The 57,183-nt window shown below is 71.0% G+C and carries 50 protein-coding genes and 1 pseudogene; 23 read left to right on the top strand and 28 right to left on the bottom strand.

Going from position 1 to position 57,183, the window contains the following annotated elements; translation table 11 throughout:
• Positions 1-54: 54 nt before the first annotated feature.
• Entirely contained in the window at positions 55-1,971 is a 1,917-nt protein-coding gene (gene typA / locus AB0I73_RS26745) for a translational GTPase TypA (protein ID WP_363041396.1), read from the bottom strand.
• Positions 1,972-2,357: 386 nt separating this feature from the next.
• A complete protein-coding gene (locus AB0I73_RS26740) occupies positions 2,358-4,769 on the bottom strand; it encodes an ABC transporter family substrate-binding protein (RefSeq protein ID WP_363041394.1) in 2,412 nt (803 codons plus the stop codon).
• Between the two features lie 302 nt (positions 4,770-5,071).
• On the opposite strand from AB0I73_RS26740, the gene AB0I73_RS26735 reads away from it, so the two are divergent.
• Genes AB0I73_RS26735 through AB0I73_RS26720 form a run of 4 tightly spaced genes read left to right on the top strand, consistent with a single transcriptional unit; the run spans position 5,072 to position 8,997 of the window.
• Positions 5,072-5,365, top strand: a complete 294-nt coding sequence (locus AB0I73_RS26735; RefSeq protein WP_363041392.1) for a hypothetical protein — start codon at positions 5,072-5,074, stop codon at positions 5,363-5,365.
• Between the two features lie 48 nt (positions 5,366-5,413).
• On the top strand, positions 5,414-6,250 hold the full coding sequence (locus AB0I73_RS26730) for a hypothetical protein (protein ID WP_363041390.1): 837 nt from the start codon (positions 5,414-5,416) through the stop codon (positions 6,248-6,250).
• Between the two features lie 18 nt (positions 6,251-6,268).
• Positions 6,269-8,224 (top strand): fumarate reductase/succinate dehydrogenase flavoprotein subunit, encoded by a 1,956-nt coding sequence (locus AB0I73_RS26725; protein ID WP_363041388.1) that lies wholly within the window; start codon positions 6,269-6,271, stop codon positions 8,222-8,224.
• On the top strand, positions 8,221-8,997 hold the full coding sequence (locus AB0I73_RS26720; RefSeq protein WP_363041386.1) for a succinate dehydrogenase/fumarate reductase iron-sulfur subunit: 777 nt from the start codon (positions 8,221-8,223) through the stop codon (positions 8,995-8,997). Before AB0I73_RS26725 ends, AB0I73_RS26720 begins: the two co-directional genes overlap by 4 nt.
• A 13-nt stretch (positions 8,998-9,010) precedes the next feature.
• On the opposite strand, the gene AB0I73_RS26715 is transcribed toward AB0I73_RS26720, so the two are convergent.
• From AB0I73_RS26715 to AB0I73_RS26665, 11 genes and pseudogenes are all read right to left on the bottom strand, one after another.
• The gene (locus tag AB0I73_RS26715; RefSeq protein ID WP_363041384.1) at positions 9,011-10,189 is read right to left on the bottom strand and encodes a hypothetical protein; all 1,179 of its coding nucleotides are present in this window, start codon (positions 10,187-10,189) and stop codon (positions 9,011-9,013) included.
• A gap of 86 nt (positions 10,190-10,275) precedes the next feature.
• Positions 10,276-10,833 (bottom strand): GNAT family N-acetyltransferase, encoded by a 558-nt coding sequence (locus AB0I73_RS26710; RefSeq protein WP_363041382.1) that lies wholly within the window; start codon positions 10,831-10,833, stop codon positions 10,276-10,278.
• Between the two features lie 45 nt (positions 10,834-10,878).
• Positions 10,879-13,650 (bottom strand): SpoIIE family protein phosphatase, encoded by a 2,772-nt coding sequence (locus AB0I73_RS26705; RefSeq protein WP_363041380.1) that lies wholly within the window; start codon positions 13,648-13,650, stop codon positions 10,879-10,881.
• Between the two features lie 291 nt (positions 13,651-13,941).
• A complete protein-coding gene (locus tag AB0I73_RS26700) occupies positions 13,942-14,349 on the bottom strand; it encodes an ATP-binding protein (protein ID WP_363041402.1) in 408 nt (135 codons plus the stop codon).
• A gap of 308 nt (positions 14,350-14,657) precedes the next feature.
• Complete coding sequence (locus tag AB0I73_RS26695; RefSeq protein ID WP_363041378.1) at positions 14,658-15,071, bottom strand: NUDIX domain-containing protein; 414 nt, start codon at positions 15,069-15,071, stop codon at positions 14,658-14,660.
• A 65-nt stretch (positions 15,072-15,136) separates the two neighbouring features.
• Positions 15,137-15,325 carry an SPOR domain-containing protein gene (locus AB0I73_RS26690; protein ID WP_109376818.1) on the bottom strand — a complete coding sequence of 63 codons (189 nt, stop codon included), beginning with the start codon at positions 15,323-15,325 and terminating at the stop codon, positions 15,137-15,139.
• 406 nt (positions 15,326-15,731) lie between these two features.
• On the bottom strand, positions 15,732-16,484 hold the full coding sequence (locus tag AB0I73_RS26685; RefSeq protein WP_363041376.1) for a GntR family transcriptional regulator: 753 nt from the start codon (positions 16,482-16,484) through the stop codon (positions 15,732-15,734).
• 147 nt (positions 16,485-16,631) lie between these two features.
• On the bottom strand, positions 16,632-17,900 hold the full coding sequence (locus AB0I73_RS26680) for a DUF4190 domain-containing protein (RefSeq protein ID WP_363041374.1): 1,269 nt from the start codon (positions 17,898-17,900) through the stop codon (positions 16,632-16,634).
• A gap of 281 nt (positions 17,901-18,181) precedes the next feature.
• Entirely contained in the window at positions 18,182-19,762 is a 1,581-nt protein-coding gene (locus AB0I73_RS26675) for a S8 family peptidase (RefSeq protein WP_363041372.1), read from the bottom strand.
• Between the two features lie 522 nt (positions 19,763-20,284).
• Positions 20,285-21,176, bottom strand: a pseudogene (locus AB0I73_RS26670) (SDR family oxidoreductase).
• A 97-nt stretch (positions 21,177-21,273) separates the two neighbouring features.
• Entirely contained in the window at positions 21,274-22,254 is a 981-nt protein-coding gene (locus tag AB0I73_RS26665) for an SDR family oxidoreductase (RefSeq protein WP_363041370.1), read from the bottom strand.
• A gap of 230 nt (positions 22,255-22,484) precedes the next feature.
• Between AB0I73_RS26665 and AB0I73_RS26660 the strand changes: the two genes are divergently transcribed.
• On the top strand, positions 22,485-22,811 hold the full coding sequence (locus tag AB0I73_RS26660) for a plasmid stabilization protein (protein ID WP_109376812.1): 327 nt from the start codon (positions 22,485-22,487) through the stop codon (positions 22,809-22,811).
• Between the two features lie 64 nt (positions 22,812-22,875).
• On the opposite strand, the gene AB0I73_RS26655 is transcribed toward AB0I73_RS26660, so the two are convergent.
• Positions 22,876-24,006 carry an FUSC family protein gene (locus AB0I73_RS26655; protein ID WP_363041367.1) on the bottom strand — a complete coding sequence of 377 codons (1,131 nt, stop codon included), beginning with the start codon at positions 24,004-24,006 and terminating at the stop codon, positions 22,876-22,878.
• Between the two features lie 317 nt (positions 24,007-24,323).
• Here AB0I73_RS26655 and AB0I73_RS26650 point away from each other — a divergent pair, with 317 nt between their 5' ends.
• Together AB0I73_RS26650 and AB0I73_RS26645 are read left to right on the top strand one after the other, a co-directional pair.
• Positions 24,324-24,950, top strand: coding sequence for an isochorismatase family cysteine hydrolase (locus tag AB0I73_RS26650; protein ID WP_363041400.1), 627 nt, complete (start codon positions 24,324-24,326; stop codon positions 24,948-24,950).
• A complete protein-coding gene (locus AB0I73_RS26645) occupies positions 24,947-26,218 on the top strand; it encodes an MFS transporter (protein WP_363041366.1) in 1,272 nt (423 codons plus the stop codon). Before AB0I73_RS26650 ends, AB0I73_RS26645 begins: the two co-directional genes overlap by 4 nt.
• Positions 26,219-26,421: 203 nt before the next feature.
• Here AB0I73_RS26645 and AB0I73_RS26640 read toward each other — a convergent pair whose 3' ends face one another.
• From AB0I73_RS26640 to AB0I73_RS26630, 3 genes are all read right to left on the bottom strand, one after another.
• On the bottom strand, positions 26,422-27,387 hold the full coding sequence (locus AB0I73_RS26640) for a LysR family transcriptional regulator (protein ID WP_363041364.1): 966 nt from the start codon (positions 27,385-27,387) through the stop codon (positions 26,422-26,424).
• Positions 27,388-27,500: 113 nt separating this feature from the next.
• The gene (locus AB0I73_RS26635) at positions 27,501-28,685 is read right to left on the bottom strand and encodes a hypothetical protein (RefSeq protein ID WP_363041362.1); all 1,185 of its coding nucleotides are present in this window, start codon (positions 28,683-28,685) and stop codon (positions 27,501-27,503) included.
• Between the two features lie 133 nt (positions 28,686-28,818).
• Positions 28,819-30,999, bottom strand: coding sequence for a DEAD/DEAH box helicase (locus AB0I73_RS26630; RefSeq protein ID WP_363041360.1), 2,181 nt, complete (start codon positions 30,997-30,999; stop codon positions 28,819-28,821).
• A 168-nt stretch (positions 31,000-31,167) separates the two neighbouring features.
• Here AB0I73_RS26630 and AB0I73_RS26625 point away from each other — a divergent pair, with 168 nt between their 5' ends.
• Genes AB0I73_RS26625 through AB0I73_RS26610 form a run of 4 tightly spaced genes read left to right on the top strand, consistent with a single transcriptional unit; the run spans position 31,168 to position 33,829 of the window.
• Complete coding sequence (locus AB0I73_RS26625) at positions 31,168-31,722, top strand: gas vesicle protein (RefSeq protein ID WP_363041358.1); 555 nt, start codon at positions 31,168-31,170, stop codon at positions 31,720-31,722.
• Entirely contained in the window at positions 31,712-32,644 is a 933-nt protein-coding gene (locus AB0I73_RS26620; RefSeq protein WP_363041356.1) for a gas vesicle protein, read from the top strand. The genes AB0I73_RS26625 and AB0I73_RS26620 overlap by 11 nt, the downstream gene beginning before the upstream one ends.
• Positions 32,645-32,681: 37 nt before the next feature.
• Positions 32,682-32,996, top strand: a complete 315-nt coding sequence (locus AB0I73_RS26615; RefSeq protein ID WP_109376805.1) for a gas vesicle protein K — start codon at positions 32,682-32,684, stop codon at positions 32,994-32,996.
• A complete protein-coding gene (locus AB0I73_RS26610; RefSeq protein ID WP_363041354.1) occupies positions 32,993-33,829 on the top strand; it encodes a GvpL/GvpF family gas vesicle protein in 837 nt (278 codons plus the stop codon). Before AB0I73_RS26615 ends, AB0I73_RS26610 begins: the two co-directional genes overlap by 4 nt.
• Before the next feature lie 197 nt (positions 33,830-34,026).
• Here AB0I73_RS26610 and AB0I73_RS26605 read toward each other — a convergent pair whose 3' ends face one another.
• The 3 genes from AB0I73_RS26605 to AB0I73_RS26595 form a co-directional block, all read right to left on the bottom strand.
• Positions 34,027-34,494, bottom strand: coding sequence for a hypothetical protein (locus AB0I73_RS26605; RefSeq protein ID WP_363041352.1), 468 nt, complete (start codon positions 34,492-34,494; stop codon positions 34,027-34,029).
• A gap of 337 nt (positions 34,495-34,831) precedes the next feature.
• The gene (locus AB0I73_RS26600) at positions 34,832-35,041 is read right to left on the bottom strand and encodes a CstA-like transporter-associated (seleno)protein (protein WP_363041398.1); all 210 of its coding nucleotides are present in this window, start codon (positions 35,039-35,041) and stop codon (positions 34,832-34,834) included.
• A 26-nt stretch (positions 35,042-35,067) separates the two neighbouring features.
• On the bottom strand, positions 35,068-37,158 hold the full coding sequence (locus AB0I73_RS26595; protein ID WP_363041350.1) for a carbon starvation CstA family protein: 2,091 nt from the start codon (positions 37,156-37,158) through the stop codon (positions 35,068-35,070).
• A gap of 569 nt (positions 37,159-37,727) precedes the next feature.
• Between AB0I73_RS26595 and AB0I73_RS26590 the strand changes: the two genes are divergently transcribed.
• Together AB0I73_RS26590 and AB0I73_RS26585 are read left to right on the top strand one after the other, a co-directional pair.
• Positions 37,728-37,988 carry a hypothetical protein gene (locus AB0I73_RS26590; RefSeq protein ID WP_363041348.1) on the top strand — a complete coding sequence of 87 codons (261 nt, stop codon included), beginning with the start codon at positions 37,728-37,730 and terminating at the stop codon, positions 37,986-37,988.
• Positions 37,989-38,042: 54 nt separating this feature from the next.
• Positions 38,043-38,231, top strand: a complete 189-nt coding sequence (locus tag AB0I73_RS26585) for a hypothetical protein (RefSeq protein ID WP_363041346.1) — start codon at positions 38,043-38,045, stop codon at positions 38,229-38,231.
• Between the two features lie 498 nt (positions 38,232-38,729).
• On the opposite strand, the gene AB0I73_RS26580 is transcribed toward AB0I73_RS26585, so the two are convergent.
• From AB0I73_RS26580 to ychF, 3 genes are all read right to left on the bottom strand, one after another.
• Entirely contained in the window at positions 38,730-38,984 is a 255-nt protein-coding gene (locus tag AB0I73_RS26580; RefSeq protein WP_363041344.1) for a Txe/YoeB family addiction module toxin, read from the bottom strand.
• A complete protein-coding gene (locus AB0I73_RS26575; RefSeq protein WP_111005329.1) occupies positions 38,981-39,265 on the bottom strand; it encodes a type II toxin-antitoxin system prevent-host-death family antitoxin in 285 nt (94 codons plus the stop codon). The genes AB0I73_RS26580 and AB0I73_RS26575 overlap by 4 nt, the downstream gene beginning before the upstream one ends.
• 196 nt (positions 39,266-39,461) lie before the next feature.
• Entirely contained in the window at positions 39,462-40,550 is a 1,089-nt protein-coding gene (gene ychF / locus AB0I73_RS26570; protein WP_363041342.1) for a redox-regulated ATPase YchF, read from the bottom strand.
• A gap of 182 nt (positions 40,551-40,732) precedes the next feature.
• Between ychF and AB0I73_RS26565 the strand changes: the two genes are divergently transcribed.
• The gene (locus AB0I73_RS26565; protein WP_363041340.1) at positions 40,733-41,356 is read left to right on the top strand and encodes a DUF6542 domain-containing protein; all 624 of its coding nucleotides are present in this window, start codon (positions 40,733-40,735) and stop codon (positions 41,354-41,356) included.
• A gap of 51 nt (positions 41,357-41,407) precedes the next feature.
• Here the strand turns inward: AB0I73_RS26565 and ppgK are convergent, their stop codons facing one another.
• Both ppgK and AB0I73_RS26555 read right to left on the bottom strand, forming a co-directional pair.
• On the bottom strand, positions 41,408-42,154 hold the full coding sequence (ppgK, locus tag AB0I73_RS26560; RefSeq protein WP_109376798.1) for a polyphosphate--glucose phosphotransferase: 747 nt from the start codon (positions 42,152-42,154) through the stop codon (positions 41,408-41,410).
• A gap of 81 nt (positions 42,155-42,235) precedes the next feature.
• Positions 42,236-43,270 carry a 4-hydroxy-3-methylbut-2-enyl diphosphate reductase gene (locus AB0I73_RS26555; RefSeq protein WP_363041338.1) on the bottom strand — a complete coding sequence of 345 codons (1,035 nt, stop codon included), beginning with the start codon at positions 43,268-43,270 and terminating at the stop codon, positions 42,236-42,238.
• Positions 43,271-43,408: 138 nt separating this feature from the next.
• On the opposite strand from AB0I73_RS26555, the gene xseA reads away from it, so the two are divergent.
• The 3 genes from xseA to AB0I73_RS26540 all read left to right on the top strand — a co-directional run bounded on the left by xseA (position 43,409) and on the right by AB0I73_RS26540 (position 45,646).
• Positions 43,409-44,617: an exodeoxyribonuclease VII large subunit gene (gene xseA, locus AB0I73_RS26550; protein ID WP_363041336.1), complete on the top strand. Its 1,209-nt coding sequence runs from the start codon at positions 43,409-43,411 to the stop codon at positions 44,615-44,617.
• A gap of 9 nt (positions 44,618-44,626) precedes the next feature.
• Positions 44,627-44,875, top strand: coding sequence for an exodeoxyribonuclease VII small subunit (locus AB0I73_RS26545; RefSeq protein ID WP_363041334.1), 249 nt, complete (start codon positions 44,627-44,629; stop codon positions 44,873-44,875).
• Positions 44,876-45,055: 180 nt separating this feature from the next.
• A complete protein-coding gene (locus AB0I73_RS26540; RefSeq protein WP_363041332.1) occupies positions 45,056-45,646 on the top strand; it encodes a malonic semialdehyde reductase in 591 nt (196 codons plus the stop codon).
• A 92-nt stretch (positions 45,647-45,738) separates the two neighbouring features.
• Here the strand turns inward: AB0I73_RS26540 and AB0I73_RS26535 are convergent, their stop codons facing one another.
• Positions 45,739-46,272 carry a DUF4245 domain-containing protein gene (locus AB0I73_RS26535; RefSeq protein ID WP_363041330.1) on the bottom strand — a complete coding sequence of 178 codons (534 nt, stop codon included), beginning with the start codon at positions 46,270-46,272 and terminating at the stop codon, positions 45,739-45,741.
• Between the two features lie 123 nt (positions 46,273-46,395).
• On the opposite strand from AB0I73_RS26535, the gene glpX reads away from it, so the two are divergent.
• Entirely contained in the window at positions 46,396-47,430 is a 1,035-nt protein-coding gene (glpX, locus tag AB0I73_RS26530; protein WP_363041329.1) for a class II fructose-bisphosphatase, read from the top strand.
• A gap of 90 nt (positions 47,431-47,520) precedes the next feature.
• Here the strand turns inward: glpX and AB0I73_RS26525 are convergent, their stop codons facing one another.
• Together AB0I73_RS26525 and AB0I73_RS26520 are read right to left on the bottom strand one after the other, a co-directional pair.
• The gene (locus AB0I73_RS26525) at positions 47,521-47,898 is read right to left on the bottom strand and encodes a WhiB family transcriptional regulator (protein ID WP_363041327.1); all 378 of its coding nucleotides are present in this window, start codon (positions 47,896-47,898) and stop codon (positions 47,521-47,523) included.
• Positions 47,899-48,087: 189 nt separating this feature from the next.
• Positions 48,088-48,777: a DUF1707 domain-containing protein gene (locus tag AB0I73_RS26520; RefSeq protein WP_363041325.1), complete on the bottom strand. Its 690-nt coding sequence runs from the start codon at positions 48,775-48,777 to the stop codon at positions 48,088-48,090.
• Positions 48,778-48,995: 218 nt separating this feature from the next.
• Between AB0I73_RS26520 and AB0I73_RS26515 the strand changes: the two genes are divergently transcribed.
• The 5 genes from AB0I73_RS26515 (at position 48,996) to AB0I73_RS26495 (ending at position 57,033) form a co-directional block, all read left to right on the top strand.
• Positions 48,996-50,687 (top strand): fumarate hydratase, encoded by a 1,692-nt coding sequence (locus AB0I73_RS26515; protein ID WP_363041323.1) that lies wholly within the window; start codon positions 48,996-48,998, stop codon positions 50,685-50,687.
• 408 nt (positions 50,688-51,095) lie between these two features.
• Complete coding sequence (locus AB0I73_RS26510) at positions 51,096-52,049, top strand: M28 family metallopeptidase (RefSeq protein ID WP_363041321.1); 954 nt, start codon at positions 51,096-51,098, stop codon at positions 52,047-52,049.
• Positions 52,050-52,297: 248 nt separating this feature from the next.
• Positions 52,298-53,701, top strand: a complete 1,404-nt coding sequence (locus AB0I73_RS26505; protein WP_363041319.1) for a class II fumarate hydratase — start codon at positions 52,298-52,300, stop codon at positions 53,699-53,701.
• A 107-nt stretch (positions 53,702-53,808) separates the two neighbouring features.
• Positions 53,809-54,540: a DUF402 domain-containing protein gene (locus tag AB0I73_RS26500; RefSeq protein ID WP_363041317.1), complete on the top strand. Its 732-nt coding sequence runs from the start codon at positions 53,809-53,811 to the stop codon at positions 54,538-54,540.
• A gap of 375 nt (positions 54,541-54,915) precedes the next feature.
• Positions 54,916-57,033 (top strand): SpoIIE family protein phosphatase, encoded by a 2,118-nt coding sequence (locus AB0I73_RS26495; RefSeq protein ID WP_363041315.1) that lies wholly within the window; start codon positions 54,916-54,918, stop codon positions 57,031-57,033.
• Positions 57,034-57,183: the final 150 nt, after the last annotated feature.

Raw genomic sequence — 57,183 nt, 5'->3', positions numbered from 1 at the left:
GGCACCCCTGCAACAGGGGTGCCCGACGCCGTTCTTGCGCGTGCGCGGCCGGGGTCAGCCGTGCTTGGCGCGGCTCGCGGCGCGGGCGCGCTCACGGCCGTCCAGGTTCACCTTGCGGATGCGGATGGACTCCGGGGTCACCTCGACGCACTCGTCGTCCCGGCAGAACTCCAGGGACTGCTCGAGCGAGAGCTTGCGCGGCGGGACGATCGACTCGGTCACATCGGCCGTGGACGACCGCATGTTGGTGAGCTTCTTCTCCTTGGTGATGTTGACGTCCATGTCGTCGGCGCGGGAGTTCTCGCCGACGATCATGCCCTCGTACACCTCGGTGCCGGGCTCGACGAACAGCACGCCGCGCTCCTGCAGGTTGGTCATCGCGAACGCGGTGACCGCGCCGGCGCGGTCGGCGACCAGGGAACCGTTGTTACGGGTCTGCAGCGCCCCGAACCAGGGCTCGTGCCCCTCGTGGATGGAGTGGGCGATGCCGGTGCCGCGGGTCTGCGTGAGGAACTCGGTGCGGAAGCCGATCAGACCGCGCGAGGGCACCACGAACTCCAGGCGCACCCAGCCGGAGCCGTGGTTCGACATGTTGTCCATGCGGCCCTTGCGGATGCCCATGAGCTGCGTGACGGCGCCCATGTGCTCCTCGGGCACGTCGATCGTCATGCGCTCGACGGGCTCGTGCACCTTGCCGTCGATCTCCTGGGTGACCACCTGCGGCTTGCCGACGGTGAGCTCGTAGCCCTCCCGGCGCATCTGCTCGACCAGGATCGCCAGCGCCAGCTCGCCGCGGCCCTGCACCTCCCAGGCGTCGGGACGGTCGGTGTCCAGGACGCGCAGCGAGACGTTGCCGATGAGTTCGCGGTCCAGGCGGTCCTTGACCTGACGGGCGGTGACCTTGCGGTCCTTCACGGCCGCCTTCGCGTCGGCGCCCTTGCCGGTGCCGCCGCGGCCGACCAGCGGTGAGGTGTTGGTGCCGATGGTCATGGAGATCGCGGGCTCGTCCACCGTGATCAGCGGCAGCGGCACGGAGTTCTCCGGGTCGGCCAGGGTCTCGCCGATCATGATGTCCGGGATGCCGGCGACCGCGCAGATGTCACCGGGGCCGGCCTTCTCGGCGGGCTTGCGGTTGAGCGCCTCGGTCATCATCAGCTCGGCGATCCGCACGTTCTGCACGGAGCCGTCGCGCTTCATCCAGGCGACCGTCTGGCCCTTCTTCAGCTCGCCCTGGTGGACGCGGAGCAGGGCGATCCGGCCGAGGAAGTTGTCGGCGTCGAGGTTGGTGACGTGGGCCTGGAGCGGGGCGCCCTCCTCGTAGGTGGGGGCCGGGATGTGCTGCAGGATGGTGGAGAAGAACGGCTCCAGGGAGTCGGAGTCGGTCGGGACCGTGCCGTCCGCCGGCTTGGTCAGGGAGGCGATGCCGTCCCGGCCGCAGGCGTAGACGATCGGGAACTCGATCTGGTCCTCGTCGGCGTCCAGGTCGAGGAACAGGTCGTAGGCCTCGTTGACGACCTCGTCGATACGGGAGTCCGGCCGGTCCGTCTTGTTGATGCACAGGATGATCGGCAGCCGCGCCTGGAGCGCCTTGCGCAGCACGAAGCGGGTCTGCGGCAGCGGGCCCTCGGAGGAGTCGACGAGCAGCACGACGCCGTCGACCATCGACAGGGCGCGCTCGACCTCGCCACCGAAGTCGGCGTGGCCGGGGGTGTCGATGATGTTGATCGTGATCGGGTCCCCGCCGTCCTTGGGGTGGTACTTCACCGCCGTGTTCTTGGCGAGGATCGTGATGCCCTTCTCACGCTCCAGGTCGCCGGAGTCCATCATGCGCTCGTCGACCTGGTCGAGCTGGTGGGCGGCGAAGGCACCTGCCTGCTTGAGCATGCCGTCGACGATGGTGGTCTTGCCGTGGTCGACGTGGGCGACGATGGCGACGTTGCGGATGTCGTGACGCTGGATGGACGAAGCCATGGGTTGGCGTACTCCCGAAATGGTGAGAAGCGCCCTGCGCAGACGGCTGTGGTGCGCGGGCCCTGCCGGGCTGAACACGCCACGGCCTCTCCCCATGTTACGGGCCCGTGGAACGGGACACTCGCGCCTCCTCCGCCGGGGCCGCGTCGAGGGCCCGGTGACCTTTCCCTCGTCGCCACCGCTCCCCCGCGCGCACGGGCGGCCCGGGGCCCGCGACGCGGGCGCCGCCGGAAACCCCGTGGGCCGGCCCCGTCGCAGTTCAGCAGTACGGGAAGCCGTCCCCGGCGCCCGCCCCGTCCGCGGGCCGCCCGCGGTGGCCGCTCCGCCGGGGCCGGGACCACGAGAAAAGTGCCGAGATCTGCCTCACGTCGGCGCGGTGGCCGGAACTACCGCGCCGAGGAGGAGCCCGAGGGCCCGGCGGTCTTCTCCGCCGGTGTCCCGGCCGGGCCCCGCGCGCTCTTCTTCAGGAAGCCCATGTCCTCGTAGACGGGGGTGCGGAAACCGAAGGCGCCCGCGTTGGCCAGGTTCTTCCGGGCCGCGGTGAGCTGGGGGCGCTGGTAGAGGGGGATCGAACCGGCCGCCGCCCAGATGCGGGAGTCGGCCTTGCGGAGCAGCTCGGCGCGTTTGGCGTCGTTGAGCGTCGTGAGGGCCTGGTCGAAGAGCTGGTCGACCTGGTCGGTGCCGACACGGGTGTAGTTCTGTCCGACGCTCAGCGAGCCGTCGGCAGCCGGGACCGGCTTGGCGTAGACCGGGCGGGCGTCGGTGGCGGGAAAGGCGGTCGCGGGCCAGGAGTAGAGGGCGAGGTCGTACTCACCGGCAGCGATGTGGTCCGTGAAGTAGCTCTCGTCGTCGACCGTAGAGATGTCGGTGCGGATACCGATCCGCTCCAGCATCCGCGTGATCCGGTCGGCCACGACGCCCAGGGTCTGTGAGCCGGGCCCGGAGGGGAGCACGAAGTCGAGCGTGAGCGCCTTGCCGTCCTTGGCGAGCGGGGCGTTCTCCGCCTGGGCGGGGGCAGCGGTGCCCTCGGGGGCGTAGGCGCCGGGGGCACCGCCCTGGTACAGCCGTGTGTGCTCGCTGTCTTCCTGCGCGAGGCGCTCCGTCGTGCGGCCGTCACCGCTCTTGTCGTCGTCCTTCGCCTCGTCCTCGCCGACGACGTAGGTGCCGTCGTCGTCGCCCTTCGACCCGCTCTTGGATCCCTTGTCGGACGTTCCGGCCTTCTCGCCCTCCGCACCGGCCGCCTTCTCGCCGGCCTCTTCTTCCTTTTCCTCCTTTTCCTCCTTGCCTTCCTTCTCTTCCTTGCCCTCCTCGTCCTTCTTGTCCCCCTTCTTCTCGGCCTTCTCCTTCTTCTCGTCCTTCTCCTGGTCGACCGGGCCCCCCGGTACCCAGCCGGCGTCCGCGAGCAGGGCGCGCGCCTCCGCGGCGTCCTGGGCGCCGAGGGCGCCGCTCCCGTCGGCGTAGGCGGCCTGCCCGGACAGCGCGACGTGACTGCCGACGGGCTCGGCGGGCAGGCCGAGCGGCTCGAGGACCGCCTTCGCCAGGGCCTCCCGGTCCAGGGCTCGGGCCACGGCACGGCGGACCCGCTCGTCGGCGAGCGGGCCTTCGTCGCCGTTGAGGGCGAGCTGGGTGTAGGCGGGCTCCAGCGACTTGCGCACCTCGAACCCGCTGAGGGCCTTCTGCTGGCGCGCGTGCGTCACGGCGGCCTTGCGCTGCCGCTCGCGGGCGGAGATCTCCTCGTCGGCGGCGTCCTCGTCCGAGCCGTTCGCGACGGCCCAGGAGCGCAGGGCGCGGGCGGCGGACCTGCCCGCACCGAGGGGGCCCGCCAGGGGCGTGCTCACCCGTTCGGCCCCTCCTTTCCCGTTCCGCTCGCTCTTCTGCTCGCCGCCTTCCTCGCTCCCGCGTGCGCTTTCGCCCCGCGGGCCGGCGGCGACGGAGATGCGGCGGGCGCCGGTGGCGTCGATCTCGGCCAGGTCCAGGGTGCCGGCGGTGAGTGCGGCGATCCGTTTGTCGCGGGGCACCGCGCGCAGCACGATCGTCGAGAGCCGGGCCGGTTCGCCCCACCAGCGGGCATTGCGGGTGAGGGTGACCTCCTCACCCTTGCGGTCCACCTTCTTCACCTTGAACGGGCCGGCGGTGACCTTCAGCTTCTTGCGGGCCCCGTCGTTGAAGGAGTCCGGGGAACCCATGACGTCCTTCGGGTACAGCGGTGTGAACAGGGACTTCCAGTCGGCGTAGGGGCGGCTGAAGGTGACCTTGACTTCCAGGTCGTTCTTGCCGCGCTCGATCTTCTCGATGCGGTCGTAGCCGGCGTTGCGGGCGGTCCAGTAGGCGGTGTCCTCGCCGGACAGGGCACGCCACTGGGCGGCGAAGTCGGCGGCGCCGATCTCGCGGCCGTCGCTCCAGACGGCCTGCTGGTTGAGCCGGTAGAGGACGACCTGCTTGGGCTCGGTCTCGACGACCTCGGCGGACTCCAGGTAGTCGGCGTTGCGCACCGGGCGTCCCCGGTCGTCCATCCGGTACATCGACGGCAGGACGGCCTGCGCGACCCGGGTGGTGGTGGCGTCGGCGTCCGCCTGGAAGGCGTTCAGGGTGTCCGGGACGGTGTCCACGGCCCAGCGCAGGGTGCCGCCGTCGGCGACCCCCGTGCGGTCGGCGCGTGCGATGTCCCCCGCGGCGAGGGGGCGGCCGGCCGGGTCCTTGGAGCTGCACCCGGCCAGAGCGGGCACCACGAGAGCGCCCGCGGCGAGGAAGACGACCGAACGGATGACCGCGCGCGGGACGACGCCGTCGTGGGACATCTCTGGTTACCTCCGGGAAGCCGCGGGCGTTACGATCACTTTTGTCAGCATTTTTAGTGCTCATCTGATGTATGCGGCCACTGAAGAGGAAAGGGTTCGGCAACCGAGAGCGACACGGCGGCCACGGGCGGGAAGCTCACCCGTACGACGTAGCGCACCGCACGATGCACCTCTGCGCCTCGGCCAATCGGTGCACATCCCTTCACAGCACAAGGTGTGACGCGCGACACTCGCAGGCGCATGAACGTTGCCGCCTTGGGCCTGAAGGACCCTGAAGGACCCGCGGGAAGTGAGGGCAAGTCATGTCCGTGCACGACGAACTGGCATCCGTCCAGCGCAGCCTCGACGACCTGATCCGGTCGGTGGGACGCCTGGAGAAACAGCTCGGCAGCGGCGGTCTGGAGATGCGCCGCGTCCGATCCGACACCAACCATCTGCGGGAGAGCGTCGCGCTGCTGCGGGAGACGGCCACGGCCGGAACCACCGCGCCGAAGCGGCCCGATCTCGTCACCATCTCCGACACGCCGTACGACCCCTCCCTGTGGGTGGACTCGGACGACGAGGGCCTCGGCGTCCGCGACCGCCACGCCCCCTGACCCCCACCGGACCCGCAGCGCCCCCCTGACCCCTACCGGAGCGGACAAGTGGCCACTGGTACGGAACCCCCCGCCACCGAACCCCACCCCCGACGTGCCGGTGTGCGCACCGGTACCCGCGCCGCGATCGCCGCTCCGCACCTGCGGACCGACCGCTGGTGGCTGGCCCCGGCGGCCACCGCGGCCGGTCTGCTCGCCTTCGTCGTCTACTCGACCTGGCGGGCCTTCGCGAACGCCGACTACTACGCGGCGCCGTACGTCTCGCCGTTCTACTCCCCGTGTCTCGCGGAGAACTGCGAGACGATGCGCGCCGGACCCAACTGGGAACTGTTCGGCAGCTGGTGGGGGATCTCACCGGCGATCATCATCCTGATCTTCCCGCTCGGCTTCCGCGTGACCTGCTACTACTACCGCAAGGCCTACTACCGGGGCTTCTGGGCCGCCCCGCCGGCCTGCGCGGTGGCCGAGCCGCACAAGAAGTACTCCGGGGAGACCCGCTTCCCGCTGATCCTGCAGAACGTCCACCGGTACTTCTTCTACGCGGCGCTCCTGGTCGCCGGGGTGCTGACCTACGACACCGTCCTCGCCTTCCGCGACGAGCACTACGCGTGGGGCCACATGGGGCTCGGCTCCCTCGTCTTCCTGGTCAACATCGCGCTGATCTGGGCGTACACCATCTCCTGTCACTCCTGCCGGCACATCGTCGGCGGAAAGCTCAAGCACTTCTCGAAGCATCCCGTGCGCTACCGGATGTGGCAGTGGGTGAGCCGGCTGAACGCCCGGCACATGCAGCTCGCCTGGGCGTCGCTGGTGAGCGTGGCGGTCGCCGACTTCTACGTCTATCTCCTCGCGTCCGGTGTCTTCGACGATCCGCGCTTCTTCTGATGAGTGGGGCCTTTTGAGATGACCGTGGTCGACCGGCAGGAATGGGACGTCGTCGTGGTCGGTGCGGGCGGCGCCGGACTGCGCGCCGCCATCGAGGCACGCGAACGGGGGGCGCGTACGGCGGTGATCTGCAAGTCGCTGTTCGGCAAGGCGCACACCGTGATGGCCGAGGGCGGCATCGCCGCCGCCATGGCCAACGCCAACGAGCACGACACCTGGCAGGTCCACTTCCGCGACACCATGCGCGGCGGGAAGTTCCTCAACCAGTGGCGGATGGCCGAGCTGCACGCCCAGGAGGCGCCGCAGCGGGTGTGGGAGCTGGAGACCTGGGGCGCGCTGTTCGACCGGACGAAGGACGGCCGGATCTCGCAGCGCAACTTCGGCGGCCACGAGTACCCCCGCCTCGCCCACGTCGGCGACCGCACCGGCCTGGAACTGATCCGCACCCTCCAGCAGAAGATCGTCGCGCTCCAGCAGGAGGACTTCCGGGAGACCGGGGACTACGAGTCCCGGCTGAAGGTCTTCCAGGAGTGCACGGTCACCCGGGTGCTGAAGGACGGACCCCGTGTCTCCGGCGTCTTCGGCTACGAGCGGGAGTCCGGCCGTTTCTTCGTGCTGGAGGCGCCCGCCGTGGTCCTCGCGACGGGCGGCATCGGCAAGTCGTTCAAGGTGACGTCGAACTCGTGGGAGTACACCGGGGACGGTCACGCGCTGGCGCTGCTGGCCGGGGCCCCGCTGGTCAACATGGAGTTCGTGCAGTTCCATCCGACGGGCATGGTCTGGCCGCCGTCGGTGAAGGGCATCCTGGTCACCGAGTCGGTGCGCGGCGACGGCGGGGTGCTGCGCAACTCCGAGGGCAAGCGGTTCATGTTCGACTACGTGCCGGACGTCTTCAAGGAGAAGTACGCCGAGTCCGAGGAGGAGGGCGACCGCTGGTACGACGACCCGGACCGCAACCGGCGTCCCCCCGAGCTGCTCCCCCGCGACGAGGTGGCCCGCGCGATCAACGCCGAGGTGAAGGCGGGCCGTGGCTCCCCGCACGGCGGGGTCTTCCTGGACGTGTCCACCCGGATGCCCGCCGACGTCATCAAGCGCCGGCTGCCGTCGATGTACCACCAGTTCAAGGAGCTGGCGGACGTCGACATCACGGCGGAGGCGATGGAGGTCGGCCCGACCTGCCACTACGTGATGGGCGGCATCGCCGTCGACTCCGACACGGCGGCGACGCGCGGGGTGCCGGGGCTGTTCGCGGCCGGTGAGGTGGCCGGCGGGATGCACGGCTCCAACCGGCTGGGCGGGAACTCCCTGTCCGACCTGCTGGTGTTCGGGCGCCGGGCGGGCTGGCACGCGGCCGAACACGCGGGGGCGCACACCGCCGGGACAGGCGCCGAGCGGCCCCGGGTGGACGAGGCCCAGGTCGACGCCGCGGCGGCGGAGGCCCTGCGGCCCTTCTCCGTCGAGGCCGGGGAACCGGCGAAGGGCCCGGCGTCCGCTCCGGAGAATCCGTACACCCTGCACCAGGAACTCCAGCAGACGATGAACGACCTGGTCGGCATCATCCGCCGGGAGCACGAGATGGAGGAGGCCCTGCACAAGCTCGCCGAGCTGCGGGCACGGGCGCGCCGGGCCGGGGTCGAGGGGCACCGGCAGTTCAACCCGGGCTGGCACCTCGCCCTGGACCTGCGGAACATGCTGCTGGTCAGCGAGTGTGTGGCACGGGCCGCGCGGGAGCGCACCGAGTCACGCGGCGGGCACACCCGCGAGGACCACTCCGAGATGGAACGCGCCTGGCGCAACGTCAATCTGCTGTGTGCGATGACCGATCCCACCGGCGGCACCGCGGCCACCGCCCCGGAGCGCGGCCAGATCACCCTGACCCGTGAGACCACCGAACCCATCCGCCCCGACCTGCTCGCCCTCTTCGAGAAGGAGGAGCTGGTCAAGTACCTCGCCGAAGAGGAGCTGTACGAGTGAGCAGCTATGAGGCCCGCTTCAAGGTGTGGCGGGGGGATGCCGAGGGCGGCGGCCTGGAGGACTTCCGCGTCGAGGTGAACGACGGCGAGGTGGTCCTCGACATCGTCCACCGGCTCCAGGCCACCCAGGCCCCCGACCTGGCCGTGCGCTGGAACTGCAAGGCCGGCAAGTGCGGCTCGTGCTCGGCGGAGGTCAACGGGCGCCCCCGGCTGCTGTGCATGACCCGGATGTCGGTGTTCGACCGGGACGAGACGATCACGGTGACCCCGCTGCGGGCCTTCCCGGTGATCCGCGACCTGGTGACCGACGTCGGCTTCAACTACACGAAGGCACGCCAGGTGCCGGCCTTCGTACCGCCGAAGGGCCTCGGGCCCGGCGAGTACCGGATGACGCAGGAGGACGTGGACCGCCCGCAGGAGTTCCGCAAGTGCATCGAGTGCTTCCTGTGCCAGGACGTCTGCCATGTGGTCCGCGACCACGAGGAGAACAAGCGGGCGTTCGCCGGGCCGCGGTTCCTGATGCGGGTGGCGGAGCTGGACATGCATCCGCTGGACGCCGCCGAGGAGGCCGGCCTGGACCGCAGGCGCACGGCCCAGGACGAGCACGGGCTCGGCTACTGCAACATCACCAAGTGCTGTACGGAGGTGTGCCCCGAGGGCATCCGGATCACGGACAACGCGCTGATCCCGATGAAGGAACGGGCGGTCGACCGCAAGTACGACCCGCTCGTCTGGCTCGGCGACAAGATCCGGCGCCGGTCCGCGTCGTCCTGATCCGCCCGGTGCGTCAGGGACGGTTCACCCAGCCCTTCCGGTACGCCGCCCAGTCCGCCTCCGTCGCCGCGAAGTCCACGTAGAGGGCGACGCCGAAGCGGGGGCGGTCGGCGTCGGTGCGGGACAGCCCGAGCCGGACACCGCGGACGGCGGCGGGGACGGTCTCGGCGTGGGCCCAGTGGCCGAACCGGTTCTCCTTGAAGAAGGGCAGGCCCATGAGGAGGTCGGTGCCGGGCGGGGTGACCTCCAGGGCGAGCGCGGTCTGCTGGGCGACGTAGCCGCCGTAGGTGCCCTCCAGCGGCTGCATGGTGTCGTACGACATGACGGCGATCTGGTCGACGCGGCGCGCGACCTGCCCGAAGAACTCCTGCGACCACCACTTGGGGTGGCCGGTGACCGCGCCCCAGAAGGAGTGGAAGCCGGGGAGCGGGTCGATCTGGTGGGCGGCGACGGACAGCGGCACGTCGCGGGAGCCGGTCTCCTCGTGCAGGGCGTCGAGGAGCTCCAGGTAGTCGGCGTCCCCGGAGTGCAGGGGCTCGAGGTCGAAGTGGACGCCGTCGTAGCCGGTGTCCAGGATCTCCCGGGTGGACCGGAGGATCGCGGCGCGGGACTCGGCGCGCTCCAGGTGCAGCGCCTCGGGGTGCTCGGGCGCGAGGATGTCCCCGAGCCAGGCCTGGACCCGGACGCCGGGCATCTCCCGGTGCACGGACTCGATCAGCCGGCGGGCCTGCGGGTACCGGGACTTCGGCAGGCTTCCGTCGTGCTCCAGGGGTCCCGAGTGGACGTAGAGGTCGCGTATCCCGGTGCCCTCGAGGCGGCGGGCGAGGGCGGTGACGTCGGCGTCCTTCTTCCGCCCGTCGACCCAGGCGTGCCCGAGCCAGAGGGCGTCGCGGTCCCGGGTGTACGTCCCGTCGGCCGGGTCGCCGGTGAAGTTGACCCGCAACACCGTCCCGGCGGTCAGCAGCGGCACGAGGACGACGAGCACGAGCGCGAGCACGGCCCACGTGAGCGGGCGCTTCCAGCTCCGGGGCCGCTCGTCCGGCCGGTCTCGGGTGTGCTCCCCGCCCGCGGATCCGGGGTCGTCCGGCTCCGCGGCTTCGGTGGGCTTGGTGAGTTCCGCGGGTTCCGCGGGTTCCGCGGGTTCCGCGGGTTCCGCGGGTTCCGCGGGTTCCGCGGGTTCCGTGCCTGACATCGCGCGTCCCCTCCGCCGCCGGTCCGTCCGGGCCGCACGGCTGATCTTGCGGAGGAGGACGACGGCGGGGGGCCCGCGGTTGCGTTTCAGGCGGCGGTCGGCGCGTGTCGTTCGTGCACGTGTCCGTCCAGGGGGAAGGCGGGCGGCGCGGCCGGGAGGACGCCGGTCAGTGCGAAACCGGCCTTCTCGGCGACGCGGCAGGACGCCGCGTTGCCGACCCGGTGCACCAGCTCCAGGCGGGTCAGGCCTTCCCGGGTGAAGGCCTCGAACGCCCAGTCGGTCAGCGCCGTCAGAGCCCGGTGGGCCACTCCCCGGCCGCGGGCGGGTGCCGCGGTCCAGTAGCCCACCTCGGCGGAACCCGAATCCCTGGCCGCGTACTTGAGGACGGCGTGGCCGACGAGTCGCGGCGCGGAGCCGGGAACTCCCGTCTCCTGCACGGCGAACGCGAACCTGTCTCCCGTCTCCCAGCCCCGCTGCTGTGCCGTCACCCAGCGCGCCGCGCTCGCCTCGTCGTGCACGGCGGCGCTCACCCAGCGGCGCATCGCCTCGTCCTGGAACAGCTCGGCCAGACCCGCCGAGTCCTCCGGGCTCCAGGGCCGCAGGGTGAGGGTGCCGGCTGCCAGGTGCAACGGGGTCGGGGGCATGGGGGCGAGCGTAGACGAGCGGCGGTCGGCCGACGTGTCGGGGGGTCAGAAAAGGCTCATGAGGGCTTCGGCCGGGTCGGCGAGGGGGGTTTCGCCGCCGGGGAGGGGGAGTTCGAACCAGACGGTCTTGCCGCGGGGGGTGCGGCGGGAGCCCCAGGCCGCGCTGAGCAGGCCGACGAGCTGGAGACCTCGGCCGCCCTCGTCGGTGTCGCGGGCGCGGCGGCGGCGCGGCTGGACCAGTCCGGAGTCCCAGACCTCGCAGACCAGGGTGCGGTCGAGCAGGAGGCGGAGCCTGATTTCTCCCTCGCCGTATCGCAGGGCGTTGGTGACCAGCTCGCTGACCAGGAGTTCCGTGGTGTCGACGAGGGGTTCCAGGTCCCAGGCGAGCAGTTGCGCGCGGGCGTACTCGCGGGCGCGGCCCACGCTGCGGGGTTCGCGCGGCAGCGTCCAGTCGCCGACGGAATCGGCGGGCAGCCCCTGGACCCTGGCCATCAGCAGCGCGATGTCGTCCTCGCCGTGGTGGGTGTTGAGGGCGTTGAGGACGTGGTCGCAGACGTCCTCCAGGTCCCTGTGGGTGTCGGCGCGCGGCGCCGTCGTCGCGGGGTGGTGGCCGGGTGACGGGTGGACCGGGTCGGTGAGGGCGCCCACGAAGGCCTGGAGGCCCTCGTCGAGGGGGTGGTCGCGGCTTTCGACCAGCCCGTCCGTGTAGAGCGCGAGCAGGGCACCCTCGGGCAGTTCGACCTCGACCTCCTCGAAGGGCTCCCCGCCGACGCCGAGCGGCATGCCCGGCGGCACGTCCAGCATCAGGGCGGCCTCCCCCGGTTCGACCAGGACCGGCGGCGGATGGCCCGCGTTGGCGAAGGTGCACCGCCTGGTCACCGGGTCGTAGACCGCGTAGACGCAGGTCGCCAGGTAGACCTCGGAGAGGTCGGCCTCCCGGGGGCGGCGGGCGGCCCGGGTCGCCTGCTGGACGCCTCCGGGGGCGCCGAGTCCCTGGACGATCTCGTCCAAATGGGAGAGCACCTCGGCGGGTTCGAGGTCGAGCTGGGCCAGGGTGCGGACGGCGCTGCGCAGTTCACCCATGGCCACCGCGGCACGCAGCCCCCGCCCCATCACGTCCCCGACGACCAGCGCGGTGCGGTGGCCGGGCAGTTCGATGACGTCGAACCAGTCGCCGCCGACCTCGCCGGAGCGGCCGGTCACCGCGCTGCCGGGCAGGTAGCGGCAGGCGATGTCGAGACCGGAGGCCTCCGGGTCGCCGGGCGGCAGCAGGGACCGCTGCAGCAGCAGGGCGCGTTCGTGCTCGCGCCGGTAGAGGCGGGCGTTGTCGATGCAGACGGCGGCGCGCGCGGCCAGTTCCACGGCGAGGTCCCGGTCGCGGTCCCCGAACGGCTCGCTGCCCTTGGTACGGGCGAACTGGGCGAGCCCGACCACCGTGTCGTGGGCGACCATCGGCACGGCGAGCGTGGTCCGCACCAGCCCGCCCTCCTCGCCCGGCACCAGGCGCGGGCGGCCGGTGCGCAGGGCGTCCGCGCACGGCGAGTTGAACGCGTAGTTGTGGACGGCGCCCAGTTTGACGGGCTCGCCGGTGACGCTGAACGGCGCTTCGGAGACGGCGCTGGCGAAGGCGACGCGGCGCACGTCCGCACTGCCGTCGGCCAGCCCCGGCGGGGTCTCGTCGCCGGCCAGCAGCCCCTGGTAGAGGTCGACGGTGGCCAGGTCGCAGAATCCGGGGACGACGACGTCCAGGAGTTCGCGGGCCGTGGTCTCCAGGTCGAGGGAATTGCCGATCCGGGCGCCGGCCTCGTTGAGCAGGGCGAGGTTGCGCCGTGCGGCGGCGGCCTCGCGGGCGGCGGCACGGCGGGCGGTGATGTCGATTCCCAGCCAGGCGATGCCGATGGGACGGCCGCTGCCGCTGTGCACGCGGTAGAGGTTGACCGACCAGTGGCGGCGCCCGTCGGTGTCCGGGATGAATCCGGTGACGTGCATGTCCGTGATGGACTCGCCGGTCTCCAGCACCCTGCGCATGGTCGCGGCCACCCGCTCGGCCTCGGCGCGCGGCAGGTAGTCGTGGACACCCTTGCCCCGGTGGTCGTCGGGCGTGCCGCCGAAGGTGGACGCGAACCGCTGGTTGGCGCGGCGCACCCGCAGGTCGGGGTCGATCAGCAGGAAGCCGAAGGGGGATTGGCCGAATATGGCCTGCGAGGCGGCGAGATCGGTCTCGATGCTGCGCAGGGTGCGCACGTCGACGACGATGCAGACGGCTGCCTTCTCGCCGTCCTCGGTGCGCGTCGGCATGACGTAGACCTCGGCGATTCCCTCCCGGCCGGGCCCGTCGTCCACCGTGTCGGGGATCCGGAAGGGCACGACTCCGGTCCACTCCCGACCGTCGAGGATCTCGGCCATCTTGCGCTGGCCCCGCTCACGCCGGTCCGGATCGACGAACGCCGCGATGGGGTCCGTCCCGACGGCCCGCTCCGCCGGGATGCCGAGGAGCTGCTCGGCGCGCAGGCTCCACTGGTCGACCAGTCCGTCGGGGCCGATGGAGAAAGAGGCGACCTTTATGTAGTCGTACATGGAGCCGGGAGGGCTGCTCTGCCACATTCCGTCGACGGCCGGGGCGCCGGTGGGGAAGGGGGCGCCGGAAGAGGCTGCGGTGGCCGATGCCTCGACGGGAGAAACGCCGGCGGGCGCGGTGCCCGCGGACGGGACGTCACCGGACGAGGCATCGCCGGAAGTGAGGCCGTCAGCGGCCTCGGCCCTTGCGCCGTCCGACGGGTCCTTGGACTCCGTGGCCCTCGCTGGTATCTCGCTCACGCGAACCGTCCCCTCCAGCTCACCGCGTCCGGCACCGGTCGCCGGGGGCGGCTGCCCGCAGTATCCAGCACTACGGCGCCACACAACACGGTGTTCACGATCACAGCACGGTCCCGATGCTTTTCGGTCCGAACTGTGAGAACACTCCCAGTCTCCTAACCAGCGGACACGTCATCGAATCCCCTTCTTCGACAACCATCAGGGGCCGGAACCGGCCGCTCGACAGGAGCGGCCCGCGCGTACACGGCCGCGGCGCGGGACAGCGCCTCGCTTCAGCCGGGCGCGAACGCCTCACTCGGGCACCGTGAGTTCGAACCACACGGTCTTGCCGACCTCGCCCGGCCGGGTACCCCAGCGGCGGGCGGTGCGGGCGACGAGCTGCAGCCCGCGCCCGCCCTCGTCCTCGGCCCGGGCCACGCGCTCGTGCGGGAAGTCCGGCAGCGGGTCGGAGACCTCGACCCGCAGGACGCCGTCCGGGCCGGAGGGACGCGACAGGCAGACGCCGATGGGACCGGTGGCGTGCCGCAGGGCGTTGGTGACCAGCTCACTGACCAGCAGGGCCGCCAGGTCACCGACGCCGTCGAGACCCCAGCCGTGCAACTGCGCGCGGACCGTGGAGCGCGCGGTGCCCACGGCACCCGGCTCCGCGGGAAAGGTCCACGTGACCCGGTCGTCTTCGGTGTCGATCACGCGGACCACTTCCGTCACTCCGGGGCTGACAACAGAATCCCCATACCGGATTTCATGGGGTCAATGGACCCATACCCGGCATTCCCGCCCGGGTATCGCGCATGAGGACATCGACCACAGGTCCGTCACCTCGAACGCACCGCGGGCTCCGCGTTCGGCGTCGCCCATGAGGTGCGAGGCGAACGGACAGGTACCCGTATCGGGGAAGGCGAGTCCGACGAGCCCTCCCGATCCCGGCCGATCCCGGGACCCCGAAGGGCCCCGCCGCGCGTCAAGCGGCGGGGCCCTCGGGCGGGTACGGGGTCGGGGCGGGCGGTCTAGGCGAGTTCGCCGGTGGCGGCCAGATCGTCGAAGAGCAACTGGTCCACCGGCGGCACCAGTTCCCGGTCGGCGTACGAGAACCAGGCCATCTCCTCGATCTCGCTGCTCGGCTCCGGCTCCCCCTCGCCCTCGGCGGTGTAACAGGCCATCCGGACGACCGCGCCCTCCGGAAGGCCGGGGGTCCCGAGGGTCCCGGGGATCGCCGCCTCGTACGTGCCCACGTGGACGGCCGTGTCCGGGTCGAGTGCGACCGCGAGCTCTTCCCTGATCTCCCGCAGCAGCGTCTCGACGTCGCTCTCCGCCCCCTCGCGCTTGCCTCCGGGGATGTAGAAGACGTCCTTCCCGCGCGGGCGCGCGCACAGGATGCGGCCCTTCTCGATCCGCACCCAGGCCACCGTGTCGATCAGCACCGAACCCGTCCCGTTTCCGCTCGTTCGCACCACAGTCGAACGGGACCCTACCGGGACGCGCGACGTCAGTCGGCGGTCGTCGCGTTCTGCCCGATGCGCTCGACCCAGTACAGCTGCTTGTGCCCGCGGCCGTCGAGACTGTCCGCGATCTTCTGCGCCTCAGCCCGGGTCGCGTACCGGCCCACGCGGTACCGGTTGCCGTTGTCGTCCTGCCGCACCACGAGCCAGGGAAGCGTGGCCGTGCCGTCGCTCATCGCGCCCCTCCACTTCCCGCCCGCGACCTGCGCCGCGCCCAGCCCGGTAAGGAAACCCCAATCCGCATATGCCCGAGCCTACGCCTTACCTTTACGCAGCGAACATGGGTTTGCACAAAGAGGTACGCAACCAGCCAGTACCCAGGGGGCGCACGGCGGCGAACGCGCCGTACGCAAGCCCGACGTATCCGGTCAGCGGCATGCTGCCCCGGTTCCCCCCGCTCGGGGGCCACCTGCGAGAACGGCCAGATTTCTCCGTCGCCCGACCAGGCGTGCCGCCGCCCCCGCCCCCGCCCGGACGCAGGGACGGGGCGCAGGCGGGGCGCAGAGGGAGCACTCCGGGCCCGGCGACGGCTCCGGGGCGATCTCCCGGGACCGCCGCCCGCGATGCCCCGGAACGGGGCGGCTACCTCACCGGGAGGTGGTACGCGACCCGGTAGCGGTCGGCGGGGATCACCACGTCGGCCGTCTCGACCGGGCGGCCCGAGGCGTAGTACGTGCGCCGGACGACCAGGACGACGTGACCGGGGACGCCGCCCAGCGACGCCAGCTCCTCGGCGAGGCCGGGGCGGGCGCCGATCTCCTCGGTGACGTTGTCCACGATCACGTCGATGGCGCGCATGCGCTCGACCACGCCCATGCCGCCGAGCGGCCCCTCCTCGGGCAGCATCACGGGCGTCCGGCCGGTCAGGGCGAGCGGCTCCCAGGAGGTGGAGAGCATCATCGGCTCGCCGGCCTCCCGGAAGAGGTACCGGGTGCGCATCACCCGGTCGCCCGGCTCGATCCCGAGCCGCTCGGCGACGGCCCCGCAGGCATCGGCCTGCGCACTGCTCGACTCCCAGGTGCCCTGCACGCTCCCGTCCGCCTGCTCCTGTCGGAACGGGGTGGCGCCACGCTCCGGACGGAACCCCGAACGGGCGATGCGCCGGGGGACGGGCCGCTCCCGCACGTAGGTCCCCGAACCGGAGCGGCCCTCGACGAGGCCCTCCGCCATGAGCACCTTGCGCGCCTCCAGCGCGACCGTGTCGGAGACGCCGTACTCCTCGCGGATCCTCGCCTGGGACGGGAGGCGGGTGTGCGGCGGCAGCCGACCGTCGACGATCTTCTTACGGAGATCACCCGCGACGCGCAGATATGCCGGCTGCTCACCGAATGTCACTGGCCGCTCCCGTCAGGTTGTACAGATAGCGACAGGGTGGCAACCGTGGGTTGTACCGGGCAAGTAAAGGCCAGAGAATCACTCGAAGTGATGACGAATCCTTGCCGGGGTCTTTACCCAGGCACTTTCTCCCCGCTGTGGAAGCCCTCACACCTCGAGACTGCCGTCATCGGCCCCGTCGTCCCCGCCTCCGGTCCCGTCCTCGCTCCCGCTCTCGCCCTCGTCGAACGTCGGCGGGGTGGTGGTCAGGCCCAGAGCCTTGCGCGCGGTGACCGTCTTGCGGGAATCGATGAGCTCCCACCCCTGAGCGGAGTGCTCGTAGAAGGCGTCCAGGTCGTCGGCCTCGGCGGCCTTCGCCCATGCGGCCTCGGCCTTCTCGAGCTCACCGATGAGTTTCGTCACCGGCCGCTCGGCGTCGGCGGGCCACTCGTGCTCCCGCAGCATTCCGCTCTGCTCGGCGAGCGCCTCGGACATCTGCCCCGCCCACTTCTGGTTGCCGGGCAGGTCCTCCTCGGCCTCCGCCACGGGGACCCGGTACAGCGCCGCGTTGAGGACGTGCGTGGCCTTCAGATAGGCCACCTGGTCCGCGTCGAGCGTGGTCTCGTCCCGGCGCAGCGACCCGGTGAGGGTGGCGTCCGCGTCCCGGTTGCCGAACACACAGGTGATCACTCGGTCGCCGTGGTCCCAGCTCTCCCGGGACGGCGTGATGTGGTACACGTCCACGTCGGACGGCAGGGCCCAGGCGTCCATGGCGTAGCCGTCCTGGAGGGCGTAGCACCGGTCGTCGGCGGTGTCGACGAGGCTGTCGTCGCCCGGGAAGGCGCCGTCGGGCAGGGTGACGAGGGCGAAGACCTCCCCGTCGTGCTCCTGCGAGCAGGGCACCTGGTCGGCCTCGATCGCCCAGCCCACCAGTCCGTCGGGCGAGTCGAAGCAGTCGCCCTCCTCCAGGGCGAGGACCGTGTTGCCGCGCGCCCCCTCCTTGAAGCCCTCCCAGAAGTCGGCCGCGGCTCCGGTGGAGAGCGACAGCGCCCACAGCGCCAGCCCGACGGAGGACAGCACGGATCCGGCGATCGCCATGCCCCGGCCGCGCTCCGAGCGCCGACGGATCTGCCACAGCGCGATCAGCCCCAGCACGAGTCCGACGGCCGGCAGGAAGCACAGCAGGCCGCACACGAGGGCGGCGATGGCGACCCCGTTGACGGCGCTGACGGCCGGGGGCTGAAGCCCGTAAGGGCCGTACGGGGGGTAAGGGCCGTGGGGGCCATGGGGGCCTTGAGGCCCGTAGGGGAACTGCGGTGGCGGATGGGCCCCTTGCGGCTGCGGAGCGGCGTACGGGCCCTGGGGGTACTGCCCTTGGGCGTGCGGGCCCGGGAAGTCCTCGGGCTGACGGGGCCCGGGGGGCGGGGGTATGGACACGGGTGCCGTGCTCCTGGTTCTGCCGTGCTGATGCGGAGAGGTGCATCCGCTGGACGCGGGCCGACATACGGCTCCGCGCGCATCGTAAGCGGGCTGTACGCGGGGCCCGTCGGGGTGCCCCCGGGTCGGGCCGGGCCGGGTCCGCTGGACCGCGTGCCTCTCAGGACCTCTCGCCACATGCCTCATGCCTCGCCCCCGCGGCGGACGGCGGGTCACCGGTCCGAAGTCCGACCACGGGGACGAGGCACAGGAACAGCGATGATGGGGGGTCAGGCCCTATGTCAGAACTGCAGGGCCCAGCCGTTGAGCCGCCCGGTGTCCCACCACGAGCGGTCACTGACGCGCAGCTTCCACGTGCCGTTCGCGGTCTCCGAGGAGGCATCGACCGTGTACGTGGTGTTGATGTTGTCCGAACTGCCGCCGGTACCGTACGACTTCAGCGTGTACGCCGTGCCGTCGGGGGCTACCAGCTGGACCTGGAGGTCACCGATGTAGGTGTGGGTGATGTCGACCTCGACGGCGAGGTTCGAGGGCGCGTTGCCGGAGACGCCGGAGACCGTCACCGGGGACTCGACGGTGGAGAGGTCGTTGATGGTGTAGCCCGTGGTGTTCTCGAAGCGGTCACCGGTGGGCGGCGGGGTGGTGCCGCCCTCCCCCACGTTCAGCAGGAGGTTGGGGGAGCCGCTGCCCGGGTTGCCGACGACGCCGGTGGTGGCGGCGGCCGTCAGCGCGGAGGAGACCTGGGCGGGGGTGGCCGAGGGGTTGGCGGCCAGGTGGAGGGCGGCCGCTCCGGCGACGTGCGGGCTCGCCATGGACGTACCGGAGATGGTGTTGGTGGCCGTGTCGCCGGTGTGCCAGGCGGAGGTGACGGAGGAGCCGGGCGCGAACACGTCGAGGATCGAGCCGTAGTTGGAGTAGCTGGCGCGTGCGTCGCTGGAGGTGGTGGCGCCGACGGTGATCGCCTCGGCGACGCGGGCCGGGGACTTGGTGGAGGCGTTGGTGGACTCGTTGCCCGCCGCGACGACGAAGGTGACGCCGGAGGCGACCGCGTTGCGCACGGCCGTATCGAGGGCGCTGTCGGCACCGCCGCCGAGGGACATGTTGGCGACGGCGGGCTTGACCGCGTTCCGGGCGACCCAGTCGATGCCGGCGACGACCTGGGCGGTGGTGCCGGAGCCGGAGTTGTTCAGCACGCGGACGCCGACGACCTTCGCCTTCTTGGCCACGCCGTAGGCGTTGCCGGCGACGGTGCCCGCGACGTGGGTGCCGTGGCCGTTGCCGTCCTGGGCGGTGTTGTCGTTGTCGACGGCGTCGTAGCCGTAGGAGGCACGGCCACCGAAGTCGCTGTGCGTGATGCGGACGCCGGTGTCGATGACGTAGGCGGTCACGCCCTGCCCGGCCGAGTCCGGGTAGGTGTACGAGTTGTTCAGCGGCAGGCTCCGCTGGTCGATGCGGTCCAGGCCCCAGGAGGGCGGGCTGGGCTGGGTGGCGGTGATGTGGAAGGTGCGGTTCTGGACCACCGAGGCGACGGCCGGGTCGGCGGCGAGACGTTTCGCCTCGGCCTCGGATGCCTCGACCTCGTAGCCGTTGAGGGCCTTGGTGTAGGTCCGCTCGATCTCGGCCCCGTACTTCTCCGCCAGGGCGCGGCCCTTGGCGGAGCCGGCCTTGGCCTCGTCCGCCTTCAGGGTCACGATGAAGCTGTCTGCGACGGCGTTCGCCGCGCCCTCGTACTGGATGCGGCCTTCGGCAGCAGCGGGGGCCGCGCCGGCGGGGAGTGCGGCGACGAGCCCCGCCACGAGCGCCGCGCTGGTCGCGACGCCGAGGGTGGCCATTCTTCGCCGGGGATGACGCATCACTGCCATGTGAGGGTTCCTCCTCAGTCGGTGGTGCGTTGCTGTGGGGGATGGTGCGGTCGACACACGTGCTGCGCGGGTGGCACAGCGGGTCCATCGTTGACCTGCCCATGTCAACTCTCTGTGACCGGTCAACTCCGTGCGCCAGATGAAAGATTGAGGGTTCCACAGGAATCACACAAGGGCCCTGCACGAACGAAACAGACCTGTCATGCGCGCGTCATATTCCCGCCGGGCCTTCGAAGGGCGCTTCTCCGGCGGCGCACCACGTCACGCGGAAGACCCCGCCGGACGTCCTCGAGCAAACACACGAAAGCCGCACCTCGGTCGAAGTGCGGCACAGTGAGCACGAGATCACCGCGGGGCCACGCCGGGCTCCGCGAACGGATCCGAACGGATCGACGTCCCGGGCGGCGACGTCAGCGCGGGCCGGCGGGCGGGCAGCGGTTTCGTCGTACGGGCCTGCCCACCCGCGGGACGGCCGTCGTGCCGCTCCCGCCGGTGGCCGGCCGTAGCAGCCCCCTCACGGGGTCAGGGCAGGGGCGTACCGCCCGTCGCGTTGAGGATCTCCGCGGTGATGAAACCGGCCTGCGCCGAGGCCAGGTAGACATAGGCCGGTGCCATCTCCGCCGGCTGGGCGGGACGGCCGAGAGGGCTCTGTTTGCCGAACTCGGCGGTGTCCTCCAGCGTCGCGGGGATCAGCGGGGTCCACACGGGACCGGGCGCCACGGCGTTCACCCGGATCCCGTCGGAGGCGAGCATCTGGGCCAGGCCCTGCGTGAACGTGACGATCCCCCCCCTTCGTCATCGCGTAGTCGAGGAGATGGGGGGTGGGCTTGTAGGCCTGGACGGACGCGGAGTTGATGATCGAGCCGCCCGCCGGGATGTGCGGCAGGGAGAACTTGCACAGCCAGAACATGCCGTAGAGGTTGGTGCGCACGACCCGGTCGAACTGCTCGGTGGAGATACTGCCGATGCCCTTCGGCTGAGCCATCTGGTAGGCGGCGTTGTTGACGAGGACGTCGATGCGCCCGAATTCCGCCACGGCCCTTTCGACCAGCGACCGGCACTGGGACTCCTCGCGGATGTCGCAGGCGACGGCCACGGCGCGCCGGCCCGCCTCCTCCACGAGCCGCGTCGTCTCGCGCGCCTCGTCCTCTTCCTCCCGCAGATGGGTGAACAGGACGTCGGCGCCCTCCCGGGCGAACGCGAGGGCGACCGCTCGGCCGATACCGGAGTCACCCCCGGTGACCACGGTCTTCCGGTCCTTCAGCAGCCCGCTGCCGCGGTAGGAGTCCTCGCCGTGGTCGGGCGGTGGGTCCATCGGACCGGTCCAACCCGGGTGCGGCTGGTCCTGCGAGGGGAAGTCCGGCTGCGGGTGCAGGCCGGTGGGGTCCTGCGGTGCGTCGTTTCCGTCCGTCATCGTGTCGCCTTCCTGTTCACGTCGTCCTCTCTCGCGCCGCACTCTGTCCGCGCCGCACTCTGTCCACGTCGCGTTCTGTCCGCCTCGCGCTCGGCCGTCACACGGAACGCTGGTTGTACGCCCTCGACGCGCGGTCGTTGAGCGCGCTGCCCCACGCGCGGACCTTGCGCGCCACCGGATGGGACGGCGGCCCGACCTCGGCACCCCTCCGGAGCCCTCGCGGGCCGCCTCCGGCAGACGGCAGCATGCGGGCGGCCAGGGCGGTGGCCCGGGTGGTGAGCGCCGGCGCCACACCGTGCGCGAGGCCGGCCGCGCGGGCGGCGGGCGTGAGCACGAGGCGCGTACGCCGCCGCTGGATGCCGCGGACGATGGCCTTCGCCGCACGGCCTGCGTCCATGGACACCAACGGCATGCCCGCCAGCGTCGAGAACCAGGCGAACTCCTTCTCCTGCTCGCCCCCGAAAACGGCGTGCAGGTGCGAACCGGTGCGCATGAGGCCCGGATGCACGGCGGTGACGGTGACGCCGTCGCGGGCGGCTTCGGCATAAAGCCCTTCCGCCAGCGTTCCCACGGCGGACTTGGCGCAGGAGTACGGCAGCAGGTGCGGGGCGGCGAGCAGCCCGCCGACCGAACCGATCAGCGCGAGCCGGCCGCCGGCCGGGCTCCTCCGCAGATACGGCAGCGCCTCCAGCGACGTGTGCAACGCGCCGTAGAAGATCGTGTCCATCGCGGACCGGAACTCCTCGGCGCCGAGGGCCTCCACGGGTGCCACCTGGATGATCCCCGCGTTGGCGATCACCAGGTCGACGCCTCCGCAGTCCCGGGCGGCCTCGCCGAGCGCGTCCCGCACGGCCGCACGGTCCCGCACGTCGCACACCGCTGTACGGATGCGTGCCCCGCGGCGCCGGCGGAGCAGTTCCGCCGCCAGGGTCAGCTCATCGCCGTCCCGGGCGATCATCGTCACGGCGCAGTGCCGAGCGGCCAGCTCGTCCGCGAGGAGCAGCCCCAGTCCCCGCGAGCCGCCGGTCACCACGGCTGACAGTCCCCGGATGGACGGGGCGGCGGTCAGAGGTGACATCACGGCCTCCTTGTACGGTGCTCGGCCCGCGCGGCCTCCTGGCGTTGCGGATCGGGGTGCCTCGCGGACGAGTGCCCATGTCGTGCGCGGTTAACGCCTGCGGCACGACGCGGTGGAGCAGCGCTGTGCGGTGCGGCAGCGTGGTGTGGCATGCCGCTGGTTGCGGGTACCCGCAGAGCGCCAGTGCCTGTGACATCCGTGTGAGACACGCGAGACGGAGGAGACGCGTCATGCCGTCCGGATCGAGCGCCAAACGAGAGCGGCAGTACGAGCACATCAAGGAGAGCGCCGAGGAGCGCGGCAGGTCGGAGGAGCGTGCGAAGGAGATCGCCGCACGCACGGTGAACAAGGAGCGTGCGCGTTCGGGTGAGGCCAAGACCTCGAGCAAGACCTCCACACAGGACCCGAAGTCCGCCTCGCAGCGTGGCGGAGAGCGTTCCCACAGGGGTGCGCAGGGCCCCACGAAGGATCAGCTCTACGAAGAGGCGAAGAAGAAGAACATCGAAGGCCGTTCGTCCATGAACAAGCAACAACTGCGCAAGGCCGTCGGGCGCTGACCGCCCACGCCGGAACGGACCGGCAGGGCCGCCCCGCGGCCCTGCCGGCGCCCCGCGCCCGCCTCTACCACTCCGGTGCGGGCGCGCGGCGCCGGCGTTCAGCCGCGTTCGCCAGTTCGCAGAGGAGCTGGTGGGTCTCGACGACGAGTTCGCCGCCCGTGGCGACCGCCGCCCCTTCTTCCCGCCGGATGTCCGCGGTCAGTGCGTCGTGGGCGCTCAGCGCTTCTCCCAGTGCGGCCTCCCGCCGGTCCCGCTGGGATGCGGAGAGGGACCGTCCGGCCTTCTCCAGGACCTCCGCGTCCACGCGACACGCGGTCGCCGCCTGCCCCAGCACTTCGGCACAGCGGGCCAGGTAAGCGGAGGAGGGGGCCACGAGGCGCGGCTCGTCGCCGGCCGCGCCGTCGAGGGTGCGGGTGATGGCGACGAGATGACCGCTGACCCGCTCCCAGGCCACGTCCGCTTCGACCGGGGGCAGCGCGGGACCGTTGCGGCGCATCCGCCACCCGGGGTTGAACCGGTAGCTCTCCGAGGTCCACCCCCTGGCATCGGCCAGGGCCTGCACCGTCCCACTCAGCCGCCGGGCGCGGTCGTGCCACTGCGCGGCGTCCGAAAGCCCGTCTTCCTCACGGAGCCCCTCGGCCACCGAGGCCAGGAGCTCCCCACTGTGGTGGACCAGCGCGTGAAGGTTCTCCCGCACACTGCGCAGATGCACCGGCGGCAGTACGAACGCGTTGACCGCGACACCGACCACGGCTCCGATCAGCGTCTCGAGCAGCCGGTGGCCCACGTCTCCCGCTGCGGACGCGCCGTAGGTGATGACGAACAGAGCCGTGGTGGCGCCGTAGATGCCCTGGCTGCCCAGTCGGCGGTAGTTGCCGATCAACACCAGGGGCGGCAGGGTGAGGGCCATCGCGACCAGGGTGGAATTCCCGGCGACGGCCAACGCCGCCGAAGCCCACAGCGTGCCCACCACGATGACGGCGAACTGCTGCACCCCCGAGTGCACCGACCGGTAGACGGTGCTCGCCACCAGCACGATGGCGGTCCAGGGTGCCAGCAGGGCCATCGGCGCTTCGAGCCACCACCCGGTCAGCGCCCAGGCGGCGATCGCCGCGCCGGCGGCCTTGAGCGACTGCACCATGGTGTCCCGTTCGGGGCCCGGACGCCTCAGCGCGGAGCGTGCGCTACGGCCCACCGCCGCAAGCTCCCACCCCAGCGTGCGAGGCACCCTTCGAAGCCACGCTGCCAACCGCTCTCCCTCCTGTTCCACGTCCGGTCCCCCCGGCCGCCTCCATGGCGCGGCCGGGGCGCCGGAAACACCCCGTCCCTTCGCCCCGGCGCGAGTACCCCGGCGCGGCCCGGGACACGCGCACCCGGCCGGCCGGGACGGTATAAAGAATTCCTATATCCGGGGAAACACTCTTCGCGGCTAGGCTCATGCCTCAATCATCCGGGCCGGGATCCAGGCCTTCCGCATTTCTCCGCGCAAGAGGAGTTCATCCGTTGAACGCGATGTGGCGCGTACAGCCGAAGAATACGGCACTGCTCGTGATCGACATGCAGAACGATTTCATTCTGGAGGGGTATCCGATGGAAGTGCCGATGGCACGCCGGAGGATACCGGAGATGCAGAAGGTGATTACCGGATGCCGAGAGGCCGGCATTCCGGTGATTTACACCCAGCACATTCTGCTCGACACGTTCGACGTGTCGCCGCTGGAATCCACCTACAACCCGGCGCTGCTGACCGCGGGCATGCGCGGCGGCACGTTCGGCGCGCAGGTCGTCGACGCCCTCGCACCGGAGCCCGAGGACGTCGTCGTCCAGAAGCACCGCTACGACGCCTTCCACAACACGCGGCTGGAAAGCGTACTGGCCGGCATCTCGGGCCTGCGCCAGGTGGACACGGTGATCATCATCGGCACCCTCACCGAGGTCTGCTGCGATTCCACCGCGCGCGGCGCGTACATGCGCGACTTCAAGGTGGCTTTCGTCGCCGACGCCACCGGAGCGCGCAGCGACGCGACACAGAAGGCGACGGAGGAAACCATGGGCACGTTCTTCGGCCGGGTCCTCGACAGCGGAGAGCTGGTCACGGAAATCCGTGAAAGCGAAAGCAGAGAAGGAAGAGCGGCATGACGACAAAAGAGTACGACGTCCGCTATGAGCGCTCGGCTGTTCTGCTGCTGTCCCTGGGATTCGGTCTCGTCGGCCTGGACCGCTGGATCATCAGCCCGCTCTTCCCCTCGATGATGAAGGAACTCGGGCTCGACTATCAGGACCTGGGCAACATCATCGGCGTCCTCGGTCTGGCCTGGGGTTGTTCCTCCCTCCTCATGGGCGGTCTCTCCGACCGGCTGGGACGGCGCAAGGTCCTGGTCGGTTCGATCGTGTTCTTCTCGGTCTGCTCGCTGCTGACCGGCATGGTCGGCGGGCTCGTCAGCCTGCTCCTGGTGCGGGTCGTCATGGGCATCACCGAGGGGGCGTTCTCCCCGACCGCGGTGGCCGCCACGGCGGAGGCGTCGCGGCCCGGGCGGCGCGGGTTGAACATGGGCATCCAGCAGAGCACCTTCGCCCTGTTCGGGGTCGGCCTGGGGCCCATCATCGCCACCCAGTTGCTGAGGATCCTGCCGAGCTGGCACTGGGTCTTCGCCATCATGCTGCTGCCCGGCCTGGTGCTGGCCTACTTCGTCTTCCGGACCATCCGCGAGCCGCACCAGCTGCCGACCTTCGAGTCCGCCGTCGCCCCCGTCTCTCCCCAGGAGCGGACCCGCTGGCTGGACGTCTTCCGCTACCGGAACATCCGGCTGGCCATACTGGCGCTGTGCGGCGCGATGACCTGCATCTTCGTGCTGAGCGCGATGGTGCCGAGCTACCTGGTCGACCACCAGGGCATCGGAACCACCCAGATGGGCGTCATCGCCTCCGGCATCGGTTTCGGCGCCTTCGCGGGGCAGCTGGTCATCCCCGGGCTGTCCGACCGGTTCGGCCGCAAGCCCGTGGTCGTCGTCTCCCTGCTGATGGCGATGGCCATGCTGGTCGGCTTCATCCTGCAGGGGCCGGTGGTGCCACTGCTGTTCCTGCTGCTGTTCTTCATCGCCTTCGGCGCCAACGGCTGCCTGGCCCTGCTCGCCGGAACCGTGACCGTGGAGTCCGTCCCGGCCGGCCTGATGGGCGCCGCCGCGGGCACCGTCATGGGCGTCGCGGAGATCTTCGGCGGCGGGGTGGCCCCGTCCGTCGCCGGATACCTGGCCCAGAACCACGGCATCCACACCGTCCTCTACCTGGCGCTGGGCGGACTGCTGCTCTGCGTGGTCGCCGCGTCCTTCCTCCAGGAGACGGCACCGAAGAAGGCCGGCCGCACCGGCAGCACCGACCCGGTTGCCACGGCCCCCGCGGGCGCATAGCGCCCGCCCGGCGGATCATGCCCCGGACACGGAGGCCGGCACGCCCTCCCCCATGAGCGGGAGGGGCCTCCATCGCCCCCGCTCACCGGCACTGACGAGGCACCGTCGATTCCCTGCGACCTGCTCCACCGAAGAAGCCCTGGCGCCCGCCCACCGTCCAGACCCCGCCGCCCGGACCGGGTGACCCGCGTGTGAGCGCACGGTCATCCGGCTCCGGGCGCCTCGGCGTCCGCCTCGGCGTCCGTTTCGGCCAGGAACCCCGCGATCGACCGTGCGAACGCCTCGGTCACCCCGTGGTCCCGTCCCGCGTCACTGATGCCCACGGTGACGTTGATCTCCGGCAGCAGTCCGGGCAGCGGGGTCGCGGGGAGGTCCGCGGCGCACCGTTCCCCGTCGGTGAGGACCACTCCGGCCGGGACGACCGTGATGCACTCGCCCAGCCGGATGAGTGCGTGCATGGTCCGGTAGTCGTCCACCACGTGGAACCGGGAGATCTCGTACGTCTCGATCAGCGTGGTGGTGATCCGCGCGTGGTGGGTCAGCACGGGGTTGTCGAACAGGACGAACCGGTAACGGGAGAGAAGGTCCTTCAGGGCGAGGGCACTGATCTCCTCCAGGACGGTCCCCGGCGGATGGACCAGCGCCATGTCCTCGGTGCCGATGACCTCGGTGCCGAACGGGTGGTCGGACTCCGTGGAGTAGAAGAGCCCGGCGTCGAGCTGGTTGAGTTCCAGCAGGTCGATGAGGGTGGTGGCGGGTCGGCTGGTGACCCGGAACTCGCCGGCTCCGTAGTCACCGAGCGCGCTGCTCACCACGGCTCGTACGGAGCGCTCGGACAGCCAGTTGTCCACGCCGAACATGACCCGGTGCGGATGGCCGGCCACTTCGGCAAAGCTCCGCGGCTTGGCCGGGTCCTTGTCGCCGAGGACCGCCGAGGCGTTCGACAGGTCCCGGATGAGCTGGGCGGCGTAGGGCAGGAAGTAGGACCCCTGGGGGGTGAGCACCACACCGGTCCAGCCGCGTTCGAACAGCGCGAAGCCGAGGCTCTCCTCCAGCCTGCGCAGCCGCTGGCTCATGGTCGGCTGGGTGACGTAGAGGGCGGCGGCGGCCTTGGAGATGCTCCGGTGCCTGGCCACCGCGAGGAAGGAGTGAAGGGCCTCAAGGTCCACGAATGCCCCGTCTCGGTCACGAGCGAACTGGATGAGACGGACCCTACTGCCTCCCGGAGCCCTTGTGACCTGCTACGGACCACACGACCGCGGGCCGCTCGCCGCCCCGTTCCTCACCCCCACGCACGCCTCGCCCGGTGGGACAGCACCGCAACCGGCCCTGCCTGCAACAGCAGCACCACGGCCGTGCCCAGGGCCAGGGGGAACACCGGCCGGTCGCCCGCGGCCCCGATCGCCCAGGCCGCCAGAGCGACCCCCGCCCCGGTCACCACCAGCGGAAGAACGAACCAGTACCACAGAGCGCTGCCATGACGCTGCGGGCGAAGCAGGTGGGCGAGGCCGGCGAGCACCCCCAGGACCGCCAGGTAGCCCAGGTAGACGCTGACGGCGGCGGTCAACTGAGGCTGGTACAGCGGTTCGTTCTGCGTCACCTGCCGCACGTCGCCCCGGGCGACGGCCACCACCTCGCCGCGCCAGACGGTTCCGGTGACCCGGTCCCCCCGCTCCAGCCGGTGGAAGAGCGGCTTCTCGCCTCGCATCCGGACCGTTCCGTCCCAGCGGCCGGAGCCGGCCAGGGTCAGCTCGTGATCGTCCGAACCCTTCGCGTGCGTCACCGTCACCACGTCCTCCACTTGGAAGTCCACCGCGCGCAGGCACTCCTCCCCCTTCTCGTACGGCGCGGCCGACGAGCAGGGAACAGCGGCCCGGTAGGCCCGGTGGCGGGCGACATCCTCCGGAATGCCGGTGAACAAGTCGTGGCCGAGAAGCCCCAGGAAGAGCGCGACGATCAGGAGGGCCGCGCCCCCCACCCGCCTCCCCACCGTGTACCAGGGCAGCATCGGCCCCGCCCCGACCGCCCTTCGCGCCCTCTCCCGCTGCACCAGGCGGGCACCCCCGCCCACCAGGCCCACCAGCACCGGCAGCAGACCGAGCAGGAGCAACGCGTCGGAGAGGGCCATCCGGTCGTTCCACGTCTCCACCGAGGTGAGATCCCCGCGGTTCGGGCCCTCCACCTCGATCCAGCCCGTGCCCCATCCCTCAGGGCCGTCCCCTCGGGCCGGAGGGCCGAGCAGCGACGGATCGCGTCCGGGGTCGCAGAGGTACTCCCCCTCCCGTGGGCCGGCCCAGGGATCGTCCCACGCGACCACGCACCGACCGTCGGACTGCTCCTCCAGCACCGCCAGCTCGACCAGCTCGATCTCGGTCGCCGTCTCGGACACGTAGGCCCCGGCCCCCACCAGCAGCAGCCCCAGAAGCAGCACCCACCGGAACACCGGGCCCGCCCCCGCCGTCCTCACCGACCCACCCCCGGCACCCCGCACCCTTGGACGGGCACAGTGTCCCTCGGACGATGGACTTGATCAACGACGGTCTCAGGCAGTGGAGGGCCCGTCGGCGACCGGTCCGCTGATCCGCCGCTCGCCCCGTCTCTCATTCGGGTACCGCGGGCCGCTCGTCGGCCATGCCCAGGCGTGCCTGTTCCTCCTCGACGATCCGGCGCGCCAACTCGGTGTCCGAGACGTCGACCGCGTCCGGGGAGGCTTCGGCCACGGCGCTGCGGCGGGCGTAGGCGTCGAACAGGCGGGTCTTGTCCTCCAGCATCCTCACCATGCGTTCGTCCACTCCCCCGGTGGCGAGGAGGCGGTGCACGCAGACCGGCCTGACCTGGCCCATGCGGTGGGCCCGGGCCACCGCCTGGTGCTCGAGGGTCGGCTTGATCTGGGGTTCGCAGATGATGACGACCGAGGCGGCCTGCATGTTGAGGCCGACGCCCGCGGCCTGGATCTGCGCCAGGAGCACCGCGGGGCCCGGGGCACCGGAGAAGTCGTCGACGATCCGCTGCCGTCGTCCGGCCGGGACGCCTCCGGTGAGCGGGCCGAACACCGCGGTGCCGCCGGCGGCTCCTGCGTCGAGTGCCTCCCCCACCACGCCCAGGACGTCCTTGAAGTAGGAGAAGACCACCGTCTTCTGCCCGTTCTCGCCGGCCTCCTGGACGATCTCCCGGAGCCGGTCCAGCTTGGCCGACTTCCCGGGGCGCAGGTACGCGGCCCTGCGCATCGCCATGAAGTTGCCGGCGCGCACGGCCTCCCGGTACGCCTCCTCGTCCGAGGCGCTCAGCTCCTCCCACTCGTCGGTCTGCTGGAGGCTCGGCAGTTCCGTCAGCACGTCCTCCTGGTTGCGCCGCAGGTAGACCGGGGCGACGGCCTTGCGGAAGGCGACCGATCCGGCCGGCGCGTCCCCCTCGCCCAGGGATTCCGCTACACCGTGGTCGAGCATCCGGACCAGGTTGCGGAACTCCGCGACCCTGTTCTCCATCGGGGTTCCGGTCATGAAGAGGACGCGCTCGCAGTGCTCCGCCCACAGGGCGACCGCCTGGGACCGCTTGGCCTTCGGGTTCTTCACGCAGTGCGCCTCGTCGACCACGATCAGTCCGACCTCGCCGCCTCCCGGCGCGGGAAATCCCCGCAGCGCGTCGAACGTGGTCACCCCGACCCCGCCCCGCCCCTTCCAGTCGGCGAACGCGTCGTGCCGGTCGGGGCCGTGGAGCACCGTGGCGCGCAGTGCGCTGCGGGTCTCGATCTCCCGGGTCCAGTTCACGAGGACGCTCGCCGGGCAGACGACCATGAAGTGGCTCTGTCCCTCGGCGGCCAGATGCGCCAGCACGGCGATCGCCTGGATGGTCTTGCCGAGCCCCATCTCGTCGCCGAGTATCACCTTGCGCTGCGCGAGGGCGAACCGCGCGCCGAACGCCTGGTAACCGCGCAGGGAGACCCGCCGGTGGGAGTCGTCGAGATGCTGGGTCCGTACCCGCTCGGCGATCTCGTCGGGCAGGAACCCCTCGGCGGCGGCCGCGTCGGGCAGCCGCCCGGAGATCTCGGCGAGCAGGCTGTAGTACTCGGCCGAGCGGAGCTCGAAGTCCACCCAGGCCGCGACGTCGGACGAGGGGCCCCGCAGCAGGTCCACCGAAGCCTGGGCGAGCAGTCCGGGCAGGCCCGCCTGCTCCTCCTCGTCCACCAGCACCCGGATCCCGGTGACCGCGGCCAGCGCACGAGCCCTCTTCTCCCGGCCCGCCATGAGCATCCGAAAACGCCCGGCGGCGGGCCTGGCGTCGGCCAGCAACGGACCGAGCCGCTCCGACAGTGCGGCGGCCCTGTCGACGGCGCGCCGGGCGTCCGGTCCGGCCTCCACCAGTACGTGCAGGGCCCTGACGAGCGCGGTGGTGCCCGGTTCCGGCCGGTCCACGTCGATGTGGACGGCCACGGTCTCGTGCGCGGCCTCGGACAGCCGGCGGGCGGCGGCGAGCATCTGGTCGACGGTGCGCTGCCCGACACCGGGAATCTGCCGCAACCGGTAGGGGCCCGCTTCGAGCACACTGCCCACCGTGCGCAGTCCGCTCTTCTCGACGCCCCCCAGCCGGAGCCGCCCTTCGGTGACGTCCTGCAGCCGGGCGACGGGGATGGCGTCGAGTTCCCGCCGCACCGCCGCGTCGTGGATCGGCTCCAGTGCCGCCCGTACCGCCTCGACGGCCCTGCCGTGGTCGCCGACCACCGCCTGCGCCGCCTCGTACAGTCGCGCTCCCCTCGCGACCGTGTCCCGTTCACCCCGTCCCACGCTTCCCGCCCCTCCCTCGTCCTCCCCGCATCCTCCCACCGCCCGCACCGGGCCCCGCCGGACGTCCGCGGTGCGCTGCGGACCGCCCCGACCGCACGCGCTCTCGGCCCCGGGTCCGGGTGTGCGTGCCGGGTGTGTAAGTGACGGGAGAGCGGACAAACGCGCGGAATGAGCAACTATCCCGAGAGGACCGCCCCGAGCGACAGCAGGTCCCCGTCCACGGTCTCGTGGCGCGACCCGTCCCAGGGTGGGGTTCCGGGTGCGGGCCCGTCCCCGATGCGGCCCCGGCGGGACGGCGACGGCAGCCTCGCTCACGTGGTGGAAACCCTGCTGGACAAGGGCCTCGTGCTCAACGCCGACATCATGGTCTCGGTGGCCGGGGTGGAACTGCTGGGCATCCGTCTGCGCGCGGCGCTGGCCTCTTTCGAGACGGCTGCCCGCTACGGGCTGGAGTTCCCGTCCGGCACGGACACGGAGACCGCCGCGTGGCGCCGTACACGCGAGGAGAAGGAGACCTGCCCGGCCTGCGGCAAGCGCGCCCCGGTCGAGCAACTGCTGGACGAGTGGTGCCCCTGGTGCGGGTGGCGCAGCGCACAGGCCCAGGTGCGGAGCCGCTCCGGGCACACACTCCCGGCGGCGGTGTCCGAGCGCCGGGAGGAGTCCACCGCCACCGACGACGACGAGGGCGAGGGCGAGGGCGAGGCGGAACGGCGTGACGGCTGACCTGACACCGATGCGCCCCACCCGGGACCCTCGGGTCACCCTGGACGACCTGCTGGAAGTCCTGTTGAACAAGGGCGCGGTCCTGCACCTCGACCTGATCGTCGCCGTGGCCGACATCCCGCTGATCGGCGTCTCCGTCCGGGCGGCCGTCGCCGGAATGGAGACGATGCTGGAGTACGGGATGATGCGCCACTGGGACGAGGACACCCGCGCCTGGGCCGAGCGGTCCGTCGCCCGCCGTGCCCTCGACCTGGGGGAGGACGAGAACATCGTCTGCCGGATGAGCGGCGGCCACCTCCTGACGGAGGGCCTCTACCACGGATGGCGGCCCGGCACCGTCTACCTCACCGACCGGCGCCTCGTCGTCCTGCGGGACGAACCGCGGGAGATCCTGTGGGAGACCGGACTCGACGCCGTCACCGCCGTGCGTCTCGAACCGGAGAGGACGGTCGGGGGCGAGGAACGGCTGCGCCTGGACGTCGCCCTGGCCGACGGCGGTCGGGAACGCCTCTCGGCCCGGGAGCCCGGAGAACTGCACGCCCTCCTCACCGAGGCGTGCGCGGGCCGCCCGGTGGCCGCCCTCCCGTTCACGCCCCCCGTCGAAGAGGATCCGCCCTTCGTCGAGGGGCACCTGTGGTACCACGAACCGCGCCGGGGCGGGCCGTTGTGGCGCGGCGGTCAGGGGCGGCTGACCGCCGACAGGCTGATCTGGAAGTCTCCCGTGGATTCCCGGCCGGCGCTCGCGCTGTCCACGGCGGACATCACCGCGGTGCGACGGGTGCCCGCGTACAGCCCTGCCGGGGAGGGCGGCGTCCTCGCGCTGCACACCGCCACGGGCGACGAGGTGAGGCTGGCCGCGGACGATCCGGCGGCCTGGGCGGAACGGCTGCGCGCGACGGGGCCCGTGGCGGCGACCGGATGAGCGGGCGAGCACGACAGCAGGAGGAGGGAGAACCGACATGCCGTTGACCGTCGACGAGAAGAGCCTCAAACACGGGGTGCTGTCCTTGGTGGTCACCTTGGTGGAGGTCATCCAGGAGGCGCTGGACCGCCAGGCGTTGCGCCGCATGAACGGCCACGACCTGACTCCGCAGGAGGCCGAACGCCTGGCGAACGCCCTGCTGGAACTGGACGAGGCGCTGGAGCAGATCAAGGAGGACCACGGCATCGTCTCCTCGGTCGCCGACCTGCACAGGGGGCTGGACGAGGTGGTCGACGACGTCGTGGACAAGCTGATCAACCCGCAGCGCTGGGCGGAGGAGGCAGACGGATGACCGAGCGCACGGCGCTGTACGTGTACGCGCTGCTCCGGGACCGGCGGGACTGCCAGGACACAGCCGACGGCGTCACCGGGATCGACGGCCACCCGCTGCGGCTGGTGCGCGTTCCCGGCACCTCCGTCGCGGCACTGGTGCACGACGCTCCGCCGGCTCCTCTCCAGGGCAGCGACGAACAGGTGCGCCGCTGGGTGGAGGAACAGAGCCGAGCGGTGCACACCGTGTGGGAACGCACCGGCAGCGTCCTGCCGATGACCTTCAACGTCCTGGTCGCCGAGGAGCCGCCGGTCGAGGGGCGGCCCGCGGCCGGGCGGAGCGCCGAACGGCGCCTGACCGAGTGGATCACCGAGCAGGCGGCGGACATCGCGGGCCGGTTGGAGGAACTGGCCGGCCGGTGCGAACTGCGGGTCGACATCACCGTGGACCGCACGGCCGTCACCACGGACGAAGCGGGAGAGGACGCGCCCGAGGGCCGGCCGGACGGTCTGTCGCCCGGCATGCGCAGGCTGATGGCCAAGCAGCGGGAGCACCGGGCCCGCAACGCGGCCGGACGGCTCGCCGACACCCTGCACGCCGAGACCAGGCACCGTCTGCTGTCCGTCGCCGAGGACTACCGCGACCGCGGCCCCACCCACCGTGCCGCGGACGAGACGGACGTCCTGTGCGCCGCCCTGCTCGTCGGACAGGAGGACATCGACACCGTCGGCACCGTGCTGGCCGAACTGCGGGCCCGTCGGCCCGCCGTCCGCATCCGCTTCCTGGGCCCCTGGCCCCCGTACTCCTTCATCGACGCCCGGCACCGCGCACAGGCGGCGGAAACGGCCCCTTGAGCGTCCGTGAACGAACTGATCACCGCCAGCACTCGGCGTCCTACGTTCCCGCCCGCCAGGCACCGACATGGCGATGCTGCGCCCACTCACACGTCGAAGCGGAACGCCTGAGGGCCGATCCTGACCTGCGACGGAGCCTCATTCGAGCCTCTGACCAGGTATTTCATCGTTTGGTTGCGTTGGCCTCCGACGGGTTTCTACGAGTGCCCTGCGGACTGTCTGCGGACCGGCGGGCCGCTCTTCCTCGGCAGCGACGCCGACGCGCTCATCTCCATCGCCGACAACAACCGGCGCGTGTGGGCCCGCCACGGTCCGGCCCTCGAGGACAGCCGGGACATCCACATCCCCTCCGTCGCCGTCAGCCAGGCATGTCCGAACCCCCCGACCTCTTCCCTGTCAGAAACAAAGGACCAGAGGCCGATGACGCCGACCCCGATCGCCCGGGCCGACAGAGCGACACCCGCCCCGGTCACCACCGGCGGAAGGACGAACCACCACCACAGAGCGCCGCCACAACGCTGCGGACGGAGCAGGTGGGCAAGGCCGACAAGCACCCCCAGGATCGCCAGGTAGCCCAGGTAGACGCAGAGGACGGCGATCATCTGAGGGTCGTACCACGGTTCGCTCTGCGTCACCTGCCGCACGCCGTCCCGGGCGACGGCCACCACCTCGCCGCGTCAGACGGTTCCGGCGTCCCCGGAACTCCCGAACTCGCCGGTCGGCCCGGGGGCGGCGCGTCCTCCGGCAGGCCGGCGAGCCGCCGCTGTTCGACAGCGAGATCAGCGGCGGCTCGGACTACGGCTGCTTCCTTCTCTCGGCGGCCGAGGACCTTGTCTGGTTCGACACGACCAATCCCACGGTGCCGTCAGCCACGCCCTCGTAGCCGGTCCGCTGCGGGCCCCGGACGGAAGCAGGCATCGCCCGCCCGTGCCACCGCGGTGCTCCGCGCGTCCAGCGCGCGGCGTCGGCCCCCCGTGGCCTCAGGTACCGGCGCCGCGTTCGTCAGCAGCATCGTCCGCCCTCGCGGGGGTCACGGCCCCTGCGGTCGAGGCGGTCACGTTCGAACTCCTGGCGGCTGAGCACCGGTCGGCCCGATGCCCGAGCATGCTCCACGTAACGGCCGTACGCGTGCTCGCCGTTGAGCTCCCCCACGTACCAGCGGACCCATGCCGCACCGCGGCGCGCGCGTTCGAGGACGCCGCCCCGCACCATGATGTGCGGGGCGCCACCGGGCGCCGTCACCGGGTGCCCGCCGACACCACGTCGGCGGCCTCGGGCTCTCGTCGTGACGGAATCCGGGACTCGACGTACTCGGACTCCGCGAGCGGCAGCGAGCCACCGTTGCGTATCGCCTTGACCGCGGTCCGGGCGCAGGCGAACACCACGACGATGGTCAACACCGCGAACACCACCGACAGGGTGCCGGTGACCGTCGAGTTGGTGACGACGGTCGCCATGTCGTCCAGGGACTTGGCGGGGGCCAGGACGGTGCCCTGGTCGAGCGCGTCCTGGTACTTGGCGCGCTGCGCGAAGAAGCCGATCGCCGGATTGTCGGAGAACACCTTCTGCCACGAGGCGGTCATGGTGATCGCGAGCGCCCAGGCCAGCGGAACCCCGGTCACCCAGGCCCACTTGAGACGGCCCGACTTGATCAGAAGGGTGGTGGAGATGGCCAGGGCGATGGAGGCGAGCAACTGGTTGGCCGTGCCGAAGAGCGGGAAGAGCTGGTTGATGCCGCCGAGCGGATCGGTGACGCCGACCCAGAGGAAGTAGCCCCAGGCGAGGACGACCACGGCCGACGTGATCCAGACGCCGGGCCGCCAGTCCTTGTCCCTGAACCGCGGTGCGACGTTGCCGAGCGTGTCCTGGAGCATGAAGCGGCCCACGCGCGTACCGGCGTCCACGGCGGTGAGGATGAACAACGCCTCGAACATGATGGCGAAGTGGTACCAGAAGGACATCATGCCGTCGCTGCCGAAGGCGTCCGAGAGGATCACCGCGATGCCGACCGCGAGCGTCGGCGCGCCGCCGGTACGGGCGACGAGCGACTCCTCACCGACCGAGTCCGCCATCTGCCGCAAGGTCTCGGGGGTGATGTGGAAACCGAAGCCGGCGACCGCGTCGGACGCGGACTGCAGGCTGTCACCGAGGACTCCTGCCGGGGCGTTCATCGCGTAGTACAGGCCTGGGTCGAGGATGCACGCGGCCACCAAGGCCATGATCGCGACGAAAGACTCCATCAGCATCGAGCCGTAGCCGATGAGGGGGACGTGCGACTCCTTCTCGATCATCTTCGGGGTGGTGCCCGAGGAGATCAGCGCGTGGAAGCCGGAGAGGGCGCCACACGCGATGGTGATGAAGGCGAAGGGGAAGAGCCCGCCGGCGAACACCGGCCCGTTGCCCTCGCGGGCGAAGCTGGAGATCGGGTCGACCGTGAGATCCGGCATCGCGAACAGGACACCGACCGCGAGCAGCACGATCACCCCGACCTTCATGAAGGTGGAGAGGTAATCGCGCGGTGCGAGCAGCAGCCACACGGGCAGGACTGAGGCCACGAAGCCGTAGACCACCAGGCAGAACGCCAGCGTCGTGGGCGACAGGACGAAGGCGTCGGCGAACGAGGAATCGGAGACCCAGTTGCCACCGAGGATGGCCGCGATCAGCAGGACGAAGCCGATCAGGCTTACCTCGGTGACCCTGCCCGGCCGCAGATAGCGCAAGTAGCAACCCATGAACAGGGCGATCGGAATGGTCATCGCGATCGAGAAGGTGCCCCACGCGGACTCGGCGAGGGCATTGACCACGATCATCGCGAGTACGGCCAGAATGATGATCATGATGGCGAAGACCGAGATCAGCGCCGCGATGCCACCGACCCGGCCGATCTCCTCGCGGGCCATCTGCCCGAGCGACTTGCCGTTGCGGCGCATCGAGAAGAACAGGACCACCATGTCCTGGACCGCGCCCGCGAAGATCACACCGACGATGATCCAGACAGTGCCCGGCAGATAACCCATCTGCGCGGCGAGCACGGGACCGACCAGGGGACCCGCGCCCGCGATGGCCGCGAAGTGGTGGCCGAAGAGGACACGTTTGTCGGTCGGGTGATAGTCGACGCCGTCGTTGAACCGCTCGGCCGGGGTGGCGCGCCGGTCATCGACCTTGAGCACCTTGCGCGCGATGAACCGGGCGTAGAAGCGCTGGGCGATCAGGTACGAGCCGATCGCGGCAGCCACGATCCAGATCGCGGAAACCTTCTCACCCCGGGAGAGCGCGAGCACGGACCAGCCCGTTGCGCCGAGCGCGGCGACGGCCGTCCAGATCGCCACTTGGACGGGATTGAATCTGCGCACTGTTATGTTTCCTGCTTCTCTCGTAGCAAGCCGGCGGGCAGGTGCCGCGGCTCCTCAGGGAGTCGTCTCCCACCTGTGCGCCGACATCAGGCAGCCGTCCGGCCACGGACGGAGCCCGGCGGCGGTCGGACGGCACGTGGCCCGCCGGACGGCGCGCCTGGCGACATCGGACACGACACCCAGCTGTGTCATGTCCGCCATCACGGAAGATATGTTCCGCGCTGAAGAATTTAAACATCAGTAGTTTCGACATCAACAATGTGCCCGCATCTCACACTTTTCCCCGTATGCAGCGGACGGTCCGCGGTCCGCGCTTCCGATCAGCTCCGGGAAAGCCCGCCTCGCAAAAGCCTGATCTTGAGCCTGGTAGGGTCTCGCGGGTCAATTGCTCCACATATCAAGCCGGTTGGTGAAACGAACCCGTGAGCTGCTGGGCGCCCGGGCCTCTCCGGCACCCGGACCCCGGCCGGACGCCAACAACCCTCTACGTGACAGGGGAACCGGACATGTGGGGTCCGGAGACGGTACTGAGTGGCCGATACGCGTTGGCCGAGCGGGTCGGCAGCGGCGCCATGGGCGAGGTCTGGCGCGCCGAGGACCGAGTCCTCGAGCGGCAGGTCGCCGTCAAGATCCTGCTTCCCTCACGGCTCGGCGACGACGCTTTCGTCACACGCTTCCGGAGAGAAGCCAGGGTCCTCGCCTTGATCGCCCACCCTGGTGTCGTCGGCGTTCATGACTACGGCGAGCACGAATTCCGCCGGAACGAAGGCGACGATGGCACCGGGACGCGTGTCGCGTTCATCTGATTCCTTTCGTGGATACCCCCGGCTGAAGCCGGGGGTATCCACGAAAGGAATCAGATGAAAATCATCTCCCTCGGCGTTCTCGGCGATCTGCCTGTGATGCTGCCCGACCTTGCAACCCAGCAAGCGATCGCCGGCACGATGGCCCAGTTGGACGAACACGAGCGCTTGTTGCGCGATCAGCTCGAGCTCACTCGGCGCATCCGCCACGGGGCGCTGGACGGAGGCATCATCCCCACGCCGTAGCCACTTCCTGCGACCGAGGCCGCCGCGAGCAACCTCCCAGCCCACGACGGCCTCCCGTCGGATCGACACCCCGTGTGCCCCTCTCGGGCTCACACTCCCGAGCCTCAGGAGGCCGCGAACCTGAGGCACGGCGACGAACAGCCGACTGCTTGCGAGTTGCCTGCGTTCGATCTCCGTCCACTGAACCGGGGGTGTCGTGGTGCGGGGACAGGCTTGCTTGAACTCCAGCCCTTGGCCCGGCAGGCGGTACGTGCCAGTTTCACCACCTGTACGGGATGGCCGGCGGAGCACCCCAAGAGGCAGACCGGGATACCCGTCCGGGCAAACAGAGCCTTGGCCGAGGCCCGGTCGTGCTCTCCGAGGGGTGCACCGACCAGGGACAGCGGCAGGGGCCACCCGGCCCTTGACGCGTGCCGGTGCCGACCAGCCGCGCCCGCACCGACGTCACCTGTTCCGTCCCGACTGGGGGGGACCGGCTCTGTGAAGACAACCGAGAATTCAGTAGTGATAGCGGGCCGCGAGGATCACGATCTCCTTGTCCGTGACCAGATAGACCAGGCGATGCTCGTCGTCGATCCGCCGCGACCAAGCACCTGGCAAGTGGTACTTGAGCGGCTCGGGCTTACCGATTCCAGTGAAGGGGTCACGTTTGACGTCCTCGATGAGCTTGTTGATCCGAACGAGCATCTTGCGGTCGTTCTTGAGCCAGGACGTGTAGTCCTCCCAGCCCTGGTCTTCGAAGACGAGCCTCACTCAGCACCCTCACTGGCCGCATCCGGCGAGTCGGGGTCGATCAGCTCTCGCTCTGACACGTTGATGTTGGCCAGGGCGTTCTCGTACGCCTTGAGCAACCGGCGAGCGTTCGCCGGCGAGCGCAGCAGGTACGAGCCCTCGCGCAGTGCCGCATAGTCCTCGGCCGAGACGAGCACGGCGTTGCCGTGCTTGGAAACGATCTCGATGGCCTCGTGGTTGTCGTTGACCTTCTTGATCAGCGGAAAGAGAGCCTTGCGGGCTTCGCTCGCAGTTATGGACATGACCTCACCCTTTCCGACAGTGGTACCGAATAACGTACCACTCTCACTGCTCATGGCCAGAGCAGACACCCGACGAAGGAGCAGACACCCCAGCGACACCCCGGCGCGGGCAACGACAAGGGGTCGACCCCCGGAAAGGCCAACCCCTTGCCGCCTACGGACTTGACGAAGCCCTTGACTTACAGTGACGAACTGCTCACACGTTGAAGCGGAACTCCACCACGTCGCCGTCGCGCATGACGTAGTCCTTGCCCTCCATGCGGGCCTTGCCCTTGGCGCGGGCCTCGGTGACCGAGCCGGTTTCGACGAGGTCGGCGAAGGAGATGACCTCCGCCTTGATGAAGCCCTTCTGGAAGTCGGTGTGGATGACTCCGGCGGCCTCGGGGGCGGTGGCGCCGCGCTTGATGGTCCAGGCGCGGGACTCCTTCGGGCCGGCCGTGAGGTACGTCTGCAGGCCGAGGGTGTTGAAGCCGACGCGGGCGAGGGTGGCGAGGCCGGGTTCCTCGGCGCCGACCGACTCCAGCAGCTCCATCGCGTCCGCCTCGTCCAGCTCGGCGAGGTCCGCCTCCAGCTTGGCGTTGAGGAAGATCGCCTCGGCGGGTGCGACCAGGGCGCGCTGCTCGTTCTTGAAGTCCTCGTCGACCAGCTCGTCCTCGTCGACGTTGAAGACGTAGAGGAAGGGCTTGGTGGTGAGCAGGTGCAGGTCGTGCAGGAGCTCGGCGCGCTCACTGCCCTGGAGGATGCCGTGCGCGAAGAGCGTGTCGCCCTTCTCCAGGATCTCCTTGGCCTCCTCGACCGCCTTGACCTTGGGCCCGACGTCCTTCTTGACCCGCGACTCCTTCTGCAGGCGCGGCAGGACCTTCTCGATGGTCTGCAGGTCGGCGAGGATCAGCTCGGTGTTGATCGTCTCGATGTCGTCCTTCGGCGAGACCTTGCCGTCGACGTGAACGACGTTCTCGTCCTTGAAGGCGCGGATGACCTGGCAGATCGCGTCGGACTCGCGGATGTTCGCCAGGAACTTGTTGCCGAGCCCCTCGCCCTCGCTGGCGCCGCGCACGATGCCCGCGATGTCGACGAAGTCGACCGTCGCCGGGAGGATCCGCTGGGAGCCGAAGATCTCCGCGAGCTTCGTCAGGCGGGCGTCGGGGACGCCGACCACGCCGACGTTCGGCTCGATGGTGGCGAACGGGTAGTTGGCCGCCAGCACGTCGTTCTTGGTCAGGGCGTTGAACAGGGTCGACTTGCCGACATTCGGCAGGCCGACGATTCCGATCGTGAGCGACACGTTGCGACTTCCCGTACGTGAGGTTGGGGGACTGGGGCCCCGCCGACTGGGCTGCGTGGGCCGATCCACCAGTCTACGGCGTGCCCGCCCCGCTCCGGCGATCCGTCGAACGTCTGGACGGTCTCCGCTTCCCGGCGTGTCTGACGGGCTATTCAGCACATAAACAGACCTAAGTTGGTCCAGTGGAGCAACACAGGACGCGACCCGCCCGGTACGGACCGCGACGCGACAGGCCGCCCCGGCCGCCGCTGCCCCCGCAGGCGGGGCGGGCACCCGGGGGCGGGGTCGCGCGGTCCGCCCGTCCCGCCGCCCGCCCGGCACCGGACCGGCAGGTGCCGGACCGGCAGGTGCCGGACCGGCCGGCCCGGGCGCGGCGGCCCGCTCCCCCTGCCGCCCGGCATCTGCCGAACCCCCGGCTCACCGGGCTGGGCGGAGGCCTGTTCTGCGGGTTCGTGATGCTGACGCTCGGATTCCTCGTCGCGCTGCTGTTCGGGTCGGTCCAGACCGTGTACGGCGCCCTGTTCCTGCCGGTGTGTGTGCTGACGGCGCTGTGGGTGCGCGAAGGGGACCTGCTCACCGCGCCCGTGATCGTCCCGATCGCCTTCGCTCTGGGGCTGCTCCCCCTGGTCGACGACGGCGGGAGCGGCGGCTGGCTGATGGGCATGGTGACCGGCCTCGCCACCCAGGCCGGGTGGCTGTACGGGGGCACCCTCGTCGCCGGTGCGATCGTGCTCGGCCGGAGGATGCGCACGATCCGCGTGCTCAACCGCCGGGCTGCCGCCGCCCGGAGCCGTCTCCGGGCCTGAGCGGCTCCCGGGCCCGGAGCCGACCCCGGGCCCGATCCGTCGGGCGTCGCGTCACATGCCCGTGGCCGCCCGCATCGCCGCCCCGACGATGCCCGCGTTGTTCTGCAGCTGCGCCGGGACGATCTCGGCCTTGATGCCGTGGATGTGGTGCAGGAACTTGTCGGACTTGCGGCTGACGCCGCCGCCGATGACGAAGAGCTCCGGCGAGAACAGCATCTCCACGTGGGCCAGGTACTTCTGCACCCGGCGCGCCCAGTGCTCCCACGTCAGGTTGTGGTCCTCCTTGGCCTTGCTGGAGGCACGCTTCTCCGCCTCGTGGCCGTTCAGCTCCAGATGGCCGAGCTCCGTGTTGGGGACGAGGAGGCCGTCCACGAACACGGCGCTGCCGATCCCCGTGCCGAAGGTCAGCAGGACGACCGTGCCCCGACGGCCCCGGCCGGCGCCGAAGTGCACCTCGGCGATGCCCGCCGCGTCCGCGTCGTTGACCACCGTCACGGGCATGCCGCCGAGACGGTCGCCGAGCAGCATGCGCGCGTCGGTGTCGATCCAGCCCTTGTCGACGTTGGCCGCCGAACGGACCGTGCTGCCGTCGGTGACCACACCGGGGAAGGTGACCCCGACCGGCCCGGACCAGCCGAAGTGGTCGACGACCTCCTTGACACCGTCGGCCACCGCGTCCGGCGTCGACGGCTGCGGGGTGAGGACCTTGTGGCGCTCCTGCGCGAGGTCCCCCTTGTCCAGGTCGACCGGCGCACCCTTGATGCCGGAACCACCGATGTCCACACCGAAGATCTGCATGAACCTACGGTATGCCGGACGGCGGACGGTCACCGAACCGGATACCGCCGCCCTCCGGAACCCTCCGAAACCTTCACGGGGTCACCCCGCGGAGGTCGCCCCCGGCTCGTCCGACCCGGTGCCGCCGCGCTCCGCCACCAGCGCCGCCGCCTCCTCGCGCAGGTCGCGGCGCAGTTCCTTCGGCAGCGAGAAGATGATGGACTCCTCGGCGGCCTTGACGATCTCGACGTCCTCGAAGCCGCGCTGCGCGAGCCATTCCAGGACCTGCTCGACCAGCACCTCCGGCACCGAGGCGCCCGAGGTCAGGCCGACCGTGGAGACGCCCTCCAGCCAGGCCTCGTCGATCTCGTCGGCGAAGTCCACCAGGTACGCCGCGCGGGCGCCCGCGAGCTTGGCGACCTCGACCAGCCGTTTGGAGTTGGAGGAGTTGCGCGAGCCGACCACGATCACCAGGTCCGCCTCGGCGCCCATCTGCTTCACCGCGAGCTGACGGTTCTGCGTGGCGTAGCAGATGTCGTCGCTGGGCGGGGAGATCAGCTGGGGGAACTTGTCCTTGAGCGCGTCGACGGTCTCCATGGTCTCGTCGACGGAGAGCGTGGTCTGGGAGAGCCAGACGACCTTCGACGGGTCGCGGACCTCGACCTTGGCGACGTCCTCGGGGCCGTCGACGAGCTGGATGTGGTCGGGCGCCTCGCCGGAGGTGCCGATGACCTCCTCGTGGCCCTCGTGCCCGATCAGGAGGATGTCGTAGTCCTCCTTGGCGAACCGGACCGCTTCCTTGTGCACCTTGGTGACCAGCGGGCAGGTCGCGTCGATGGTGGCGAGTCGGCCGCGCTCGGCCTCCTCGTGGACGACGGGGGCCACGCCGTGCGCGGAGAACATGACGATGTTCCCCGGGGGAACCTCCTCCGTCTGCTCGACGAAGACGGCACCCTTCTTCTCCAGGGTCTGCACGACGTACTTGTTGTGCACGATCTCGTGCCGGACGTAGACGGGGGCCCCGTACTGCTCGAGGGCCTTCTCGACGGCGATCACGGCGCGGTCCACGCCCGCGCAGTAGCCCCGGGGGGCGGCGAGCAGGACACGGCGGCCAGGCGAAGCGGTCATGCGTCCCATCGTAAGGGCCACGCCCGGCGGGCCGGTGATCGCGTCCGGGAAGCGGTGCGGGCCGGTGGACGCCGGCGGAGGGGAGGGCCTGCGTCGCCGGCGGGTGAGGGGAGCTGCGTTGTCGGTGGCGCACACTACTCTCGCGGCATGGCTCTCAACACGTCTGCGGAAGCGCCCATCCCGGTCGGTGAGGTCTCGCGGCTCATCGGGGGGTGGATCGACCGGCTCGGCGCGGTGTGGGTCGAGGGGCAGATCACCCAGCTGTCGCGGCGTCCGGGCGCCGGAATGGTGTTCCTGACGCTGCGGGACGCCTCGTACGACGTCTCCGTCGGCGTCACCTGCTACCGACAGGTGTTCGACGCCGTCGCCGACGTCGTGAGCGAGGGCGCGCGCGTCGTGGTGCACTGCAAGCCCGAGTGGTACGCCCCGCGCGGGCAGTTGTCGCTGCGGGCCGCCGAGATCAGGCCGATCGGGGTCGGGGAACTGCTCGCCCGGCTGGAGCAGTTGAAGAAGTCCCTCGCCCGGGAGGGCCTTTTCGCGCCGGAGCTGAAGAAACCGCTGCCGTTCCTGCCGCGGTTGATCGGGCTGGTCTGCGGACGCGCCTCGGCCGCCGAGCGGGACGTGCTGGAGAACGCCCGACGCCGCTGGCCCGCCGTCCGCTTCGAGGTGCGCAACGTCGCCGTGCAGGGGGTGCACGCGGTGCCGCAGGTCGTCCAGGCCGTGAAGGAGCTGGACGCGGTCGACGAGGTGGACGTGATCGTCGTCGCGCGGGGCGGGGGCAGCGTGGAGGACCTGCTGCCGTTCTCCGACGAGCAGCTGGTACGGGCGGTGGCGGCCTGTCGTACGCCGGTCGTCTCCGCGATCGGGCACGAGCCGGACAGCCCGCTCCTGGACCACGTCGCCGACGTGCGGGCCTCCACCCCGACGGACGCCGCCAAGAGGGTCGTCCCGGACGTGGGCGAGGAGTACGAGCGGGTGCGGCTGCTGCGCGACCGTGCGCGGCGCTGCGTTCAGGCGTTCGTCGACCGGGAGGAGCGGGGGCTGGCCCACGCCCTGGCCCGGCCGTCGATCGAGGATCCGTACCGGATGGTCGACGCGCGGGCCGAGGAGGTCACGGCGCTGCTCGACCGGGCCCGGCGCTGTCTGCGTCACCAGCTGGACCGGATCGACTCCGAGTTGACGCACACGCACGCGCGCGTGGTGGCCCTGTCCCCCGCCGCGACGCTCGAGCGCGGGTACGCCGTGCTGCAGCGGGCCGACGGGCGCGCGGTGCGCGATCCGGGCGAGGTGGAGCCCGGTGAGGCGTTGCGGGCACGGGTGTCCGAGGGTGAGTTCACTGTCCGAGTCGATGCGTAGGGTGGGCGGATGACCAGCAAGAAGGACCAGTCGACGGCGGCCTCGGCCGAGGCCGAGGCGCTCGGTTACGAGCAGGCGCGGGACGAGTTGATCGAGGTCGTGCGCCGCCTGGAGACGGGCGGTACGACGCTGGAGGAGTCGCTCGCGCTCTGGGAGCGGGGCGAGGAGCTGGCCAAGGTGTGCCGGCGCCGGCTGGACGGGGCGCGGGCCCGGCTGGACGCGGCGCTCGCAGAGGAGACGGAGGAGACCGGGGGGTGAGGGCTCCGGGGGCTCCGGGCGGGGAAGCGCCGGCTGACCCCGGCTATGAAGTGGGTCACCGGGTTCCACGTTTAATTGAAAGTTGAACTTCATTGGCGTAACGTTGTTCCCGTCAGCCGATACGTGGCACCACCACGGACTTGGCTCAAGGATCCGACGTATATCCCGAGAAGGTTCCCCATGTCTCTCGTTCTTGACCCCGCCGCCCAGGACCTGCTGTTCCGCGAGGCGCGCACCGCCAACACGTTCACCGACGAGCCGGTGACCGACGAGCAGATTCAGGCGATCTACGACCTGGTCAAGTACGGCCCGACCTCCATGAACCAGTCGCCGCTGCGCGTCACCCTGGTCCGCTCCCCCGAGGCCCGCGAGCGCCTCGTCCAGCACATGGCCGAGGGCAACGCGACCAAGACGGCCGCCGCCCCGCTGGTCGCCATCCTTTCCGCGGACAACGAGTTCCACGAGGAACTGCCGCAGCTCTTCCCGCACTTCCCCGGGGCCAAGGACATGTTCGCCGGCGACCGCTCGATGCGGGAGGGCCAGGCCTCCCTGAACGCCGCCCTGCAGGCCGCGTACTTCATCGTCGGCGTCCGCGCCGCGGGTCTGGCCGCCGGACCGATGACCGGCTGCGACTTCGAGGGCATCCGCAAGGAGTTCCTCGACGACGACCACACCCCGCTGATGGTCGTCAACATCGGCCGCCCCGGCGAGAACGCCTGGTTCCCGCGCGGCCCGCGCCTGGCGTACGACGAGGTCGTCACCACCGTCTGATCGTCGCCTCGCGGCATACGGAAGGACCCCCCGACACGTCGTGTCGGGGGGTCCTTCCGTATGCCTGCCGTATGTCTGCCGTCGCGAACCGGTCAGTCGGCGGATTCGGTGCGCAGGGCCTCGGCCATCCGCGTCAGCTGGTCGAAGGAGGCCGTTCCCGTCACCACCGTGGTCGAGCCCTCGGGGTCCTCGTGCACCAGCGCGTCGTAGTGATCGCCCTCGTACCGGGTCCAGGTCCTGCCGTCGATCTGCTGGGTGGTCCCGGTCTTCTCCGCGCCCTGGGTCGCGTCCTCGATGAAGGCCACCGGCTTCTCGGTGGACTGCTCGACCGCCACGTACTCCCCGTCCGGAGCCCGGTAGCCGAGGTGCCAGGACTCGAAGTCCTCGCCCCGGTAGCGGACGGAGGTGGGCTTCCACGCCTCGGGCAGCCCCTCGGGCGCGGCCACCGCGTAGGAGGCGGCGCGGCGCGCGGTCAGCAGGTCGACCCGGTAGTCGACCCGCCTGAGATCGGGCTCCGAGTCGTCGTGCGGGATGAACAGCCAGATCACTCCCGCGACGAGCAAGATGAGACCCAGGGAGAGAACCATGTCCCGGGCCGATTTCTGCGTGCTGTTCGTTCCTGCCACGCCCCTATCGTCGCAGGTGCCCGTCGCGCTCATCCGTGGGGTCCCCTGCTCATTTTGTCATCCCGGCGCTAGAGTCAACCCATACCCTCATCCGGCCGTCGTCGTACAGAAAGGTGCGCTCCGATGACCGAACACCATCAATTGCCGTCCGAGCTCGATGTGCCCTCCGAAGCTCCCGACCGCAACCTCGCCCTGGAACTCGTCCGGGTCACCGAGGCGGCGGCGATGGCCGCGGGGCGCTGGGTCGGACGGGGCGACAAGAACGGCGCCGACGGCGCCGCGGTACGCGCCATGCGCACGCTCGTCTCCACCGTCTCGATGAACGGTGTCGTCGTCATCGGCGAGGGCGAGAAGGACGAGGCCCCGATGCTCTTCAACGGGGAGCGCGTGGGCGACGGGACGGGGCCCGAGTGCGACATCGCCGTCGACCCGATCGACGGCACCACGCTGACCGCGAAGGGCATGACCAACGCGATCGCCGTGCTCGCCGCCGCCGAACGCGGCTCGATGTTCGACCCGTCCGCGGTGTTCTACATGGACAAGCTGGTCACCGGGCCCGAGGCGGCCGACTTCGTCGACATCGACGCGCCGGTCTCCGTGAACATCCGCCGGGTCGCCAAGGCCAAGCGGGTCACACCCGAGGACGTCACCGTGGTGATCCTCGACCGGCCGCGGCACGACGGCATCATCAAGGAGATCCGGGAGACCGGAGCGCGCATCAAACTGATCTCCGACGGCGACGTGGCCGGCTCGATCCTCGCCCTGCGCGAGGGCACCGGCATCGACCTGCTGCTCGGCGTCGGCGGCACCCCCGAGGGCATCATCTCGGCCTGTGCCGTGAAGTGCCTCGGCGGCACCCTCCAGGGCAAGCTGTGGCCGCAGGACGACACGGAGCGGCAGCGCGCGATCGACGCGGGGCACGACCTCGACCGGGTGCTGACCGACGCCGACCTGGTCACCGGGGAGAACGTCTTCTTCGTGGCCACCGGCATCACCGACGGCGAGCTGTTGCGCGGGGTGCGCTACCGCTCCGAGACCGCCACGACCGACTCCATCGTGATGCGCTCCAAGTCCGGCACGGTCCGCCGGATCGACTCCGAGCACCGGCTGAGCAAGCTGCGCGCCTACAGCGCGGTGGATTTCGACCGGGCGAGGTAACTCCCGCCGGGTCCGCCGAAGGACGTGCGGGTGACCCACGGGTGTGCGGTCCGTGGGTCACCGTGGGTCCGCCTCGTCGAACGGCGCGCCTCAGCCGGCCGCCGCTATGGATCCCGTCGTGCGCGCCGTCTTCTGCAGTTCCAGGTCGCGGCGGCGGCGCCGGGCCAGGACCACCCGGCGCTCGGCGGCGGTCAAGCCGCCCCAGACGCCGTAGGGCTCGGGCTGGAGCAGGGCGTGCTCCCGGCACTCGACCATCACCGGGCAGCGGCCGCAGACCCGCTTGGCGGCCTCCTCGCGGGAGAGCCGGGCGGCCGTGGGTTCCTTCGAGGGGGCGAAGAACAGCCCTGCCTCGTCACGCCGGCACACCGCCTCGGTGTGCCAGGGCGCGTCCTGATCCCTGTCTCGCGTCGGCACCCGCTGGGCCGGAACGGCAGCTACCTGCAGGGACGAATGCGGCGGTTGCGGCACGGGTCTACTCCTGACGACGGCTTCGCGAGCGAGAGACGATGCAGCAAGGCCTACCCGCTGTGCGCACGCCTATGCACTGAGTTCCGAACCGCGGCTTCCGGCACCGGAATTCGGCACGCTCCGCCGCCGCGCCCCGCGGACGCGGCGCCTTTGCCCGCCCCGCCGCCCGAGTGCCGGAGCCTCAGAGCCTCAACGGTCCAGGCCCTTGCGCTTGTCCACCGAGCGCTGCACCCGGTCGAGGATGTCCGCCACCAGCTTGCCCCGCTTGGGCCGCGCCTCGATGTTGCCCAGCACCGACCAGCCGTCCACGTAGACCACCGGGGCCTCGGGGTCCTCCGCGTCCAGCGAGGCGACCTCGAAGTTGCCCAGCACGCCACCGCCCATACCGCGCAGCGACACGTTCTGCGGGACGCGGACCTCGACGTTGCCGAAGACCGAGAAGGCCTTGATCACGACCTGTTGGTGGTCGAAGAGCGCCTCGCTGAGGTCTATCTCGACGTTGCCGAAGACCGCGTACACATGGATGCGGCGACCGGCCCGCCAGCGGCCCTTGCGGGTGGCGGAACTGAAGATCGCCACCACGTTCTCGTCGGGGTCCGTCGGGATGGCGCCGGCGGTGGGGCGGCTCGGGGCCGAGGCATGGACCGCTCGCCCCTGGTGGGCGGCCGGCAGATCCCGGACGAACACCTCGAGCTCCCCGGCCGTCTTGGCGGCCAGCACGCCCTCGACACGTTCCGCGTGCTCGTCGGCGGTCAGCCGGCCCTCCGCCAGGGCCTCGCGCAGGAGGTCGGCGATGCGGTCACGGTCCGCGTCCGAGACGCGCAGGTCGGCGGCCGGCGCGGCACCGCCCCGGGGCTGGGCATGCTTCTGAAGGTCCACGGCAGCAGCGTACCCAAACGCGATAGATCGCGACCAGCCCCTGTCGGGAACTACTCGTGAACGAGTCCGGAACCCGTCGAAAACCTCTCCGCGCCCCCATGAGGACCCGTCACCCACTGAGGACAACCTCACAAGCTCACCCGCAGCGACAGGCCATACGCTGGTGAGCGCCCGCCGACGGAGGCGGGCGGCCGTCTGTCGAGTGAGGAATGGGCGAGATGCCTGAGTTCGAGTACGCCGATCTGCTCCCCATGGGAGAGGACACCACCCCCTACCGGCTGGTGACCTCCGAAGGTGTCTCCACCTTCGAGGCCGACGGACGGACCTTCCTCAAGGTGGAGCCGGATGCGCTGCGCAAGCTCGCCGAAGAGGCCATCCGCGACATCCAGCACTACCTGCGCCCCGCGCACCTCGCCCAGCTGCGCCGCATCATCGACGACCCCGAGGCCTCGTCCAACGACAAGTTCGTCGCCCTGGACCTGCTGAAGAACGCCAACATCGCGGCGGCCGGCGTGCTCCCCATGTGCCAGGACACCGGCACCGCGATCGTCATGGGCAAGCGCGGTCAGAACGTCCTGACCGAGGGCGGCGACGAGGAGGCCCTGTCCCGGGGCATCTACGACGCCTACCAGAAGCTCAACCTGCGCTACTCCCAGATGGCGCCGCTGACCATGTGGGAGGAGAAGAACACCGGCTCCAACCTCCCCGCCCAGATCGAGCTCTACGCCACCGACGGCGACGCCTACAAGTTCCTGTTCATGGCCAAGGGCGGCGGCTCCGCCAACAAGAGCTTCCTCTACCAGGAGACCAAGGCCGTCCTGAACGAGACCTCCATGATGAAGTTCCTGGAGGAGAAGATCCGTTCGCTCGGCACGGCCGCCTGCCCGCCGTACCACCTGGCGATCGTCGTCGGCGGTACGTCCGCCGAGTACGCGCTGAAGACCGCGAAGTACGCCTCCGCGCACTACCTCGACGAGATCCCCACCGAGGGCTCCCCGCTGGGCCACGGCTTCCGGGACAAGGAGCTGGAGCAGAAGGTCTTCGAGCTGACGCAGAGGATCGGCATCGGCGCGCAGTTCGGCGGCAAGTACTTCTGCCACGACGTCCGCGTGGTCCGCCTGCCGCGGCACGGCGCGTCCTGCCCGGTCGCCATCGCCGTCTCCTGCTCCGCCGACCGCCAGGCCGTCGCGAAGATCACCGCCGAGGGCGTCTTCCTGGAGCAGCTGGAGAAGGACCCCGCGCGGTTCCTGCCCGAGACGACGGACGAGCAGCTGGCCGAGTCCGACAGCGGCTCCGCCGCGGGGGAGGGCGACGTCGTCAAGGTCGACCTGAACCAGCCGATGGACGCCATCCTGGCGGAGCTCACCAAGTACCCGGTCAAGACCCGGCTCTCGCTCACCGGCCCGCTGGTGGTGGCCCGCGACATCGCGCACGCCAAGATCAAGGAGCGGCTGGACGCGGGCGAGGGGATGCCGCAGTACCTCAAGGACCACCCGGTGTACTACGCCGGTCCGGCCAAGACGCCCGAGGGTTACGCGTCCGGCTCCTTCGGCCCGACGACGGCCGGCCGCATGGACTCCTACGTCGAGCAGTTCCAGGCGGCCGGCGGCTCCAAGGTGATGCTGGCCAAGGGCAACCGCAGCAAGCAGGTCACCGACGCGTGCGCGGCGCACGGCGGCTTCTACCTCGGCTCGATCGGCGGCCCGGCCGCCCGGCTCGCCCAGGACTGCATCAAGAAGGTCGAGGTCCTGGAGTACGAGGAGCTCGGCATGGAAGCGGTCTGGAAGATCGAGGTCGAGGACTTCCCGGCGTTCGTGGTCGTCGACGACAAGGGCAACGACTTCTTCCAGGACCCGGCGCCGGCCCCGACGTTCACGACGATCCCGGTGCGGGGGCCGGGGCTGGCGTAGCGCCCGGGGGCGGCGGTCGAGGGTTTCAGCTCCCGCCGCCCCTTCCCTCCCCGGCTCCGAGACCGCGCCCCGGGCCCCTTCGGCCCTGAACGGGTCCCGCCCTCGAACGCCGGACGGGCCGGGGCGGCCCACCGCCCGCGGTTCGCCCCCGACCGGCCGGGACAGCTCGACACCGACCGTGCCCTCACGGCGGATTCCGGCCCCGGAAATGCCCGTGGGGGCCGCTGCGGGGATCCGCGCGCCCGGATAACGGACGCCGTGTTCCTTTTTTGGACAACCTGCCCGCAGGGGCCCCATTTCCGTTGACTCCCTCAACTTCCACTGTGAGTCTTCTCGCCACTCTGACATGCACACGCTATGTCGGACTCCCTGTGGCCCACCCCACGGCCACTTCCCGAAGGAGACAGTGTGAGACGACGATTCGCCGTGGCGAGCTTCTCCCTCGCCGTCGTGCTCGGCTGCGGAACACTCCCCGCCGCGGCCGCCGCTCCTGCGGACACGAGCCGGTCCGCCCTCGCCGCACCCGACGTCGACGTGACGAAGGTGCAGGCGCACCTGAGCGAGCTCAGCGCCATCGCCGGCCGCAACGGCGGCAACCGCCGCTCCACCACCCAGGGCTACCGCGACTCCGTCGCCTACGTGAAGGGCAAGCTGCAGGCGGCCGGTTACACCGTCACCGAGCAGCCCTGCACCTCCGGCTGCACCAGCGGAGCGGGCCCCAACCTGATCGCCGAGTGGCCGCGGGGCGACGCGAACAACGTCTACATGTTCGGCGCCCACCTCGACGGCGTCTCGGCGGGCCCCGGCATGAACGACAACGGTTCCGGCTCGGCCGCACTCCTGGAGAACGCCCTGACCCTGGCCCAGCAGAACCCGGCCATGCGCAACCGGGTCCGCTTCGCCTGGTGGACCGACGAGGAACAGGGCCTCAACGGCTCGAAGTTCTACGTCCGTTCGCTGTCCTCCACCCAGCGCTCCCAGATCCGGGCGTACTACAACTTCGACATGGTCGCCTCGACCAACGGCGGCTACTTCATCAACCACATCACCTCGTCGGCCGCCGCGCCGATGAAGGCGTACTGGGACTCGCTGGGCCTGCGGCCCGAGGAGAACACCGAGGGCGCGGGGCGCAGCGACGACTACCCCTTCGAGCAGGCCGGCATCCCCACCTCCGGCTACGCGATGGGCGCCAGTGCCCGCAAGACGTCCGCGCAGGCCGCCAAATGGGGCGGCACGGCCGGTTCCGCCTACGACCCCTGCTACCACCGGTCCTGCGACACCCTCACCAACATCAACGCCACCGGCCTGAACCGCGCGGCCGACGGCATCGCCCACACCCTCTGGCAGCAGGCCGTCTCCTGAAGCCGGAACACCGCCGGGTGGCCGTCTCCCCGCGGCCGGTGAGAGCGCGTCCCGGCGGACGGGACCGCTGACCGACGACGCGTGCCTCCGGGCGCCCGGGCGGCGCCGGCCTCCACGCGGTACTCCGCCCCGCCGCCCCCTCGCGGCGGGGCGGAGTCCGTTCCGGGTACCCGCGCGCGATGCTGGCAAGGGGCCGGCAGGAATACACCCGGCCCGCACCGCTGCTGTGGACTTTCGGAGGTACGACGATGACGACCACGGACGACAACCGGCGCTACCGCATCGAGCACGACTCCATGGGGGAGGTGAAGGTACCGGCCGACGCCAAGTGGCGGGCGCAGACACAGCGGGCCGTGGAGAACTTCCCCGTCTCCGGGCAGCGCATCGAACGCGCCCACATCGAGGCCCTCGCCCGGATCAAGGGCGCCGCCGCGAAGGTGAACGCGGACCTCGGGGTGCTGGACGAGGATATCGCCGAGGCGATCGGCGCGGCGGCCGGTGAGGTCGCCGAGGGCACATGGGACGAGCACTTCCCGGTCGACGTGTTCCAGACGGGCTCGGGCACCTCGTCCAACATGAACACCAACGAGGTCATCGCCACCCTGGCGACCGAGCGGCTCGGGCGGGCCGTGCACCCCAACGACCACGTCAACGCCTCCCAGTCGTCCAACGACGTCTTCCCGTCCTCGATCCACATCGCCGCCACCGCCGCCGTCACCCGGGACCTCGTGCCGGCCCTGGAGCACCTCGCGGCCTCACTGGAGCGCAAGGCCGAGGAGTTCGCCGACGTGGTGAAGTCCGGGCGGACGCACCTCATGGACGCCACGCCCGTGACCCTGGGGCAGGAGTTCGGCGGGTACGCCGCCCAGATGCGGTACGGGGTGGAGCGGCTGCGCGCCTCCCTGCCCCGGCTGGCCGAACTGCCCCTCGGCGGGACAGCCGTCGGCACCGGCATCAACACCCCGCCCGGGTTCTCGGCCGCCGTCATCGAGGAGGTCGCCCGGGTCACCGGACTGCCGCTGACCGAGGCCCGCGACCACTTCGAGGCGCAGGGCGCCCGGGACGGGATCGTGGAGACCAGCGGTCAGCTGCGCACGATCGCCGTCGGGCTGACGAAGATCGCCAACGATCTGCGCTGGATGGCCTCCGGTCCCCGCACCGGCCTCGCCGAGATCGCCCTGCCCGATCTGCAGCCCGGTTCCTCGATCATGCCCGGCAAGGTCAACCCGGTCGTCCCGGAGGCCGTCCTCATGGTCTGCGCGCAGGTCATGGGCAACGACGCGGCGGTCGCCACCGCGGGCGCCTCCGGCAACTTCGAACTCAACGTGATGCTGCCCGTCATCGCGAAGAACACCCTGGAGTCGATCCGGCTGCTCGCCAACGCCTCCCGGCTGCTCGCCGACCGTACCGTCGACGGGATCGTCGCCGACCGCGAGCGGGCCCGCGAGTACGCCGAGTCCTCCCCCTCCGTGGTCACCCCGCTCAACAGGTACATCGGCTACGAGGAGGCCGCGAAGGTCGCCAAGAAGGCGCTGGCGGAGCGGAGGACCATCCGCCAGGTGGTCCTGGAGAGCGGGTACGTCGAGCGCGGCGACCTCACCCTGGAGCAGCTCGACGAGGCCCTGGACGTCCTGCGGATGACGCGCCCCTGAACCCGTGCTGCCCAGGTGTGTGTCCCCGTCATGTCCCTGCCGTGCCGCACGGGTGAACCGTGACGGGGACCGCGGCGTCGGGTGCCGTGGGCACCTAATATCTGCCCATGACAGAGGGCGGAGCGGCAGGACGAGGGAGAGCGGGCGGCCCACGGCACGGAGACGGGGCGGCGGGCGCCCCGGGCGGCCCCGGGGGCCACTGGGCGCCCGGGACGCAGGTGCTGTGGCGTTACCGGGAGAACGGCGGCGCGCACATTCACATCGCGCGCCCCGTCACGGTCGTACGCGACGATCCCGAACTGCTCGCCGTGTGGATGGCGCCCGGCACCGAGTGCGTGAAGCCGGTGCTCGCCGACGGTACGCCCGTGCACCGGGAACCGCTCCCGACCCGGTACACCAAGCCCCGTACGGTGCGGCGCGACCACTGGTCCGGGACCGGTGTGCTGAAGCTGGCCCGGCCCGGGGACCCCTGGTCGGTGTGGTTGTTCTGGGATCCGGGCTGGCGGTTCAAGAACTGGTACGTGAACCTGGAGGAGCCGCTGGCCCGTTGGGCGGGCGGGGTGGACTCCGAGGACCACTTCCTGGACATCTCCGTGCACCCCGACCGCAGTTGGCACTGGCGTGACGAGGACGAGTTCGCGCAGGCCCAGCGGGACGGGCTCGTGGACGCCGCCCTGGCCAGAAGGGTGCGCAAGGCCGGCCGGGACGCGGTGGACGTGATCGCCCGGTGGGGTGCGCCGTTCTCGGACGGCTGGCAGAACTGGCGCCCGGATCCGGCCTGGACGGTACCGTCACTGCCGCCGGACTGGGACCGCACTCCCGCGCATCTGTCGTCATGAGACTCTTGATGCACCCCGGGGCAAGAAACGTAGGATCGTCCTCCGCAAGGCACGGAGCGACAGCAACTTCCTTGACCCGCTCCGGGCTTGACCGGACGTCACCGAGGGGCGGCAGGACGTGAGCGAGGGGTACGGCACCACCGGTGCGGGCCGGGGACGGTCGGCAGGCGGCACAGGAACAACCTCTGACCACGAGGGAATTCCGTTCCGGGGACACACGATCCGGGTATCGGAGTTCCGGCGGGACGTACCGCGCGCACGGCGTGCGTCCCCGCCCTCGCACCCGCGGGGCAGGCGGGAACACGGGTACTACGAGCACAACGAGCGCTACGAGTGCCACGAGTACTGCGAGGACAGGGACATGGCCCCGGACGGATGGACTCGACACGCGTGACGGAGCAGCCGACCTCCTACGAGCGCCCGGAACCGGGCGCCACCCCCGCGGATGCCCGCGGGGCGCTCCTGCCCGCCTCGACACCGGCCCACGGGCCGGATGTGACATCGTCGTCAGCGGCGGGCGGCCCGGGCGCCGAGCACTCCCAGCCGGGCGCCGGGCAGGACGCCGGGCAGGACGCGCACCGGCCCCGACCCGCGCCCGAGGGCATCCCGCTGCAGCCGGCCGGAGAACCCGGAGCACTCGGAACACCCGGGGAACAGGGCCACAAGCCCGACGCACCGGACGGCCCGGCGCCGGACGGGCCGTCGCAGGACCGCTCCGCGCGGCTTCCCGGCGGTTCGGAGCGTCGCACCGGGCAGGTGACGGCGCCCGGGCGGCCCACTCCGATGCGCCGGGACGGGGACCGGCTGAGGTTCGTCGGCGCCGCGACCCGGCGGATCGCCCGCGGTATCGATCTCGAAGAGATCGTCATGGGGCTGTGCCGGGCCACCGTGCCCACCTTCGCCGACACGATCCTGGTCTACCTGCGCGAGCCGCTGCCGGTCGGCGACGAGCGGCCCACCGGTCCGCTGGTGCTGCGGCTGCGCCGCAGCGACCGGATCCCGGCCGCCCGCGACACCGAGAACGGGTTCGTGCCGGCCCTCCCGCCCGAGCCGTCCGCGCTGGACTCGGTCGGCGCGGAGCGGTGCACGGTGCGGCCCGGCAGCGCGCTCGCCGAAGTGCTGCGCGGCGTACGGCCGGTGTTCACGGACGCGCCCGCCGCCCGGGCCGCGCTGCCCGAACTCCTCGGCGAGGAGGGCGGGGCGGCCGTGCCCGACGGGCAGCGGGCGATCCTCGCGCCGCTGCGCGGCCGGCGCCGGGTCATCGGCGCGGCCCTGTTCCTGCGCGGCCCCGAGCGCATTGCCTTCGAGGCCGACGACCTGCTGGTCGCCGCCCAACTCGCCACGCACAGCGCCCTCGGCATCGACAAGGCGGTGCTGTACGGGCGGGAGGCGTACATCGCCGACGAACTCCAGCGCACCATGCTGCCGGAGAACCTGCCGCGCTGCACCGGTGTGCGGCTGGCCTCCCGCTATCTGCCGGCCGCGGAGACCGCGCGGGTGGGCGGTGACTGGTACGACGCCATCCCGCTGCCCGGCAGCAGGGTCGCGCTGGTGGTCGGCGACGTCATGGGGCACTCCATGACGTCCGCCGCGATCATGGGCCAACTGCGCACCACCGCCCAGACCCTGGCCGGACTCGACCTGCCCCCGCAGGAGGTGCTGCACCACCTGGACGAGCAGGCGCAGCGGCTCGGCGCGGACCGCATGGCGACCTGTCTGTACGCGGTGTACGACCCGGTCGCGCACCGCATCACCATCGCCAACGCCGGTCATCCGCCGCCCATCCTGCTGCCCCTGGGTGGCCGGGCCGAGGTGCTGCGGGTGCCCGCGGGCGCCCCGATCGGGGTCGGCGGCGTGGACTTCGAGGCCGTGGAGCTGGAGGCTCCGGCCGGGGCGACGCTGCTGCTCTACACCGACGGGCTGGTCGAGTCGCGGCTGCGGGACGTGTGGACCGGCATCGACCAGTTGCGCGACAAGCTCGCCGCGACCGCGCAGTTGACCGGCCCGGATCATCCGCCGCCGCTGGAGGCGCTGTGCGACGAGGTGCTCGACATGCTCGGACCGGGTGACCGGGACGACGACATCGCGCTGCTCGCCGCCCGCTTCGACGGGATCGCGCCGAGCGATGTGGCGTACTGGTTCCTGGAGCCGGAGGACGCCGCTCCCGGCCGGGCCCGCCGGCTGGCCCGCAAGGCGCTGTCCCGGTGGGGCCTGGAGGAGCTGACCGATTCGGTGGAGCTGCTGGTCAGCGAGGTGGTGACCAACGCGGTGCGGTACGCCTCCCGGCCGGTCACGCTGCGGCTGCTGCGTACGGACGTACTGCGCTGCGAGGTCGGTGACGACGTGCCGCAGCTGCCCCGGCTCCGGCAGGCGCGTGCCACGGACGAGGGCGGACGCGGCCTGTACCTGGTCAACCGGCTGGCCCGGCGCTGGGGCGCGACCCGGCTGAGCACGGGCAAGGTGGTGTGGTTCGAACTGAACCACGGCGGCTGAGCACGGCGGCTGAACCACGGCGGCCGTACGGCACGAAGAGGTGTGGGGCGCCCGGTGTTGTCACCGGGCGTCGAACTGGCCCATCTCCACGATGCCGGGGCGCAGCGTGTCGCGGACCTTCTTGGCCGGGTCGTCGTAGGAGGGGGCGTC

Origin of the sequence: Streptomyces sp. NPDC050388 (genome assembly GCF_040655635.1) — a bacterium.
Lineage (GTDB): Bacteria > Actinomycetota > Actinomycetes > Streptomycetales > Streptomycetaceae > Streptomyces.
The sequence above is the reverse complement of the archived record's forward strand: the minus strand, read 5'-3'. Positions and strand labels throughout refer to the sequence as shown.

Coding starts and splice junctions, on each gene's coding strand:
- typA (WP_363041396.1), bottom strand. CDS start 1,971: ATGGCTTCGTCCATCCAGCGTCACGACATCCGCAACGTCGCCATCGTC.
- AB0I73_RS26740 (WP_363041394.1), bottom strand. CDS start 4,769: ATGTCCCACGACGGCGTCGTCCCGCGCGCGGTCATCCGTTCGGTCGTC.
- AB0I73_RS26735 (WP_363041392.1), top strand. CDS start 5,072: ATGTCCGTGCACGACGAACTGGCATCCGTCCAGCGCAGCCTCGACGAC.
- AB0I73_RS26725 (WP_363041388.1), top strand. CDS start 6,269: ATGACCGTGGTCGACCGGCAGGAATGGGACGTCGTCGTGGTCGGTGCG.
- AB0I73_RS26715 (WP_363041384.1), bottom strand. CDS start 10,189: ATGTCAGGCACGGAACCCGCGGAACCCGCGGAACCCGCGGAACCCGCG.
- AB0I73_RS26710 (WP_363041382.1), bottom strand. CDS start 10,833: ATGCCCCCGACCCCGTTGCACCTGGCAGCCGGCACCCTCACCCTGCGG.
- AB0I73_RS26690 (WP_109376818.1), bottom strand. CDS start 15,325: ATGAGCGACGGCACGGCCACGCTTCCCTGGCTCGTGGTGCGGCAGGAC.
- AB0I73_RS26675 (WP_363041372.1), bottom strand. CDS start 19,762: ATGGCAGTGATGCGTCATCCCCGGCGAAGAATGGCCACCCTCGGCGTC.
- AB0I73_RS26665 (WP_363041370.1), bottom strand. CDS start 22,254: ATGTCACCTCTGACCGCCGCCCCGTCCATCCGGGGACTGTCAGCCGTG.
- AB0I73_RS26660 (WP_109376812.1), top strand. CDS start 22,485: ATGCCGTCCGGATCGAGCGCCAAACGAGAGCGGCAGTACGAGCACATC.
- AB0I73_RS26650 (WP_363041400.1), top strand. CDS start 24,324: ATGTGGCGCGTACAGCCGAAGAATACGGCACTGCTCGTGATCGACATG.
- AB0I73_RS26645 (WP_363041366.1), top strand. CDS start 24,947: ATGACGACAAAAGAGTACGACGTCCGCTATGAGCGCTCGGCTGTTCTG.
- AB0I73_RS26625 (WP_363041358.1), top strand. CDS start 31,168: ATGAGCAACTATCCCGAGAGGACCGCCCCGAGCGACAGCAGGTCCCCG.
- AB0I73_RS26615 (WP_109376805.1), top strand. CDS start 32,682: ATGCCGTTGACCGTCGACGAGAAGAGCCTCAAACACGGGGTGCTGTCC.
- AB0I73_RS26610 (WP_363041354.1), top strand. CDS start 32,993: ATGACCGAGCGCACGGCGCTGTACGTGTACGCGCTGCTCCGGGACCGG.
- AB0I73_RS26600 (WP_363041398.1), bottom strand. CDS start 35,041: ATGGTGCGGGGCGGCGTCCTCGAACGCGCGCGCCGCGGTGCGGCATGG.
- AB0I73_RS26585 (WP_363041346.1), top strand. CDS start 38,043: ATGAAAATCATCTCCCTCGGCGTTCTCGGCGATCTGCCTGTGATGCTG.
- AB0I73_RS26575 (WP_111005329.1), bottom strand. CDS start 39,265: ATGTCCATAACTGCGAGCGAAGCCCGCAAGGCTCTCTTTCCGCTGATC.
- ppgK (WP_109376798.1), bottom strand. CDS start 42,154: ATGCAGATCTTCGGTGTGGACATCGGTGGTTCCGGCATCAAGGGTGCG.
- AB0I73_RS26555 (WP_363041338.1), bottom strand. CDS start 43,270: ATGGGACGCATGACCGCTTCGCCTGGCCGCCGTGTCCTGCTCGCCGCC.
- xseA (WP_363041336.1), top strand. CDS start 43,409: ATGGCTCTCAACACGTCTGCGGAAGCGCCCATCCCGGTCGGTGAGGTC.
- AB0I73_RS26545 (WP_363041334.1), top strand. CDS start 44,627: ATGACCAGCAAGAAGGACCAGTCGACGGCGGCCTCGGCCGAGGCCGAG.
- AB0I73_RS26540 (WP_363041332.1), top strand. CDS start 45,056: ATGTCTCTCGTTCTTGACCCCGCCGCCCAGGACCTGCTGTTCCGCGAG.
- glpX (WP_363041329.1), top strand. CDS start 46,396: ATGACCGAACACCATCAATTGCCGTCCGAGCTCGATGTGCCCTCCGAA.
- AB0I73_RS26515 (WP_363041323.1), top strand. CDS start 48,996: ATGCCTGAGTTCGAGTACGCCGATCTGCTCCCCATGGGAGAGGACACC.
- AB0I73_RS26505 (WP_363041319.1), top strand. CDS start 52,298: ATGACGACCACGGACGACAACCGGCGCTACCGCATCGAGCACGACTCC.
- AB0I73_RS26500 (WP_363041317.1), top strand. CDS start 53,809: ATGACAGAGGGCGGAGCGGCAGGACGAGGGAGAGCGGGCGGCCCACGG.
- AB0I73_RS26495 (WP_363041315.1), top strand. CDS start 54,916: ATGGACTCGACACGCGTGACGGAGCAGCCGACCTCCTACGAGCGCCCG.